Origin of the sequence: Arcicella gelida (assembly GCF_034931025.1) — a bacterium.
Taxonomy (GTDB): domain Bacteria; phylum Bacteroidota; class Bacteroidia; order Cytophagales; family Spirosomataceae; genus Arcicella; species Arcicella gelida.
In genome coordinates, this window is record NZ_JAYGIL010000002.1 from 288,358 (window position 1) to 346,028 (window position 57,671).

The following is a 57,671-nucleotide window of genomic DNA, read 5'->3' on the forward strand; positions in this document are numbered from 1 at the left end:
CCTAATCAATCTGAATTATGCTGTGGAGCTTTTATGCTGATTTCTCGAAAAACCATTGAAAAAGCTGGAAAAATGGATGAAGACTTTTTTATGTACGCTGAAGACTTTGAATGGGCTGGAAGACTAAGAAAAGTTGGGAAAATCTGCTGTTTTGAAGAAATAAAATTTATCCACTTAGAAAAAGATTCTCCGTTCAGAAGAACGAACATCTCTCCCATCAACAGATTTGGTACACAAATGCAAGTATCTAATTTACTCTGGATTCGTAAAGAGTATGGTTTGGCGTTTTACCTATTATTGATTTTTCATTACACTTCTTTAGCGACTTTCTTTTACTTGTGGAAAATATCTGTCAATATTTCGAAACTAAGAAATCCATTCTTTGAGCTAAGAAGTCAGAAAATATTTGCCTTAAAAACATTAGTTTTCTTAAAATTCTTCTGGAAAACGGTTTTCAAAGTAAAAGGTTTTTACAAAATTGAAGCGAATGATAATATTGATTTGAGGTTTCGTTAATTGTAGTTATCGGTTATTCGAAATATGTTAATGTTTTACTAGAAAACTATGCTTGCGTTTGAGAATATGTTTATAGCATATTTAGTTTATATCAAAAATACAATATCTCCTTTCGTAAGACCTTACTTTTCTTGTCTTGACACAAGAAAAGTAACAAAAGAAAGTCAAGAATTTATAAACTCGCTATCGCTCAAACAGTATAAATTCATTAAATGCTGTCGCCTGACTAGTACAAAGTTTTTTGCAATAGAAATTTAAACATACATAAAATAAAAAACCGTGAGTTTGAGAAAAATCTCAAGCTCACGGCTCAATGCTAAAAGCTATAAAATTACTTAGTTAATAACCCTAAAGAATCCATCCAATTCTTCACATTATCCATCCATTTTTCTTTGGTTGTTTTGTTATTCATCCCAAAACCATGCCCTCCTTTTGGATAAATTACCAGTTCAGCATTTACACCATTTTTTTGTAAACCTTGGTAAAATTCTAAAGAGTTTTTAACTGGCACTGCTGTATCGTCGCCAGCGTGAACTAAAAAGGTTGGTGGAGTATCTTTTGTGACATGTAATTCATTTGAATACTCATCTATCAAAGTTTGATCTGCTGTTTGTCCTACTAAATTAATTCTTGAACCTGCATGACCGAAGTCTTTGAAAGTAATTACTGGATAACCCAAAATCATAAAATCTGGACGAACTGAAACTTCACTTGTTACTTCTCCTACTTGTTTATTAAAGTGTGTTCCTGCCGTTGAAGCCAAATGTCCACCAGCCGAAAAGCCCATAATTCCAATTTTATTCGGATTAATTCCGTACTTACTCGCATCTTTACGCACTGTTCTTAATGCTTGTTGTGCATCTTGCAAAGGGGCAATTGATTTATCAATTTGAGCCTTGTCGTTAGGTAAACGGTAATGCAATACGAAAGCAGTAACGCCCATTTTATTAAAAACACTCGCCACATCCGAACCTTCATGACTAGCTGCCAGAATAGCATAACCTCCCCCCGGACAAATAATTACAGCTGTTCCGTTAGCTTTATCGGCATCGGCTGGATAAACTGTTAATGTTGGCACTGTTACTTCAGAAATTCGAAGTACGCCATTTTTATCAGTAACAGACTTTTGAGTATTGGGTACTTGTTTGGCATTCGGAACACCATTTGGATACAATGGCATTTCTTGTTGTGCCTGTGCGTACTTCATGCTTAATAAAAAAGTAAATGTTAAAATGAATCTTTTCATAAGATTGGTTTTGAAAGGTAAAAATTAATATGCTATGTCAAGTATTTTCTATTGTTGTTTTATTTCTTGCTGTTGTAATTAAAATTACCGCTGTAATAATAATTGCTCCCGCCAAAAGCATTAATGGATGTAGGCTTTCGCCAGCAAATAATGAACCCAAAATCATTGCTACTAATGGATTTACATACGTATAAGTAGCCACCAAAGTTGGCGAAGTTACTTTAGATAACCAGTTAAAAACTAGAAAAGCCAAACTAGAGCCAAAAACTACTAAATAAATAAAAGATAAATATGCTTTGGGCTGAATATTACTTATGTCAAAATGATTGAATTCTCCTAAACCTAAGCTAATCATCAACGAAAATATTCCACCTGTCATCATTTGCATTCCAGAAATTTGCGAAGCATGGAAATCAAAAATCATGGCTCTTTTTACAATGACAACGCCAAAATTCCAAGCTAAAATTGCTAAAAACAAAAATAATACACCAAGCATATAATATTCTTCATAGCCTTTCAAAGCCAATGACTTCAATGTCATTAAAATACCAACACCGACAATTCCAAGAAAAGCCCCTGCAATTACTCTAAGATTTGGTTTCTCATGATTAATCAACCAAAGTAAAGAAACTAACAGTACTGGTCCTATGGCTGAGAACAATGCTGAAAAACTTGAGGGTATCCATTTCGCTGCAATTGTAAATAATCCATTGCCAAAAGTAAGCATCAAAAATCCAGTAAAAATTGTTGTTAGCAGCATTTTACGAGTAGGTTTCTGATACTTTTTACTGATGATAGAAAATGTAAAAAGGATAGTTCCTGCGATAAAATTTCTAAAGCCAGATGCCATCATGGATGGAACTGTTTCTACGACAAAACGTAAAGCTAAATAGGTTGAACCCCAAACTAAATACAAAGTAATTAAGCCCGCCCAGATTTTTAATTGATGATTTTGTTGATTCATACCCCAAATTTGAGATTTTTTCACGAAATTTAAGAAGGCTTAAATTTGAGTGCGGAATTATGAGTGTGGAGTTTTGAGTTTAAGTAATTGATTTATAAGTGATTATTGAAATTCAAATTTTTATTAGAATTTTAAATTTCAATAAATTAATATTCAATATTTTGTACTCAACACTCCACTCTGCTACGGCAGACCGTTCAAAATTTAGCACTCTATACGGTCTTTTATATTTTCAACAAACAATTATTAATTCATCCAACATGAAAAAATTACCTTTATTAATCCTACTCTTTTTTTACTTTCAAACATTTGCCGACAAACTCCCAAGTATTGCTGAAAAGACTGCTTCCTTCAAAAAGTATGAAGGTTTTATGAATTATTGGTGGGATGAAGACAATGGAAAAATTTGGTTAGAAGTATCCAATCTTAACCAAGAATTTTTGTACGTTACTTCATTACCTGCGGGTTTGGGTTCAAACGACATCGGTCTCGACCGTGGCTTATTGGGCGATGAAAAAGTAGTATTTTTCAACAAAGTAGGAAGAAAAATTTTATTGATTCAACCTAATTTAAAGTACCGTGCCATTACAAATGATGCTAATGAAAAACGTGCCATTACCCAATCTTTTGCACAATCTACGCTTGCAGGTTTTACTGTTGAAGCCGAAGAAAATGGCAAGTATTTAATAGATGTTACTGATTTATTAATGCAAGATGCGATGGGCGTTACCGACCGCATCAAAGGTATGGGCGAAGGTTCTTACGCTTTGGATAAATCTCGTTCGGCAATGTATTTTGAACGTACCAAAAATTTTCCTTTAAACTCAGAATTTGAAGTAAGCCTAACTTTTACAGGCGGAAGCGATGCTGGTAGATTTGTAAAATCAGTTACACCAAGTGCTGAGGCAATTACCTTGAGAATGCACCACAGTTTTGTGCAATTACCCGATAATCAATTTGAAAAAAGAGGGTTTGACCCACGCTCAAGTTTTAATGCGATTTCTTACTTCGACTATTCAACACCAGTGAGCGAACCTGTTGAGAAGTATTACACGGTTAGACATCGTTTGAAGAAAAAAGATCCAAATGCTAAAATTTCGGAAGCGGTAAAACCAATTATTTATTATTTGGATAATGGTACGCCAGAACCGATTCGTTCGGCATTGATGGAAGGAACGGCTTGGTGGAATCAGGCTTTTGAGGCTGCTGGTTATAAAAATGCTTTCCAAGTAAAATTATTGCCCGACGATGCCGACCCAATGGATGTTCGTTACAATGTTATCAACTGGGTGCATCGTTCTACTCGTGGTTGGTCGTATGGGGCTTCGGTGATTGACCCACGCACTGGCGAAATCTTGAAAGGTCATGTTACTTTGGGGTCTTTACGTGTTCGTCAGGATTATCTAATTGCTCAAGGTTTACTTTCTCCTTTTGAAAGTGGCAAGAAATTAGACCCAGAAAAAGACCCGATGTTAAAAATGGCTTTGGCTCGTCTCAGACAATTAGCCGCACACGAAGTTGGTCATACTTTAGGCATTATGCACAACTATTCGGCAAGTACTAATAACCGTGCTTCGGTGATGGATTATCCGCATCCAAAAGTAAGTCTGAATGCAAAAGGTGAAATTGATTTATCAGATGCTTATGCTGTGGGCATTGGTGAATGGGACAAAGCTTCTATTACTTTTGGCTACCAAGATTTCCCGAAAGGAACAGATGAAAAAGCAGGTTTGAATAAAATTTTACAAGAAGCACGCAACAAAGGTTTATTGTTTTTGACCGATCAAGATGCTCGTCCTGCGGGTTCAGCAAGTCCAAATGCTCATCTTTGGGATGAAGGCAAAGACCCAATCGAAAACTTAAACGCTTTATTGAAAGTAAGAGAAAAAGCATTGGCAAACTTTGGTGAAAAAACCATTCGTGAAGGCGTACCGATGGCATTTTTGGAAGATGCTTTAGTTCCAGTGTATAATTTACATCGTTATCAAATTGAAGCCGTAGCTAAAATTGTCGGAAGTGTTGACTATCGTTATGCAGTGCGTGGTGATGGACAAATTCCAACAATTTTAGTATCAAAAGAAACACAACAAAAAGCCTTAAAAGCGGCAATTCAGTGTTTGAGTCCTGAGGTTTTAACGCTTCCAGAAAACATTATTAAATTGATTCCTCCTCGTCCTGCTGGTTATAATGCTTCAAGAGAATTGTTTAAGAAAAGAACAGGTTTAGCTTTTGATGCACTTTCAGCAGCAGAATCTGCGGCAGATTTTCCTTTGCAATTTTTATTACAACCAGAACGTGCTTCAAGAATGGTAGAATATGCGGCTCGTGGCGAAGGAATTACGTTAGACGAACTCAATACGCAATTAATTGAAAGTACTTGGAAAGCCCCACGCAAAACAGGTTTGGCATTAGAAGTACAATACCAAACTGAACAAATTTTACTGACACATTTGTTAGCTTTGAGCGTAAACGAAAAAGCGAATTACCAAGTAAAAGCATTGATGGGCAAAAGTTTGAAAGAATTAAAAGCCTATATCGAAGAAACCAAGAAAAGCGTAAAAGATGCCAACTATCAAGCACATTTAGATTATGCTTTAGAAAGAATGAAAAATCCTTCGGCGGCCAAAGTAACGGCTCATAAAGAATTGCCTCCGGGTGCTCCTATTGGTTGCGAAGATGAATTTTAGGTTGACTGATGTTTTAGCTTTGACAAATTTCAGTATTTGTCAGAGCTAAAACAAAATTGTTTAAATTTGATAAAAAACAAGGCTATGGTTATTGCTAAAAACTTGAAAGAAACCATTTTAACAGAGTTAAATACTCAACAATTGGTACGCATTCCAACCTCAGAGGAAGAATACTTCTCTGTGGCTGAGGAGTTGCCTTTTAAAATAGAATATCACGAAAACGAGATTATTACTATGGGATTAGCTTCGTATTGGCATGAAAAAATCACTGCTACTTTTATCGGATTACTTTTCCAATTATTCAATTTACAAAAAGAGGATTTTGATATTCTCGGCAGTAATTCAGGCGTACAAATTCCCAAATTTGAAGGTGGCTATTATATGCCCGATGTGATGGTTGTGAAGGGAAATCCTGTTTTTAAAGAAAACTCTCGAACCATTATCACTAATCCCTACATTATCGTAGAAGTACTTTCACCAGCCACCAAAGCCTTTGATTTATCAGAAAAACTATCAGAATACAAACTAATGAGTAGCCTTCAACAAGTGATTTACATTAATCCAGAAAAAGTAAGTGTTTCAACTTTTATCCGTTCCGAAAACCCCAACACTTGGATTAATCAAGATTTTTATAGCCTTGAAGATTCGCTTCCAGTTGAAAACAGCAGTATTTCTTTAGCGGATATTTACCATAAAATTAAGTTTGAGGAATAAACTCAATAAGTATTTCACAGCAAAGCCCAATGATTCAAAAGAGAATCATTGGGCTTTTTGTTTTTGTTCCTTTCGTCATCGTTGGAGTTTTTCTCCAACGAGTCGAGTGTCAACAACGAACCAGCCTTCAATGCTAAAACTTAATTTTATATTCATCATCTTGTAGATTATTAGATGACGAGTTGTTGACGCAAGGCTTGGTGGTCTTAGCGACCCTGTAAAACACCACCAAGGGCGTAATATAAATTCTTCCCTCCAACTCGGAGCAACAAATCGACATACTGAAATTACTCCCTCCAATTCGGAGCAACAAATCGACATACTGAAATTACTCCCTCCAACTCGGAGCAACAAATCGACATACTGAAATTACTCCCTCCAATTCGGAGCAACAAATCGACATACTGAAATTACTCCCTCCAATTCGGAGCAACAAATCGACATACTGAAATTACTCCCTCCAACTCGGAGCAACAAATCGACATACTGAAATTACTCCCTCCAATTCGGAGCAACAAATCGACATACTGAAATTACTCCCTCCAATTCGGAGCAACAAATCGACATACTGAAATTACTCCCTCCAACGTGCAGGAGACAATCGACATGTTGAAATTCCTTCCTGCAACGTGCAGGAGACAATCGGCACATTGAAATTCCTTCCTGCAACATGCAGGAGACAATCGACACATTGAAATTCCTTCCTGCATCGTGCAGGAGACAATCGGTACATTGAAATTCCTTCCTGCATCGTGCAGGAGACAATCGGTACATTGAAACGCTATCCACCAAGGTTATCTTTCACACTATCTGATCAATATTAATTTCGCTCAAAATCACTTCAAAATTTGCATGTTTTATTTTTCTGTGCCTTCTTGCGTGAAATCCCAAAATTTCCCATACAATGAAAACTAAGTTATTATTTTCTTTACTTGCTCTTACTTTCTGTTTTAATACTTTTGCTCAAAAGAAAAAGCCCGCAAAAAAAACTCCGCCTGTTAAAGTTTCAAAAATTGACTCTACTGAATTACTCAATAAAAATCCGCTGAAAGCAGGTTTACAACAAGCCAAAGATTTCGTAGAGGCGAGCCTTACACCAAAAGATTTAACGGCGAATCAAAACGGCGAAAAACGATATTATGATTCGTATAAATTGCTTTTACACGCTGGCGAAGAACTTTTTTTAGAACATTCTTCTGCTAATTTCAGAGTGATGTTGAGCTTAAAAACACCTACTAAAGACAAGCAAGAACTTAGCTACGATTCTCAGCCTTTCAAAGGAAATAGCATTAATAAATTTCACTATGTTGCTCCTGTAACGGGTACTTATACTTTGTTGGCGACTTCAATGGATGCTGGGCAATTAGGAAAATATAAAATTGCGAAAACCATTACTACGGCTACAGCCATAGAATCTGGACTTGACCAAACTTTTGCGAATCAGTTTAAGGCTTTAGAGAAATCGAAAAAAGAAAACTTTAAAAATATTACTGGCGAGAAAATCAAGAAAGACAAAAAAGAAGAAAAGAAAGACAAAACGGCTGGTTTAGAAAGCTTTAAAACTAACTTAGAATTAGTAAGCGGAAAGCCTTCACTTATTTTTAAAGATAATAATGGGCAAACGGCTAATTATAAAAGCATATTATTTGAAAGTGAAAGTGAAGAAGAAGTAAAAGCAAATTTCGAGCAATTGAAAAAGCAATTACAAGTACTTACTAGAAATTGGACAGAACAAAGTAATACTGATACCAACTATAGTTCTTCGACAGATACAGATTTTATCACCTTGAAAATCAATTCGATTCCTCCTGTTAAGAAAAAACAGAAGCCCCTTTTTCAAGTTGAGTTTGTTTATAATTAGTAGCATGCAAAGCTTTGAACTATCGGCTTTGCTTTAATGTTTCAACTTTAAAAATGGCATGAATAAAACAATTTGTTTATTCATGCCATTTTTAATACAACTTAATCCTAAAACGTATTTATCATGCAAACAGCTTTGATTACAGGTGCTAATTCTGGAATTGGTTTGGCTACGGCAAAAGCTTTGGCACTTGAAAAATTTGAATTGATTTTATTAGTAAGAAGTAAAGAAAAAGCTGAGGCTGCCTTTAGCGAGATTTTAAAAGTTGCTCCATACACTAAAATAGATTTTGTGTTGGCAGATTTGGCGGATTTAGCTTCAGTAAAAAAAGCCGCTGAAGAAGTAAAAGCAAAGTATGCTAAAATCGACAGACTGATTAATAATGCTGGATATTCGCCTGTTGGTATTTCTTTTACAGCAGATGGTTACGAAAAATCATTTGCGGCAAATCATTTAGGGCATTTTGTATTGACCTTGAATTTGATTGATTTACTCAAGAAATCTCCCGAAAGTAGAGTAATCAATCTTTCCTCAGCGGCTCATGCTTTGGGAAAAGTAAATCGACTTTTCGAGAAAAACAATACAAAGCTATCTGATATGGGAGCTTATGGCGATGGAAAACTAGCCAATATTCTATTTACAAAAGGTTTGGCAAAGTATTATAAAGATTCTTCTATTACAGCTTATAGTGTGCATCCTGGTGTTGTGAAATCTAACTTTGGAAGTGATATGAATGGATTCTTGAAAATTGGTTTTGCATTAGCTCGTCCGTTTATGATTTCGGTAGAAAAAGGTGCGGCTACTTCTATTTATTTGGCAACGACTAATATTCAGGATTTAAGATTTAGAAATGGATATTATTATGCCAAATCAAAACCAGCTTCTACTTATAACAACGGCATTACACCCGAAAGTGTAGAATGGTGTTGGGAGAAAAGTTTGGAAGCGGTGAAGGAGATATGAGTTATGAATTATGATTTATTTAAACCTTCTTCTTATCAGATATGGATTAATTCATCAGCTAAGAGGAAGGTTTAAAATTAGTAAATAAAAGATTTTTAAAAATTCAGAAGGTTCCCTTCTAAAACTAAAATATTCACAACTCACTCATTCACTCAATCACAATTAATTAAGCTGGCATCGTTGGGCGAACTTCAATTTTACTTGGTAAAGTTCTTGCTGGCATTTTAATTAAATCTGCAACAATCTGACCAATATCTTCTGGCTGAATCTTCCAAGCATCTTTTTCTGATGGAGAATGTCCATTGAAATGAGTAGCGACAGAACCCGGCATAACCGTTGTTACTTTGATTCCGTCTTTTCTTAAATCCATCATGATGGCTTGCGAGAAACCTACCACGCCAAATTTACTAGCATTGTATGCACCGCCATTTGGGTAAAAGTTAGTTCCAGCCAAACTTGAAATTGTAATAAAATACCCCTGAGTTTCTTTTAAAGCCAAGTAAGAAGCCTTAATACTATTGAAAGTTCCAGTTAAGTTAATGTCAATTGTTTCTTGCCATTGTTCAGCAGTTAAATCTTGAATCGGGGCAAAATGTCCAACTCCAGCATTAGCAATTACATAATCCAATCGTCCCCAAGTAGCAAGAATCGTATCAACAGCATTTTGTTGAGAAGCCAAATTTCTTACATCCGATTCAATCCCAATCGCAAAACCTTCTTTGATTTTATTCAATTCCGTGGCGGCTTCGTCTGCACTACTTTGCGAACGGCTTGTGATAGCCACTTTGATCCCTTCTTTGATTAATACTTCGGCAATGCCGTATCCGATTCCTTTTGAACCTCCAGTAATGAGAGCAATTTTTGTCATGATGATTGATTTTGAAATAAGTTTGTATCACGGATTTTCAATCCGCAAATGCTATAATATACGGATTGAAAATCCATCGTATTGTTTTTGTTCAACCTCTGTTAATGCAAAAAAGTTTCTGAATGATGTTATCAGTACTTTATTACTTGGAAATAGCGTAAATCACATTTCAATTCCATAATGACACAATTATATGAATAAAAAAAACAGGTCATAAGTTTTGCTTTTGACCTGTTCTATTTTTTTCTACGGATTGGAAATCCGTTGTACTGTTTTTATGCTTTCTTTTTCCATAAATAGAAAACAGGAATTCCTAAAGCTACAATACCAACACCCGCCCATGACGGAACGGGTTTATAAATCAATAAATTCACGCAAAGAGCGGCAGCAAATAGAAGATAAATCGCAGGAATAACTGGATAGCCAAAAGCTTTGTATGGACGTGGAGTATTCGGTTGTTTTTTACGTAAAACAAATACGCCAAAGATAGTCAATATATAAAATACCAAAATGGCAAAAACGGTATAATCTAGTAAATCACCATAAGTACCTGTTAAACACAACAAACAAGCCCATCCACATTGAATCCATAATGAAAAAGCAGGAACACCTTTACTGTTTAATTCGCCAGCTTTTTTGAAGAAAAGTCTATCCTTTGCCATCGCATAATATACTCTCGCTCCCGACAAAATGATACCATTATTACAGCCAAAAGTAGAAATCATGATAAATATCGCCATGATGATGGTGGCAGGGTTTCCGAAAATCATTTCAGCGGCAGCCGTACCTACTCTATCATTCGTTGCAAACATAATCCCTCTTGAAAGTGTATCAGTTGCATTAGGATGTCCTTGTACTGGCAATAGCATTAAGTAAGCAATGTTTGCCAAAATGTACAAAGCACTTACCGTTAGCGTTCCATACAATAAACTTAATGGAATATCTCTTTTAGGATTTTTCATTTCGCCAGCGGTATAAGTAACGTTATTCCATGCCGAAGACGAAAACAATGGACCAATCAAAGCTAAACCCATAGCCGACCATAAACCTATGCCCGACAAGTATTCGTAATCCATAATTTTACCATTTTCCCATATAATTTTTACGGGACTCCAGAAATCAATTGAATTGATAGCCCACATGCCTTTTTTAGGGTCTGAACCAACGATTATTCCAACAACAGCCAAGCCCAATAAAGCCCCAATTTTGGTAACTGTAAATACTAATTGAACCAATTTTGCATTCTTTACACCTTGAACATTCACGAAAGTCAGTAGTAAAATAAGAGCGATTGCTAAAAGTTGTTGCGTATCAAAAAGAAGAAATTTATGTTCAGTACCGATATAATCAGGAAGAAGTACCCCAGTATATTTAGCAAAAGCGACGGCAACGGCAGCAATTGTTCCAGTTTCGATAACCAAAAAGGTAGTCCAGCCAAAAAGGAAACCTGTTAAAGAATTATAAGCTTCTCTGAGATAAACGTATTGTCCGCCAGCATTGGGCATCATACCAGCCAATTCGCCATAAGAAAGTGCCGAAATCAGAGTGATTACACCTGTGATAATCCAAGCCAGTAATAAATAACCGGGAGAACCCAAGTTACGAGTAACATCAGCAGAGACGATGAAAATACCAGAGCCAATCATTGAGCCAATCACAATCATGGTAGCATCAGTTAGGCTTAGTTCTTTTTTTAGTTCATGTGAAGTAGTGGGAGAAGTATTTTTTTCCATCAAGGATTTATTAGTTAGTTTGGTTGATTAACAAACTTAACGAAAGACGGCTTGATTTCAAAATTTGGGGATTTTTTACAACAAAACTAATTACAGTTAGCTCTAAAATAAAAATCCTCGCTTGAATTTCAAGCGAGGATTTTTTATGAATATCTGTCCAGAGAGTAATTCTAACCAACCAAAGGATATTCCCAAGGATAGGAGTATTTTTCACCTACTTTAAAAATCTGCTGTAGGGAATCTAAAGCTCTGTAAATTAAGGCTCTTGCTGATTTCACTTTTGTCATTTCCATGATTTCTGCAATCTCTTCATAACTCACATCTTCATAGAAGTATAATAAAATTGCTTCTCTTTGTTTTACAGGCAATTTATTAAAGGCTTCTTGTAAAAGCTCTCCCGACTGATTTAAACAAAGTTCTCTCAAAGTATCTGAATCAGCTTCAAAATCAATCTGAAAATCTCCACCAAAGTCATTCAAACTAGAAAATTTACCCTCTTGTTTTACTTTACGGACTAACTTATTTCTCAAACTTGCTAGTAAGTAAAATTTAATGGAAGTAGTTTCGCCCAAACGTTCACGGCTTTGAATCAAATCACAAAATAACTCTTGCACTGCATCTCTAACCAAATCTGTATCATTTGAAAATTGACGACCATAATTGTACAATACATTCACGTATTGCCGATAAATCGTCTCCAAGGCAGAATCACTTCCTTTTAGAAACTCATTCCAAAGCTGGCTGTCAGATACTTTATCCATTAAATTATGTTCGTTGAGCTTTTGAAAACTTGTGTCAAGATGACACAATCATACACAAAGATAATAAATTATTGACAAAAGCAACAAATTGCATAAAAAAAATAAAAACTTTTACTTTTCTACGTACAAATACTTTTAATTACAGAATATCACAGAATAATTAAAAATAAAACAAAAGCTAATCACTTAATTTTCAATGAATTATTCAATTTATTCACTATAAATTTATTTTTTATTGATTTTACTATGGTCATCTTATCATTTTTTGTCTTTATTAATTGAAAACCTACAAATATGTACTCTAACATAGAACAAATAAAAGATTTACTTGAAGACCCAAATTTTGTGAATTGGGTTAATCAACCAAACGCTGAGCTAGATGAACATTGGCAAGAATGGTCGGAAAAGCATCCAGAAAGAAGAAGCGATTTGTTGTTGGCAAAAAGATTCGTGAAATCTCTACGCTATAAAAATGAATTTGCACTTGATGCAACAGAACAAGATAAAATGTTTGAACAAATCAAAGCATTCAAACAAAACAAAGATGAAGCTGATAGAAAGCTAATTCGAAAAATTAATTTCCGAAAAACATTATTTGGATTTTCAGCGGCTGCCTCAGTCATTATGGCATTTATCGGTAGTATTTATTGGACAAATAATGAAAACCCCGCTCCTTTTAGCATTGTACGTTCAGGAAATAATATAGAAGTAGCCACTACTTATAAAGGACAACGCACCAAAGTAATATTACCAGATGGCAGTATTGTACATCTCAACGCTGGAAGTAGCATCAATTATCCAGTAGCATTTAGTAAAACCAATCGAGTAGTAGAACTTATTGGTGAAGGTTTTTTTGAAGTTGTTAAAAATAAAAAGAAACCTTTTATTGTAGAAACTGGCAAAGTAAAAACGCAAGTTTTAGGAACGTCTTTCAATGTTAGAGCTTATGCTAATGAAAAAATAGTACAAGTAGCCGTAGCCACTGGAAAAGTAAAAATGGAAGACAAAGCATCTGGAAAAGCCCAATTCCTTACTCCTAATGAAATGGGGACTTTAGATAATACTTCAATAATACACAAAACAAACGTTGACCTTGAAAAAGCAATTGGTTGGAAAAAAGGAGTATTGGTATTTGATGGGGATAACTTCACTGATGTTTTTGCAAAGTTGGAGATTTGGTACGGAGTAAACATCATCGTAATGCCTAATGTTGAGCTAAAAGGACATTATAGTGGGGAATTTCAGCAAGAAACACTTGAAAACATCATGCAAGGAATTGCTTTTACTTCCGGTTTTCAGTACGAAATAGCTGGAAAAACAATTCTTATTCACAATTAATTATCTAACTACTAATATATTTTCTTTCAAAATTAATCAGTCTTTAATAAATAAATCCCTTCTAAATTTCATGAAACTAAGAAATTCAAACAACACTAGTTAAGGGTTATTGAATTGTATATGGTTGTGTCAGCTGTTTTTCTGCAAGAAAATCGCAACACAACCAATATACAAAGCAAAAAGACCTTTAATAAAATTATCCTAAAAATTGGCGTTTGGAGGATAAGCATTAAAAAGTATAAGTATTTAAAATACAATAACAAATTTATGAAAATTCATTTACTACCAAGTATGCGATGTTCAAAATATCTTTTTGTAGCAATATTTTTGCTCATTTTGAACGTAATCGGGTCTATTCACGCTCAAGCTAATAGCTTTGATGAAACGAGATTGACTCTTAGAGTCGATAAAATGAACATTTTGCAAGTTTTTAAAGAAATTGAAAAGAAAACTGCTTATAAGTTTACTTACAATGATGCTTTCTTGAATGATAAAATGCGAGTAACGATGAGCATGGAAAACCGTTCATTGACAGAAATTCTTGCATTTTTATCAAAAGAAGTGAATTTGGAGTTCAAACAAGTAAAAAAACATATTCACGTAATTGCTTCTAATGATAGAAAAACCAGTTTTTTAGGTGGCGAATCCGTTCAATCAATCAAAGTAGCGGGATTTCCAGTAAAAGGTAAATTAACAACAGCAGAAAATGGTGAAGCCATTGCTGGTGCAAGTGTTTTAATTAAAGGAACAAGCAAAGGCACTGTGACAAACGCTTTAGGTGAATTTTCGTTGGAAGTTGATAATGAAGCTACCGTTTTGGTTTTCAGTTCTATTGGTTATATATCTAAAGAAGTAGCTGTGGCTGGTCGTAAATTAATCAATGTCAATTTATTATCAGATGTAAAAGCATTAGACGAAGTAGTTGTAGTGGGCTACGGTACTCAGAAAGCGAAAGATTTAACAGGTTCGGTTGGTATTGTAAAAATTGAAGATGCAAAAAAGACAGCTACTTATGATGTAGCGAAACTTTTGCAAGGACAAGTACCAGGAGTAACTGTTCAAAGTTCTGGCGAACCGGGTGGTTTTGTAAACATTAAAATTCGTGGTATTGGTTCATTGACTAACAATAATCCATTGTTTGTAATTGATGGCGTTTTAGTTGATAACCCTTATGACTTTTCAACCAATGATATTGAATCTATTTCAGTATTGAAAGATGCTTCTGCGGGTGCAATTTATGGGTCGAGAGGAATGAACGGTGTCGTTATTATCACGACCAAAAAAGGCAAAGCGGGTCCAATGAAAGTTGATTATAATGCTTATGCTGGTGTTCAAAATATCGCTAAAACAATTTCTGTTATGGACAGAGTTGGTTACCAAAATGTAGTGAGTGCGGCAGAACTAAATGCTGGTTTAACAATTGCTCCTGCCAACGACCCTACTAATCCAGCTTATATTAGTAACGTAAATACTAACTGGCAAAAAGAAGGTTTAAAAACTGGTTATATTCAAGACCACAATTTAAGTTTTTCAGGCGGTTCCGAAACTATCAAAGCAAGTGCTTCATTAGGTTTCTTCAATAACAGCTCAACCGTCACTGGGCCACAGAATTACAAACGTTATACTTTCAACGGAAATATTTCTGGTAAAAAAGGTATTTTCTCATTCGGTGCTAAAATTGCTTATACGAATTCAGAAAAAATTGGTGCAGAAAACACTCGTGAACACGCAGTATTTGGTGGAGCAGTAACAAGTTTATTGACAGCTATTCCAACAATGTCAGTTTATGACGAAAATCGTTTAGGTGGTTTTGGTGGTGCTGATAAAAATACCCAAAGAGCCATTACGCTGAACGTTATCGGGATGAACTCTTTGTTAAAAGGAACAGATACTCGTAACAGATTTTTAGGTTCAGTTTTTGGAGAATTAGAATTATTGAAAAACTTAAAATACAAACTTCAATTAAGTGCTGACCGTATTGATACAAGATACTTATTCTTCGAACCAAAGTATGATTTAGGGTTTTATTACTTGACACCTAATGCCTATTTATTCGAGAAAAGAGAAAACAACTTGACAACTTTGGCAGAAAATACCTTAAACTATTCGCATGAGTTCGGTAAACATAAAATCGAAGCATTGGCAGGTTATACTTTCCAACAAGGTGTTTATTCAAGAACTGAAGCGAGTGCAAAAGGCTTAGTTGAACCTTATGTATTGAACATGAATACTGCGGTAAATACAGCTAATGGTAAAAGTGTAACTGGTTGGGATTCTAAAGCTACTTTATCATCAGTATTAGCTCGTTTGAACTATAATTATGCAGATAAATACTTATTGACTGTAAATTATCGCCGTGATGGTTCTTCTAAATTCAGATCAGAAAATCGTTATGGAAACTTTGCTTCTGTTGGTTTAGCTTGGAATGTTCACAATGATATTGAGCTTCCAGAAGCAATCAGTTCTTTAAAATTAAGAGGAGGTTATGGTGCTTTAGGTAACCAAAATGTGGGTGATTATTTGACAGATACTTATATCAACACTAATACTGGCTATGTATTTGGTGGAGTTTTAGCTCCTGGTGCTATCAGAACTCAAGTTGTTGACCCTTCAATCAGATGGGAAAGTAAACGTACTACAAACGCTGCAATGGAATTAGGTTTATTCAGAGACCGTGTTTCTTTCTCTGTTGAATATTTTGATAACCGTTCTTATGATGTATTGGCAAATATTCCAATTCCAACATCTGTTGGAGCAACAAACGGTTCAATTTTAACAAATGCAGCATCTTTGAGTAACTCAGGACTTGAATTTACGGCTAGCTACCGTCAACAAACTGGTGATTTCAAATATTCCATTTCAGCCAACTTTCATACGCTTTCAAATAAAGTATTGGCTTTGGGTGGAACAAATAATCCAATTTATGGAGCGGCAAGTAAAACAGAGGTTGGGCAACCAATTGGTCAGATTTTTGGATACGTTTCTGAGGGTATTTTCCAAAATGCTGATGATGTTAAAAACCACGCAACACAAACGAATGCGGCTCCAGGTGATATTAAATTCAAAGATTTGAATGGCGATAAAGTTATTACTTCTGACGACCGTACCTATTTAGGAAATACAATTCCAACTTTTTACTTCGGAACGAACTTCAACGCTTCTTACAAAAACTTTGATTTCTCAGCATTCTTTCAAGGAAGTGGTGGCAACAAAATTTATAATGGAATGTATCGTGATTTGATGGGCTTACAATACAGTAATGGTTCAACTGATGCTTTGAACTACTGGACTCCAACAAATACCAATACCAACGTTCCAAGACCAATCATTGGTGATCCAAATTCAAACGGAAGAGATTCTGACAGATTCGTTGAAAATGGTACTTATGTAAGACTACAGAATGCTCAGTTAGGTTATACTCTACCTACTTCAATCATCAACAAATTGAAAGTTAGCAGAGTAAGATTCTATGTATCAGGACAAAACATATTCTTAATTTCTAGTTTCCGTGGTTTTGAACCAGACTTTATGGGCGAAAGCGATGGATTGTTCAGCAGAGGTTATTATAATGGTTCATACCCTAATCCAAGAGCTGTATTATTGGGCGTTCAAGTTGGTTTTTAATTTCACTCAAACGAATTTATTACAATGAAAATATTTAACAAAAAAGTTATCATTGCCTTATCAGCAACTTTATTGATAGCTACTTCTTGCGAAGATAAATTAGATCAAGTAAACCCAAATGCTCAAACGTCTTCTACTTTCTGGAAGAATGAGGAAGACGCCTTGAAAGGAATTAATGCTGTTTATTTGAGTTTAGCTATTGATGGTAGCTATATGCGTTCGACGCCACTTTTGTTAGACAACCGTGGCGATGATGCAATGAGTAATAGTCCTTGGGACCAAATGTATAACTCAGGTAAATTTGCCTTGAATGCAGGAAATACTGCCATTTATGGATGGGCTTTTGGTGCTTATTATGAAGGTATTTCTAAAGCGAACCAAGTGTTAGATTACGTTCCAGGAATTACGATGGATGCCAACCTTAAAAAACGTATTTTGGGTGAAGCTTATTTCTTGCGTGGATTGTATTTCTATCATTTAGTAAATATGTTTGGGAATGTCATGCTACCTACCAAATCGGTACAATCAACCAGTGATTTCTTTGTAAAACAATCAACAGAAGCAGAAGGTTGGGCACAAGTAATGGAAGATTTCAAAAAAGCGACTGATATGCTTCCTACTACTTATGCTGGCACAGATTTAGGTCGTGCTACAAAAGGTGCAGCTATGGCATATTTAGGAAAAGTATATTTGACAAACCATAAATACGCCGAAGCAGCTACACAATTCAAAGCTGTAATTGATTTAGGCATTTATGATTTAGTACCAAACTATCGTGACAATTTTACAGAAGCGAACGAAAACAATAAAGAATCATTGTTTGAAGTACAATTCGAACGTACTGCTGGTGGTACTGATTTAAACTGGGGTGGGGAGCCGATTGCTTCTTGGGGTAGAGTTTCAGCAAGAGCAATTACTTATGGTGCAAATGGTTTGGGTTGGACGGACGTTCAGCCAACAAGAGCTGTCTTCAATGATTTCTTAGAAGAAAAAACTTCTGACGGAAAAGATGACCCACGTTTAGTTGCCACTATGTTTTATAACAAACCGGGTTTAATGGTTTATGGAAAAGAATTCTCGGTTAGATATGCTGGAAATGCTGGTGCTTTGAATTCATTGTATTGCCGTAAATATGCTAATGATGATACTAAAGCGGATGAGTTTGACTGGCGTTCGGGTATCAACGAAAGATTGATGCGTTATGCTGATGTATTGATGATGTATGCTGAATGTTTAAACGAAACAGGACAAACTGCTGCCGCTTATCCATTGATTCAAAGAGTAAGAAGTCGTGTAGGTTTGCCCAATTTAGCAACTGTAAAACCAAACATGACACAAGCACAAATGCGTGAACAAATTGGTCATGAACGTTTATTGGAATTTAGTTTAGAAGGTCACCGATTTGATGATATTCGTCGTTGGGGTTGGTTGAATGACCCTGCTAAATTAGCTTGGTTGAAATCAAGAGACCCTGAATTTAATACTTTTAAAGCTGGTCGTGAATTCTTTCCAATTCCACAAAATGAAATAGATAATAACCCAGGAGTTAAACAAAATTTGAGTTATTAATTGAGTGAATGAGTGGTTTAGTGAATGGTCTATTACTTTTCATTAAACCACTTTTTAACTATTTATTATTAGGGGGCGACTTAAGTCGCCCCCTAATAATAAAATCAAACAAACACTGAATTTACATTCATCAACCTATCTTAGTCATGTCACAATTCAAAAAATCATTATATTTTGTTACTTATACTTTATTTTTGGCTGCCTGTAGTAGCGATGAAGTTGATACGGTAATCCAACCTTTGCCCACCACTACACCCACAACTTTTGATATTAATTCTATCAAAGATAATTATGCCGATATTGCACCAGCTTCTAATTATTTGAAGTGGGGTTGCTACAATGTTCACGACCCTTCTATCATTAAAGACGGTGATACTTATTACTGTTACAATACAGATGTTGCTTACGGAACAGATATTCGTCCAGGTATTCAAATTCGTTCTTCTAAAGATTTAATTGAATGGAAATTTTACGGTTGGGTTTTCGAAGGACTTCCAACAAAAGGAGCTGATTATATTAAACAAGGTGGAGGTACTCCTTTTAATTCGTTATGGGCTCCTTATGTTATTAAAGTTGGGAACGAATACAGATTGTATTATTCACTCTCATCAGCTAAACCTCGTTTAAGTGCTATTGGTTTAGCAACTTCCTCCTCTCCTACTGGTCCTTGGAAAGAGCAAGGATTAACAGTAGTTTCAAAAGACGACAATACTATACAAACCAACGCAATCGATCCAACTGTACTCATTGACCAGCAAGGTAAACATTGGATGTATTACGGTTCTGCTTGGGATGGAATTTATATATTACAACTCGACCCAGCTACAGGTTTGGCCTTGAGTCCGGGTGATAAAGGTAAAAGAATTGCCAATCGTGGTTTTACAGGTGGCGTTTATAATGGCAATATCGAAGGCCCAGAAATTATTTATAACAAAGAACAAAAGAAATATTATTTGTTTATCGCTTACGATTGGTTGGCTACCAAATACAATGTTCGTGTAGCAAAATCAGATTCTCCGCAAGGGCCTTTTTATGATTATGATGGAAAAGATGTAAATACCAATCAAGACCATGGACCAATGATTATTGCACCTTATCAATTCAATGGACATGCAGGTTGGCAAGGCGTTTCGCACTGTGCAGTTTTTGAAAACAATGGTCAATTTTATATTAGTCACCAAGGACGACCTGGAAATGATGCTGGTTTTATGATTTTACACAGTAGAAAATTATATTGGACAAAAGATGGCTGGCCTGTAGCCTCGCCAGAACGTTATGCAGGTGAATTTACAACAGCTATTACAAGTAATGATTTAGTGGGAGATTGGGAGCAAATTATTCTTGGTTACAAAATTGTTCCTGGTTATGACAAAGAACAAAATCAGCCAGATTTTCAATACGCTTCCAATTTAACCTTAAATGCTAGTGGTGCTATCAATGGCGATGCTGCCAATAAATGGACGTATATTGCCCCTTGGTTAGAATTAAAATGGAGTAATGGTTTCACCGACCAAGTGTATGTTGACAGAGGACGTGACTGGGAAAATAAAAAAGAAACCATCATTTTCACAGGTTTAAATAACAAGGGAACAAGTATTTGGGGAAAGAAAAAATAGTATTTATATATCAATTAAAATTAAATCATGAATCGTAAAAACCTTTTAAAACTATTATTTGCAGGACAAGTATTGTTCACCTTTTCAGTGAATGCTCAAGTAAAAATGTCTGGAAATCCCATCATTAAAGACAAATTCACTGCCGACCCAGCAGCATTGGTTGATAATGGAACAGTCTATCTTTACACTGGTCATGATGAAGCTCCAAATCGTGAACAACGCTATGTAATGAACGAATGGCTTTGTTACTCATCTACGGATATGGTTAATTGGAAAGAACATCCAAGCCCATTAAATACTAAAAATTTCACGTGGGCAAAAGGCGATGCTTGGGCTTCACAAGTAATAAAAAAAGGAAATAAATATTACTGGTATGTTGCGGTAGAACATGGAACAATTCATGGAAAAGCTATTGGTGTGGCAGTTTCTGATAGTCCGACTGGACCATTTATAGATGCCCGTGGTTCTGCCATTATTACTAACGACATGACCACAGATACAAAAATTAGTTGGGATGATATTGACCCTTCTGTATTTATTGATGACGACGGACAAGCTTATCTTTTCTGGGGAAATACTTTTTGTTATTATGCCAAATTAAAGGACAATATGACAGAATTGGATGGTCCAATCATGAAAGTGAATCTTCCGACAAAGTTTACTGAAGCACCTTGGGTACACAAACGTAAAAACTGGTACTATCTTTCTTACTCGATTGAATTTCCAGAAAAAACAGTTTACGCCATGAGTAAAAGTATCAATGGCCCTTGGGTATTTAAAGGAACTATTAACGAAATTGCAGGAAATTGTAATACCAATCACCATGCTATTATTGATTTTAAAGGGAAATCTTACTTTGTTTATCACAATGGTGCTTTAGTACCTGATGCCGGAAGTTTTCACCGTTCGGTTTGTATTGATGAACTGAACTATGACAAAAATGGAACGATTAAAAGAATCGTTATGACTTCTGAAGGAGTAAAAGCTGTTAAATAAAAACTATCAACATATTCTAAGTAGTTTTATTTGAAAAAGTACTTATCTAAGAACATATTATTCAACCAAACATTTTCAATTTATTTTATAATAATGAATCTTAAAAAACTCAGAATCTTTTCTTTGCTCGTTGCTGCAATTACATTGCAAGGCAAAACGCATGCCCAAACCCCAGTTATTAACATTAAAGCCACACAGCCTGTTGCTGAAATTCAACCAACGATGTGGGGAGTATTTTTTGAAGATATTAATATGGGTGCCGATGGTGGTATTTATGCAGAATTGGTTAAAAACCGTTCTTTTGAGTTTCAAAAGCCTTTAATGGGTTGGAAAGTAGAAAGAAAAAAAGCTGAAGAAGGTGATGTAATTATTCAAAATCGTCAAGGAAACACAGCTAATCCTCGTTTTATCAGTATCAAAGCCAATAATACCTCAAAAGGTGATTTAGGTATTACCAATGAAGGTTTTAAAGGAATGGGGATTAAAAAAGGACTAAGATATGATTTTTCAGTACTATATCGTCATCAAAAAGGTTCTGTAAAATTCCACTTAGAATTACTTGATTCAAAAGGTAATATCATCGGCGAAACATCACTTATTCCTACAGGAAATGGACACGGGTGGAAAAAGGAAGCCATCAGTTTCAATGCAAATGAAACTGAAGCAAAAGGTAAATTTAGAATTTGGTTTGAAGGAAATGGCGAAATTGACCTTGATATGGTTTCATTATTTCCAGAAGATACTTGGAAAAAAAGACCAGGCGGAATGCGTGCTGATATGATTCAATTATTAGCGGATATGAAACCTGGATTTATTCGTTTCCCTGGTGGATGTATTGTAGAAGGCATTGATTTGGCAAATCGTTACCAATGGAAAAAAACACTTGGACCAATCGAAGAACGCCAGTTAATTATCAACCGTTGGAATGTAGAGTTTGCTCACCGTCCATCACCTGATTACTTCCAAACTTTTGGTTTGGGTTTCTTTGAATATTTCCAATTGGCTGAAGACATTGGTGCTGAACCACTTCCAATCTTAAACTGCGGAATGGCTTGTCAATTTAACACTGCCGAGGTTGTACCAGTAAATGAATTAGAGCCATATATTCAAGATGCCTTAGATTTGATAGAATTTGCCAATGCTGAACCTAATACAAAATGGGGCAAAGTACGTGCAGATATGGGACACCCCGCTCCTTTTGATTTGAAATTCCTAGGAATTGGTAATGAAAACTGGGGACCACAATATGTAGAACGCTTGAAGATTTTTACAAAAGCCATCAAAGCAAAATATCCAAACATCAAATTGGTAAACAGTGCTGGAACTGACCCTAGTGGTGACAGATTTGACTATTTGAACAAAGAATTACGTACAATGAATGCTGACATTATCGATGAACATTATTATCGTACTCCAGACTGGTTTTTGAAAAATGCTGGTCGTTATGATTCTTACGACCGTAATGGCTCAAAAATATTTGCAGGTGAATATGCAGCACAAAGTGACAAAACAGTAAGTGTAAACAACCGTAATAACTGGAAATGTGCTTTATCTGAAGCTGCCTTCATGACAGGTTTGGAACGTAATGCACAAGTAGTTAATATGGCTTCGTATGCACCACTATTTGCTCATGCAGAAGGCTGGCAATGGACACCAGATTTGATTTGGGTGGATAATCTCCGTTCTTATGGTACTCCTAATTATCACGTCCAAAAACTTTATTCTACCAATAAAGGAACACATGTTTTGAACACTACTCAGAATGGAAGCCCTCTTACTGGTCAAGATGAATTATATGCTTCGGGTATTTTAGACAAAAAAACGAATGAAGTTATCTTAAAAGTAGCTAACGTTTCAGACAAAGCTCAAGTACGTGAAGTGAATTTAGAAGGTATCAAGAAATTTGATACAAAAGCTAAATTGACAGTATTAAAAAATGACAACCTTGATGCAGCCAATACTTTTGAAAATGCTACCAATGTGAGTCCAGTTGAAGAAACGATTATTTTGAATCCAAAGAAAAAAATCTCTTTAACGCTTGCACCAAATTCATTTACGGTATTAAGAGTTAAATTATTATAATAAAATAGCCATTAAAGTCGTCTTGTCGAGTAGATTATCCATCAAAAATCTATCCGATAAGGCGATTTTTTTTGAGCTTTAAAATCGTTAAATTCTGTAAAGAGTTTTATTCATTTAGTTTATATATTACTTATCAAAACATCTTTCCTTACAATGAACCTAAAATCATCATTACAAGTATTTCTTCTTTTATTACTTTCCTTTGGTGCTTTTTCTCAAAAAGTATTCAGTCCAAATCGTCAAATTGTTGTTGACTTCTCCATCAAAAATCAGCAAGCAAAGTATTCTGTTAGCTTTCAAGGCAAAACTGTTTTGGCTACTTCCAGTCTGGGGCTTATTCGTGAAGACGGAGATTTCACAAAAGGACTTGCGTTATTAGGAACAAGCAAACCGACTTTTGTAAAAGACCAATACACAATTCGTACTACTAAAAAAAGTAATATTACCTATACAGCCAACCGTCAGGTTTTTAAATTGAAAAATGCCGAAGGCAAAAAAATAGACATCATTTTTCAAGTATCAAACGATGGTGTAGCTTTCAGATACTTCTTTCCTGAAAACTCAACTGATATTAAAAAAATCAGTGAAGAAATTACTTCTTTCAAATTTCCAGAAGCTACTAAAGCTTGGCTTCAACCGATGAGCGATGCCCAAACAGGTTGGGAACATTGTCATCCTTCTTATGAAGAATTTTATCAGAAAAACATTTTAGCTGGCATTATTTCTCCTATCAAAGCTGGCTGGGTATATCCTGCACTTTTTCAGTGTAACGGTACTTGGGTTTTATTGACTGAAGCTGGTTTAGATGGCACTTATTGTGCTACACGCCTCAGAGCAGAATCACCCAATAATGAATATAAAATCGGCTTTCCACAAGCACCAGAAGTATTTACAGGCGGTGAACTTAATCCGCAATCCACTTTACCTTGGCTTTCGCCGTGGAGAGTAATCGCTTTAGGTTCTTTGAAAACCATCACAGAGTCAACCCTAGGTACTGATTTAGCCCAACCTGCGGTGAAAATGGATACTTCATTTATACAAACAGGAAAAGCATCTTGGAGTTGGATTATGAAAAAAGACGATTCTATCAATTTTGAAACCACCAAAGACTATATAGATTTTGCTGCCAAAATGCACTGGGAATATTGCTTAATTGATGCTGATTGGGACACTAGAATTGGCTATGATAAAACAAAATGGCTGGCTGATTACGCTAAAACCAAAAATGTAAAATTATTACTTTGGTACAACTCAGCAGGTGATTGGAATACCGTAAAGTATCATCCAAAAGGAATGCTTTTAACACATGAAAGCAGAATAAAAGAATTTAACAAAATCAAAGAAATGGGTATCGCTGGAATAAAAATTGATTTCTTCGGTGGCGATGGACAATCAATGATTAAGTATTATTTGAATATTTTGGAAGATGCCGCCAAAGCAAAACTTTTAGTGAATTTTCATGGAGCAACTTTACCAAGAGGCTGGCATAGAACTTATCCGAATTTAATGACTGCCGAAGCAGTAAAAGGTTTTGAAATGGTGACTTTTGACCAAGCTGCTGCCGACGAACAGCCTGCCCATTGTACAACTTTGCCTTTTACTCGTAATGCTTTCGACCCGATGGATTTTACGCCGATGAATTTATATAAAGTACCTAATATTAATAGACGTACTACTTCGGCTTTTGAATTAGCCTTATCGGTTGTTTTTATATCTGGTATTCAACACTTTGCAGAAGAACCAGAAGGTATGGCTCATGTACCTGCTTTTGCACAACAGTATTTACAAACACTACCAAGTACTTGGGATGAAACCCGTTTTATTGATGGTTTTCCGGGTAAACTATTTGTAGTTGCTCGAAAATCAGGTAATAAATGGTATGTTGCTGGCATCAATGGCGAAGGAATTGCTAAAGATTTGAACCTTGATTTATCTTTCTTGAAAAACAAAAAAGGTCAATTAATGTCCGATGATGAGCAAACTCTTTTGAAAGAAACGCCCCTCAATATTTCAAATACTCCAACAAAAATTTCTTTAAAAGCCAACGGTGGTTTTGTAGCAGTTTTTGAATAGTTTTTCGCCCATAAAGTTTGGCTTATCAAAACTTTATGGGCTTTATTTTTCCGAAAAATATGAAACACATCATTCTTGCTTTATTTTCTTTGCTATTTAGTTATGGCATCCAAGCACAAACTGGAGAAATTGAATCTCATGACCCTTCCACGATACAAAAAGATGGAAATTATTATTGGTTTTTCTCTACTGGTTATGGTATCAAAGCCACTTATTCAACTGATTTAGTCAATTGGAAAGTATCGCCTCAAACGGTTTTTAAAAAGGATTCTTTCCCCACTTGGATTAAAGAATATGTACCCAAATTTCAAGGACATTTTTGGGCACCAGATTGTATTTTCATGAACGGAAAATATTATTTGTATTACTCTTGTTCATCTTTTGGAGTAACACAATCTGCCATTGGTTTAGCAACCAACGAAACACTTGACCCAAATTCGCCAACATACAATTGGACGGATTTAGGAATGGTGGTAGCCTCTAAAGACCGAAAAGATTTCAACGCTATCGACCCTAGTATTTTAAAAGATAAACAAGGTAAAATTTGGATGACTTACGGTTCTTTTTTTGGAGGAATTGCTGCGGTAGAATTAGATTCTGTTTCAGGAAAAATCAAAAAAGGAGAAAGTATCAAAAAAATAGCTGGTGGCAGAGAATCTGATTGGGAAGCATCTTGCTTGATTCAAGAAGGAGATTATTATTACCTTTTTGTAAATAATGGTTTATGTTGTAAAGGACTAAACAGTACTTATTATATTGTTTACGGACGTTCAAAAAATCCATTAGGTCCGTTTTTAGACCAAACTGGCAAAGATTTGAATGCTGGTGGAGGAACAGTAATCATGCGAACCGAAGGTAAATTCCAAGGACCTGGACATGTGGGTTTATTGCGTGAAAAAGGGAAAAACATTGTCTCTATTCATTATTACGATGCCGAAGATCAAGGAAAATCTAAAATCAATTTAGTAGAAATGGGCTTTAAAAAAGGCTGGCCCTATTTTAAGAGGAAGAATTAAATAAGAGATAAAAAGGGAATCATTTTTTGATTCCCTCTACTGTTTTAACATCAATAATTTTAGTTGATTTATTTCCCCAAGAATTTGAAATATAATTCATCACATCTGCGATTTCTTCATTTTCTAATCCCGGTTCAGGCATCATACCATTATACTTAATTCCTTTTACTTCAATCGTATCTTTTAATCCAAATTTGATAGCTTTAATGGCTTTTTCAGGGGTTTTCATCAAATAATCTGAACCCGCTAAAGGTGGATTCAATTTTTCGACACCCTCTCCTTTTCCCATGTGGCAAACAATGCAATTATTCAAATACACTTCTTTACCACGTGCAATACTTTCGGCTAATTCATCTTCATTCTGATGCCAAAATGGAGAAAGAAATAACATCGAAGCAATCAGTAAAATAATTTTCATTTTTCTTTAGGGGATTTTGGCTGTCAGATATTGGTCATCGGCTTTCGGTCGTCGGATTTCAGCAGTCGAATGTTCGTTTAGATTATCAGACCTTTCGTAAGCTTTTAGCCATCAACAGTTCGCTTTAAATGATAAAACCGACTGCTGATGACTGAAGACCGATAGCCATTTTCTAAAATCTATTTCTCTGGACTAATTTTCACGATTGAACCTGTACTTTCAACAGCTACATAAATGTTTCCGTCTGGTCCTTCTTTGATGTCTCTTACTCTACCTATATTTTCAAATACAGTTTCTTGACTCACCACTTTATTGTTTTTAATTACACAACGTTTGATATAATTAAACTTCAAAGAACCAATCAATAAATTACCTTTCCAATCTGGAAATTTCTTGCTTGTCACAAAAGTCATTCCACAAGGAGCAATTGATGGTCTGTAATAAGTAACTGGTTGTTCCATGCCAGCACGAGCAGTATCTGGTGTTATAATTGAATTATCATAACCAATTCCGAAAGTAATAGCAGGCCAACCGTAATTTGCCCCTTTTTTCAAGATGTTTACTTCATCACCACCTTGTGGTCCATGTTCATGTTCCCACAAGTCGCCCGTTGTTGGGTTAATCACAAAACCTTGCGGATTTCTATGACCATAAGAATAAATTTCTGGTCTTGCACCGTCCTTTCCTACAAATGGGTTATCTGTTGGCACAGTACCATCATCATGTAAACGAACCACTTTCCCTTGAAAAGTCGTAAGCTTTTGAGCTTCATCTTGTTGCCCTCTTTCTCCTACTGTCAAGTATAAATATCCAGCTCTATCAAAAGCAATTCTTCCACCGTAGTGATGGTTTGTGGTAACGTTTGGAGTAGCCTTGAAAACTACTTTTTGTTCAGTTAAAGTATTTCCAACCAATTTAGCACGCATCAAAGCCGTATTAGAGCCTTTACCAGTTTCTCCTTCAGCCGCAGGCGAAGAATAAGTAAAGTAAATCCAACCATTTTTAGCATAATTGGGATGAAGTTTAATATCTAAAAGTCCACCTTGTCCTTTAGAAACAATCGCAGGAAGCCCTTGAATAGGTTCTGCTACAAGTTTACCTTCATGAATTAATCTTAATTGACCAGTTCTTTCAGTAACTAACATATCTCCATTTGGCAAAAAAGCAATTCCCCAAGGCACATTCAATCCTGTAACAACCGTTTCTACTTTTAAACCTTCTATGCTAGATTTGGCTACCTTCTTGGAAACAGGAGTATCCTTGTTGATATGTACATTACTTTTTGCATCTGTAGATATTAAAAGGCCAGCCAATAAAGGAAGGACTCCAATAGAGAAAATTTGTTTTTTCATTTGTTGAGTTTATTTTCTTTGTTTGTGATAAAGTTAATGAAAAACACATTTTCGGCTGTACTGATTTCTATGTATTTAATTACTTAAACACTAGTTTCAGCATATTGAACAGATGAATTTAATTTATCTGTAATAGCTTTAATTCTTAGTTCCGAACGTTTTACTTCTGCTCTTAAATTTTGTTTTTCTGTCACGAGTTTATTAATCAAGGCATCATTCTTTTCAATTTTTTTCGTAGCGGCTTTTATCTCATTTTGAATCTTCTGAATTTCAGAAAGCTCTCTATTCATTAAACGTTGCTTAATTGAGTTTGTGCGTTTTTTGATTTGCTTGTTTCGCTGTTTTTCAAGAAAATCTTCTGAACTAAAATAAGCCTTCTTTTCCGCATTGATTCGCCCAATGCCTTCTTTTCTTACTTTTAAAGCAATTTCAGGATTTACTTTCAAGCCTAAAGAACGCATCTTTTTATAGACTACTCCGTATCTAAAACCGAGATGCTCACAAATTTCAGGAAGAGGTTTTGTATAATGATGCTCTTTGAGATAATTGATAGCCTCTTCAGACCATTTCGTAACGCCTTCCCTACCCGATGGAACACCCTTTCGACTTGCTTGACGCACTTTTCTGAGTTCTTCTCCTACAGTAAGTTTAAACCTTTTTAGTTGTCCTCTTACAGATTCCCAGCTTCTACCAAGTTTATCTGATATTTCCCTAGATGTTAAATATTGGAAGTTTTCTTTTAAAAAATTGATTTCCTCCTCGGTCCACTTTGATGTAATTCTTTTTGGGGGTTCTGGTGCTACTTCACTTCTTAATACCACTCCATCCTTGACGTAGTTGATGATTCTTAATTTGTTTTTCTTTGCCATTTTTAGTGTTTCTTACTGAATTTCAATACAGTTTTATGTATTAGGGAAAACAACGAAAAAATGTTTTGAGAAGCCTCAAAACATTCAGTATTATGTTTAGCAAAGGGTTTTTGTGTAACAAACTTCGCACTTTATTCTTAAAAAAACAATAAGTCTTGTATGGTAACTCCGAATTTCCTTAAAATAAAAAATAGCTCCAAAATTGGAGCTATTTAGAACGATTCTTTTTATTAAAAAGTATAAAATTGTCTTACAATTTTTGTTCAGCCATCTGAATATCTGGAATTGAAGTATCATCTAAACCTACACGACCTCTTTCTTTTCTAACAATTCTTGAATACAAACCTACTTCTTGACTGAATAAAAATGTGAAAAATAACTTTACAAACGAAGTATGATATTTCAAATCATCATAAAATTCAGGAGCGGCAGCTTTCAATTTTGGCAAGTTATTCCAAGGCACAGAAGGCATATCGTGGTGTTCGTTATGATAACCTACATTCATGTTGATTAAATTCAAACCACCATAATAACTGTAAGTCTCTTGGTCTTTATCTAACACCAAATAATGTTCTTGAATCCATCTTGCACCAAGTGGGTGTAAACCTACAGAGAACATAAAACTTGCACCCATATAACCTAAAGCTGACCATCCCCAGAAATACCAAATTACAGCATCGAAAACAATTTGAGCGATGATATTCATCATTACCCAACGGTCAATTACTGCTAATTCTAAACAACGAAGTGTACGAATTACTTGGAAAATAGGAAATAACAATAACCAAACTGCTTTACCAATAAAGTAATTATTGATAAGTTTAGCTTCCCAATAATCTGGTAAATCGGCGTCTAATTCATGAACTCCTTGAAAAGCATGGTGCTTTAAATGATAGTTTTTGAAAGAAATAGCTGTTGGTACTAATGATGGAAAATTGGCAATGATACCAGCGTAAACGTTCCAAGAAGGTTTTTTGAAAACAAGGTTGTGCGAAGCCTCATGAATACAAATAAACAAAGTATGTGAAGGGAAAGCACCAATACACCAGGCTGCTGCCAAAATAATGTACCATGCTTGGTCCTTCACCAAATAAGTCATCAGGATTTGAAGTGACACACAAGCCAAAATCCAAACCATCGTCATCGGATTTTTAGTGATTAATTTCTTAACCTCTGGGTGAGCCTTTAAAATCTGCCTTGTACGCAAGCGGTGAGGTTCAGAACCTGTAACATGAGTAAAATCTTGTTGATACGCCATTTAATGTTAATTTAATTCGTTATTGAAATTACTGTTAAAATTCTATTTAAAAATCTTTCAAATATACTGCGAACCAAACGTTTTATCAATTTGTTTGATAATATTTACATTTATTCGCCTGGATGATATGTTTTTTCTGCATTTTTCAAGACATCTTCCTTATAAAAAAGGACATCTTTGAATTTTCCTTTTGTGTACATCAACAATTGGTCATTGAAGTGTTTGGAAGTTGGGTCGCCACTTTCGCCTCCTGCTAAAAGCGATTTTGCTTTAATTTTCTTGCCAAATTCAACCGCACAAATAAAACTGTTTCCTCCTACTCCGTATCTTTTGTTTGTTCCTTGATAATAACGACTATTATAAGATGGCAAAGAACCCCACAAAGCAGAAGCAAAACCTACTGGAACACTTGGCTCGTTGTCATTATACTTGGCTTGTAAATCTCCATTTAATCGTTGAAAACGATTGATTTCCCCCCAAGCTATTTCCCAAGTAGCAAACTTTTTAGTCAAATCATTGATGACTGTTACCAAAGGTGACATCAATTGGGCAACTGTAGCATTCGCTGCAAACCTTTTGGTATTCTCTACTTGGTCGGTTTCGCCTTGGTCGATGTATAATCTTTGAATGACAGGACTTAGTTTCTGAGCCCACTCAACCGCTAAAGTAGTAGCGACAGAAGTTTCAGACGAATGATAATCCCATTTTTTCAGTACATCAATCGGTGCTTTTAATTGATTATAAAGTGAATCGTTCGGTTTTACATCACGTTCAAATGTTTTTATCAAAGCAGGAATCAATATTTCAAAAGCTGACAAATAAGTATCATAACCTGCTTCAATTACTTTATCAATTGTATATTTTTTCTCACGATCTAACACTCTTACGGCATTCACCCCTCTAAAATTTTCTCCATCTGGAGCCATGTAAGATGGATAATTTTCTCTTTTCGGACTATTCAATCCTGCTACTGAAAAAGGTGTTGAATTACAATTTTGTAGCCAACCATTTACTGGATTATACAAATGAACGGTTTCATCAACTGCATGCAAACCTTTCCATTCTGTTGCCGCAATTGAACCATCAACTGGTTTTGCCCAATTGTATTGATTATCTCTTTTCGGAATATAATTACCATGCCAATAAGCAATATTTCCTTTATTATCAGCAAAAACAGTATTGTTTGAAGTATTTGCCTTCAAAGCCATTACTTGTTTGTATTCTTCAAAACCCTTTGCTTTGGTTCGTTTCCAGCTCTGAATCAAACTGACAACCGAACGATTATAAGACTTTAAACTTAACCATTTATCGTCTCTTTTCGCCATGATTGGACCATGATGAGTAGCGTAAGTTGTAAAGGTTTTTTGTTTCAATTCATTCCCTGACAAATAACTAATCGTGATTTTCTTTTCTGAAACTGGTTTTAAGACACCTTCATATTCATAAAAATACTTGTCTTGTTTTTTGATAATTTTCTCTGCATAAACATCTGCAACATCTACATTACTAGATGTGTGCATCCAACCGCAATAAGGATTAAAACCCTGATAAACAAACATTTGCCCCCAAGTAACTGCTCCATAAGCATTCAAACCCTCTTCACTGACTACTTGTACTTCTGGTCTGAAATAAAAAGTAACGTGTGGGTTTATGTACAAAATAGCATTCCCCGACGCAGTAATTTTCGGAGAAAAAGCAAAACCATTTGAACCCGTTTGATGGTCTGAAAGTTTAGGAATAGCCACAGCCGAAACCAAACTTCCTGAGTAAAAATTCTTTAAATCAGCAATGCTCAAATCTGCCGTACTAATTGCACCAATACTTCCATCCGTCCATAATAAAGGATACCAAGGCTGGAAACGAGTCAATATCGCTGGTTTTACAGATGGATGCGTGTGCAAATAATAGTTAATGCCATCAGCATAAGCATTCAACAATTTCTTTAACCACGGTGCAGCTTTTTGATAATCAGCTTTAGCCTCAGTTGTATCTATCAGCAAGCGAATTTGTAAATCATTATACAATTCGGACTCCCCTTTTAGCTCAGAGATTCGTCCTAATTTTTCAATATAATTCATTTCTACTCGCTTGAAATCGTCCTCGCATTGAGCATAAAGTAAGCCAAAAACGGCATCTGCATCGGATTTGCCATAAATATGTGGAATCCCCCAATTATCCCGAATAATGTTCACTCGTTGAGCTTGTTGCTTAAAACGACTGATTTCAGCACTAGAAAATTTTTGAGCGAAAATAGAGAAAGGAAGAAAAAGTAGTAAAATAACTTTTTTCATATTTGATTTTATTGAATGATGAAGTTTTCTGTATAAACAAACATACAAAATTCATAGAAATTTTTGCCACTTCTAGCTTTAAACTTTATCTCTTTTTGCCTTAATGAGTGAATTTTTTCGGAAAATTGGGAAAATTTTGAGGCTTTATCAATGATTTTTCTAAAGAGCTTTTGGTGATATATGTTACTGAAAATAATGATTAAAAAAATGATATTTCTTAAAACTGTTCAGTAAAACGACAATAAAAATTATCATTCTGTACAATTTTGGGCATTAAGCATTAAATTTGGTGATACCGTCAAACCAATCGTTAGCTTTTAATGTCGAATTCATATCAATTTCTGAAAAAAATCATCTTAAGAACGCCTACGCTACCATTTGCAGATGACATTTCTGAAGATTTCCTTAAAACATTACTCAACCATCCGCCTTTTTTAGAAGCACTCTATTTGGCATCGCCTGTACTTTTCAATGAAGCACAACTTTGGAAAGATGGGAATATTACTGATGTTAAGAAAGCTCAAAAAATAGTTTTTTCACTTTGTAAATATTATTCCAGAATGTGTAGTCGATGTACTCCTTTCGGGCTTTTTGCAGGTTGTTCTGTCGTTGAATGGAGTGATGAAACTGCTTTGAAAATTGCTTCTGAAAAACGAAGAAGTACTCGTTTAGACATGCACTATGCTGGTGCTTTGGCACAAAGTTTATCAGAAATTCCTTTCATCAAAAGTCATTTATTATATTTTCCAAACTCAAGTATTTATCAAATTGGTCAAGAAATTCGCTATGTTGAATATAAATATGTTGATGGAAAAAGAACACATCAAATCTCCGCTTTTGAATGGTCTGAATACATAGCTTTGGTGTTGGATGCCTGTAAAAAAGGAGCAAAAATGTCGGAAATTGTGCCACTTTTGATAGACGATGATATTTCGGAAGAAGACGCTTTGGGTTTTATAGAGCAGTTAATTGATGCCCAACTCTTGATTAATGAATTAGAACCAGCCATTACTGGTGAAGGATTGACCCAACAAATCATTAAAGTACTTCAAAAAAATAATGTCAACGAGCATTACCTTGATACTTTGCAAAGTATTGAAAATCAATTGAAAAATATTGATAATCAACAAATTAATAAAATAAGTACTTATCAAGAAATCACAGAGCTTATCAAGAAAATTGGCGTTCCTTTTGAAGAAGGAAAGTTGTTTCAAACAGATTTGGTCAACTTATTTGATGAGAATAAAATTGCATCTGCTTATCAAGAAGAACTGAGTGAAATTGCTGAGCTTTTGATTCAAGTAAGTGAAAAAAGAGAAAATCCAACGCAAAGTGATTTTATCAAAAAGTTTTATGAACGTTACGAAAACCAAGAAATTCCTTTACTTATTGTAATGGATACAGAAACAGGCATTGGTTATGGACAATCTGGCAAAAGTAATTTTACGCCGATTGCAAATGGATTAGAATCAAGCAACGAAGAAAAAAAAGACGTTACAATTAACTTAAATCCTTTTCAACAATATCTTTTCAGAAAATACTTGAATGCGCTCAAAGAAAATGCTTTACAAGTAAATTTGGAAGAAGATGATTTTAAACCTTTTTTGCATAAAAAATATAAAACGCCAAGTTCAACTTCGATGATTTTTAGATTGACTGGCGATGAAGAATTGCCAATTTATCTTGAAAAGTTTGGAGGTACAAGTGCGGTAAATTTATTAGGAAGATTCGCTCATACCGACGAAGCTATTTTGGATATTATTCAAGAAATTACCGAAAAAGAACAGGCATTAAATCCAGAAGTTATCTTTGCGGAAATTGTACATTTACCAGAAAACAGAATTGGCAATATTTTACTTCATCCTGCTTTTTTGACTTATGAAATTCCGTACTTAGCCAAATCGTCATTACCCGAAAATCAGCAAATTTTATTGGAAGATTTATTGGTTTCAGTGGATATTAGTCAACAAAAAATCAGGTTAAAATCAAAAAGGTTAAACAAAGAAGTAATTCCAAGATTGAGTAATGCTCATAATTATTCAATGAATGCCTTGCCGATTTACCATTTTTTATGCGATTTACAAAGTGCTAACCTAGTCGCAGCCTTTGATAGTGGCTGGAAAAAAGCGACTTTAAATACAAAGTTTTCGCCTCGTCTTACTTATAAAAATATCATTCTTGAAGCCGCAACTTGGCAATTCAAGAAAGAAGATTTTGAAAGTTTACTTATCAATTCTCCTGAAAATCTATTAGTATTTTTCCATGAATTTATTGTAAAATGGCAATTACCAAAACGATTTGTATTGGTGGATTTTGACAATGAATTGTTGGTCAATACTGAAAATTTATTGAGTATTCAAACTTGGCTCGATGCTATTAAAAATCGTGAAAAGATTGAACTAAAAGAATTTTTGTTTGTCCCCAACAATGGGCATATCGTTAACCAATCTGGAGCATTTTTTACGAATCAGTTTATAGCTTCTTTAATTAACAAAAAAACTGTTTTTGAGCAAATTCCGTCTCAAAAACCTTTGAATCATGAAATCCAACGCACTTTTTCTTTGGGATCCGAATGGCTTTATCTTAAAATTTATTCAGGCGTAAAAGCCGCAGACGATATTTTAGCACAAAACATTAAGTCATTGGTTGAGCAATTTCTGAAAAAGCGATTGATTGATAAATGGTTTTTTATCCGATATAATGACCCCGATAATCATATTCGTTTACGACTTCATTTTACTGATTTAAAGCATTTAGGTGAAGTAATTCTTGGTCTGAAAGGAATTTTAGACGATTTAGAAAAAGAAGGAATTATCTGGAAAATTCAATACGATACTTATCAAAGAGAAATAGAAAGATATGGTGCTGATGTCATGATTTTAACAGAAAATATCTTTTTTCACGATAGCGAAGCCATTGTAAATTTGTTAGCACAAACTTGGGGCGATGAAAGAGAGCAAATTCGTTGGCAGTTTGCCATGAAACTAATTGATATTTATTTGAATGATTTTGAACTTTCGCTCGATCAAAAGCTAGATTTGATGACCTTATTAAAAGATAATTTTGCAGCAGAATTCAAGGTTGACAAACCGATGAAACTACAAATGGACAAGCGTTTTAGAGAATATCGAAAAAAGATAGAAAGTATTTTGTCGGCTGAAATAAGTGAAGAATTTATCACATTTTTTGAGCCTATTCAACATAAAAGCGAGCAAACTAAAGAAAGTATTGCTCAAATAAAAGTGTTGAAATCAGGTGCTACACTCAAAAAATACTTATCAGATACGATTCACATGACTGTCAATCGTGTGATTGCTGACAATCAACGTTTTCATGAATTAATTATTTATGATTTTATGTATCGCTATTACCAAGCCGAATTAGCCAAATTAAAAAAGAATAGGACTAAGATAAATTTGAGTTAAATTCTCATTAAATTATAAGCTAATTGCTTAAACCTTTTCAATTCATTTAGTAAAGATATGACTACCAATCCAGCAGATAACAGAGCTTACTTTTTTAAGATTGACACAACGATGAAAAAAATAAGGCTCATTCTCCAAAAAAAATTAGATGATGCCAATATTAATCTAACGGTAGATCAATGGGTTTTACTTGACCATATTAAAAGACACGAAGAACTTGGGGTTAGCCAGAATGAATTGGCTGAAATGACTGTTAAGGACGCTCCCACTGTTACCAGAATCATTGATTTATTAGTAAAAAAAGGATTTGCTGAAAGAAAAATGGCAACAATCGACCGTCGCCGATTTATGATTACGCTAACAAATGCTGGCAGAGAAAAATTTGAACAGGCTTACCCAATTGTTGTAGAAGTAAGAAGAAAAGGTTGGGGAGATTTATCTGAAGAAGATTATAAAAATTTTGTAAAAATTCTTGATACTATTTACGCAAACGTTACGCATTGAGTGCTATTCAATCAAAAAGGAGTAATACATTTTAAATCTGTATTACTCCTTTTTGATTTGAAAATTTACCGATTAAGACATTTCTCCAGCAATCGAATATCTCAGATTTTTCTTTTTCTCAGCAAAGTAAGTATCTTGCCCCAATACATACATCAGTTTTGTAATAGCTGCTTCAGTTGTTAAATCTGCACCACTTACTACTCCAATTTCTTGCAAATACTGACTTGTCTGATAATGACCTTGGATTACTCTTCCACCATTACATTGCGAAACATTATAAATGATAATTCCTTTGTCGATGAATTCTTTCATTAAATCCAAAAACCATTGAACAGTCGGAGCATTTCCTGAACCAAAAGTTTCCATGACAACGCCTTTTAAGCCTTCTATTCCCAGAATACTTCTCACAACTTTTTCAGAAATCCCAGGGAAAATTTTCAGAATTACCACATTTTCATCCAATTTCTCATGTACAATCAATTTTGCATTGGGATGATGATGCTTGATATAAGGTTTATTGTACTCTATTTTCACACCAGCTTCAGCTAAAACTGGGTAATTTTCTGATTCAAAAGCATTAAATTGAACACTTTCACTTTTTCTGGCACGATTACCCCGCAATAAAACAGAATTAAAGTAAATACATACTTCAGAAATAATTGGTTGATTATTAAGCCTCGCCGCAGCAATTTCAAGTGCCGTAATGAAATTTTCTTTGGCGTCTGTTCTAGCTACTCCGATTGGCAATTGAGCTCCTGTCAGAATAACAGGTTTATTAAGATTTTCCAATAAATAACTCAAAGCAGAAGCTGTATAAGCCATAGTATCTGTACCATGAAGAATGACGAAAGAATCATATTCATGATATTTTTCACCAATGATTTTTGCCAAAGTAATCCAAACTGAGGGATTCATATTAGAAGAATCCAACAGTGTTTCAAAAGTTAGTACAGAAATATCAAAATCTAAACGAGCCATTTCTGGTAAGTTCTCAGGAATCTGAGCAAAATCAAAAGGTACTAAACCATCCGATTTGGCATCATAAACCATTCCTAAAGTTCCTCCAGTGTAAATTACGAGTACTTTTACATCGTCTTTACTGTCTGATTTTGTGTTAATTTTTATAATATTATACATCGAATAATTTAGTTGTTATGAAAGATGAATGGCATTTATATACTTAATTTATTGACATAAGTTAAGCGCATTTTGAGTACTCTGTTCAATTACTTTTTCTACCGAACATTCCATTAAATCTGCGACTTTTTGAGCAATAATAGAAAGATAAGAGGGTTCATTTCTTTTCCCTCTATACGGAACTGGAGCTAAATAAGGCGCATCAGTTTCCAAGACAATTGAGGTTAAGTCAACATGAGGTAAAATTTTATCTAGTCCGCCATTCTTGAAAGTTACCACCCCACCAATTCCTAAAAGAAACCCTAATTCTATGGCTTTCTGGGCTTCCTCTAAAGTACCTGTAAAGCAATGAAAAATGCCTTTTAAATTAGAGTCTGCATTTTTTTCTATCAAATTTACTGTTTCCCAAAAAGCATTTCTTGAATGAATATCAATCCACAAATCATGTTTTTTTGCTAGTTGACATTGATATAAAAAGGCTTCTTCCTGCTGTTTTACAAAGGTTTTATCCCAATATAAGTCCATCCCAATTTCTCCGATGGCAATAAATTTATACTTGTTCAACCAATCTTCTACGATGGCTAATTCTTTTTCAAAATCTTCTTTTACATAGCAAGGATGCAAACCCATCATCGGAAAACATTGATTCGGATATTTTTCAGCCAAAGCCATCATTCCATCAATGGTTTCTGAGGCACAATTGGGCATCCAGATTTGCGAAACACCGGCCGAAAAGGCTTTTTCTAGCATTTCATCACGATCTTCCTGATAAGTTTCATCATAAATATGGGCGTGGGTTTCAATAATTTGTAAGGATGAATTATTCATTTGATATTTTAATTTAGCTTTAAGCGGTAGGCTTTAGGCTGTAAGCTTTTTTATTTTTAGAAATAAACCTGTACTAAAAAATTCCTCATTCGAAATTTTTATTCAAAACTCAACGATAGATTCTTCCCTTCCAATCCACCGCAACGGGTGAATAATAAAAGAGTATCATCGTTAATTGCCAGCAATTGGCATAAATTTCGTACAAAAGTAAATGTTTTATTAAGTGAAATCGCCTTAATTTTAAAATTGTTGGTAGTACTGTCATACTTTGGTTCAGCCATTTGATAAGCCATAAAGTACCAGCCAATTCCCAAGAGTAAGTAAAACCAACGACTGCCAAAATCGGTAATAAAAGTGCTTGTAGAAAAAGTAAAGTAACTATCCACCAAGGGCATTGTAAAGCACCAACCATCCATCGTTTTCTTTGATGCAAAAATTCTTTCAAATTCATCATCGGTAAAGTTTGGTTGAATACTTTACGATTAATGGTATTTTTGAAGCCAAATCCGTTTTTGACTACTTCATGGAAAAGTGCAAAATCTTCTGTGATAGAAAAAGGAATTTTTGCATAACCGCCTGTAGCTTCGTAAGCCTGCCGAGTAACGGCTGAATTATTTCCCAAACCCGTTAAAGGAATTTTTAAATCAGCCGCAATTTTCAATAAAGTAAGTGCATGAAGCCAGTCGATTGACTGAAAATGATGCCAAATATTTGTGCCTTTAATATCTGTAATGCCTACCTGATGACCTATGTTTTCATCAGCTTCAAAATTGGCAATCATTCCTTCAATCCAATCGGGATTTACAGTTACGTCAGCATCACAAATTAGAAAATACTTTCCAGTAGAATGTTCATAAAGATTCGCTAACACATTGGCTTTTCCACATTGATTATTGATTACTTTCTGAATATCAACGAGTTGAAAATAAGACTTATCTTTTATAAAATCTTCAACCAAAGCTTTTGTTTGGTCTTCCGATTGGTCATTTCCGATTAATACTTGTAGTTTTTCTTTGGGATAATGGACTTTATCAATAGAACGAAGACAATTTAAAATCGTATCTTCTTCGTTTCTGGCAGCAATCCAGATTGTAATATTAGGCTGTTCTGAAGTATTCATTCAATCCATTTAGGTTTACAATGCCTTAAAAGTAAAACCTTTTTCTGAGAAATGTGACAATACTCTTGGCAAAGCGTAAGACATATTCGTATTTGCCTTAATGCTGTCATGAAATAAAACAATAGAACCGTTTTCAGTATGTTGCATTGTTTTCTTTAATACTTTTTCGGGTGATAATTCTTGAGAGAAATCCCCAGAAAGTACATCCCACATAATGATTTCGTGGCTTGGCAAAATGGCTTTCGCCTGATTTTTTTTGATTCTTCCATAAGGCGGGCGAAACTTCTTTTTTGTAAACAAAGAATCGTTTTTTATTTGAAAACCATTCTCTAAAATAGCCTCGCACTCTTTGAAATTTTTCAAATAAAGCTCATCTTCCGTTTTCCAACCTTTCAAATGATTAAAAGTATGATTTCCAACTGCATGACCTTGTTGTATTATTTTTTGAAATACTTCAGGATGTTTTCTGACATTATCGCCGATACAAAAAAAAGTAGCTTTTGCCTGATATTTCGCCAATTCTTCCAAAACAAATTCCGTAATATCAGGAATTGGGCCATCGTCAAAAGTCAAGTAAATTACTTTTTCATCACGCTTGATATTCCAGATAAAATCTGGATACAAAGCCCGCATCAGGAAATTGGTTTTGTGGATGAACATGGGTTTGTTTCTTAGTTGTAAAGCAGATTATACGCAATTTAGGCATTTTATAATTTTATTGACACTATATAAAGTAAAATCCCTCCTAAAGCTTTATGAGCTATTAGGAGGGATTTTCAATAATAAATAGTAAAATTAATTCATAGAGTTATAATCGTTAATTATTTTAATCAAATCAATATTTTTAGTTACACCTTCTTTTACTTCAGCATTATTATATTCTTTATCCTGATATTTTTTAGAAACATTTGCATTATCACTTATCAAAGCTTGTAAATCATTTAATTTACTGGAAGTACCAATCATAATACCCTCATTAGTAGCTGTTTTACGCAAAAAATAAGTATAATAATAATAGTTACCTTGCTTAGTTTCTCCATTTTCTATGATAGAAGACGAGTAGTAGATATACATATATAAATTGATTTTCCCTTTTGACAAAGGTTGCATAAATTTCAGACTCTTTCCACCTTTTACATCATTGAAGTCAACCTTCTCAAATAATTTATCATTTATTTGAAACCCAATACATTCTTTAGGTACTGACCTCATAATTTTTGAGCCACCCTTTTCTATATAAACCACATCACCATAACCAATTTCACGAATTGAGGTGCGTATATAGGTATCAAAAATCACCTCTGTCTTGGAGGCATCTTTATTGATGATAAATCCAGGTATTTTAGTTTCAGACCAATTTACTTCCTTAAATGGTATTTGTGCATTACTGGTAAAAACAGATAAAATTAACAGACTGCATAAAATTGTACTAATCTTTTTCATAATGATTTTTAATTAAAATGTAATTTAACGAGTAACATTTTGGTAATAGTAATGTGGAAGATTCATTGAGTGGCTAATCAAAAATTGACTTATCAAATCCAACCGACGCTTTTCTATCTCAGCAGAATCCATAAAGATTTTATTTAATAAATCCCATTTACGTTTATTATCTGCTTCAACTTGCCCGCTTGCTTGCTGAATTAACTGTAATGCCTCTGCCTTGCATGACGAAGATGGGTCAATCATAGCGATGATATTTAGTCCTTCTTCAAATTGACGATTCGCAACCTTTGCCTTCGCATTCAAAAGCATTTGATTACAATTTTGATTTTGATATAACTTAAATGCCTCTACTGCTTTAGTGGTTGCTTGTTGATAACAGTCAACTTCAGAAGGAACGCTTAATAAACTAACCAAAGCCTCTTCGTATCTATTCATTTTCATCATTTGCTCAGCTTGAGTAATAATACTAGAACATCTTTGATTGTAATAAGTTATAGCTTTTTGCTTTGCTTTATCTAGAAACCCAACAACATTCGGTTCATCTAATTTGGCATTCGAAATCATATTATTCAAAGCTAAATCATAAGTTTTCCCACTCCCCTTCATTTTTTTAGTAATTGAAGAAAAGATTAACTTATTATCTAGCTGTTTTACATACAAGCTTAAGTCAGCTTCAATCACCGTGATATTTTGTACCTCAGCATTCACAGTCTGTTGATTATACAATTTAATGACAGGATATAACACTAAGTTATTTTGAATATTTAATGAAGCAATTCCATTCTGAGTTAGTACATCAATTAAATTATCATGTAATCGTTGGAGATGGGTATTAGTAAGCCCTCCGTCAACTTCCTCAGGCATAACTAAGGCAAAACTGATATTATTAGATTGTCCAAAACCTGTTAACAAAGAGCTTAAGAACAATATAATAAAATGAATACATGAATTACTAAAGTATCTTTTCATATTGATAAATGCACTTTTAAATTTTAAGCAAATTGAACATTATTTAACAAAAGCTTTCAGTACTATTCCTTTGTCTATCCTATCCTTTATCTCTAAGCCACCTTCCTTTACTTCACAAATAGAAAAATTTTCATCCTCGACTTTTATCACTTCTACTTTACCAATTTCTTTTTTTCTGATTAATTCATTACCGTCTACAACAACTTTTAAAAATTCAATGATTGATAATTCTTTTCTTGAGCTAAGCCCAATACCAGAACCCCCAGCTATTAATATTTTAACGGCACCTTTCTTTTTATGTGTTTCCTGAACTTCTACTACAGATACAATCGTGGGAAAAACTCTTTTTATCCAGTTTTTCAATCCACAACTTAGATTACTCATAGCATTCCGCAACGCTTCGTCTGTAGAATTACCATTTCCAGCTACATCACATGATGAATTCATTAATTGTTTAAAGAAACCTCCTTCAACGGATGCGTTAGAAGAACCACGCCCAAACGTTTCTGCTTGAAGCACTTCACTGGTTTCTACATCAATCAACTTAACAGACACCAATATAGATGCTGAATACTGATATTTTTTAAATTCAACTGAATACGAACTTGTTGTAGCCACGCTTACTAACTGTCCTGTTACAATGTATTTTGCACCTAATGTTTTACCTTGCTCTATTACTTTGCTATCAAGGAAATCTTCTGTTTTCTGAAGCTCCTGCTCAGCTTTAATAGCCTGAAGTTTCGTACGATCTACCACAGTAAACCTTCCGGCTTTCACAAATTCATTGGCTACAATTTCGTTGATTTGCTCAACATAGTTTCTCTCACGATAAGAAGGATATGTAAAATAGGTTATGCCGACAGTAATTTTTTCATTTTGAGCTAGCAATGAAAATGTTGACAAAAACAATATTGAAAAAAGTATAATTTTATTCATAAGATATGCTAGACTTATTATTTGAATGTTATAAAGATGGTATTTCCTTTTATCAGTCGTTCAACTTTAAGTTTTTTGTCTGGTTTTTCTGAAGGAAACAACGTGTTACAAAATCTAAAAATATCAAGAGAATACCTTGTTGTAGTAAGCATTTTACCACTTGCATCTAATCTAGGTACTCTGATAACATCAAACAGTACTTTTAAATCTGTTACCCCTTGAATGTGATAATTTTTTGTATGTTCTGCAACCCATAATTCTAACGCATCTGAAAGTGGTAGCTTTTCATTGGTTACTTCACTACTCATTTTTATGTCAGCAGAAGCAGCTAAATTAAACTCTAATGAAAGATATCGACCGTTTTCTATAATGTCAGTAAACTTTTGTTGCATCACATTCAGAAAATCTTCTATGACTGAGTCATTGGCTCTGGCAGCTAATTTCCCGATGTCTTGCGAGTAAAATTTACCTGAGAACCCTACTTTATTTGATAAAGTTGAAGAGGTTGAGGATTCATAAGAATTCAATACTAGTTTTACTTCATTCCCACTATTTGATTCGAGGAAGCTATATTCAACCTCCACACAAATATCAGTCCCAGACGATTGAATAATTTGAGTTTTCAAGTCACTTTGAGCTTCACTATTCAATACTTCATTCACTGCTAAATTTCTAACTTTCGACAAAAAGTCGATAGTAGAGTATCCTCTTTTATCAAAAGCCTCTTTAACTTTCGCCATTACTAACCTAGTATTCACATCATCTTCTACTAGCGTACGGATATTTTGTCCTTCTTTAAAAAATGGGAAAACCATAATAGTTGGTCTTACAATTACATTTTTTTCGGAATTAAGCGTTTCATTTGTTTTTACATCAGTCTTATTCTGAGCAAAACCAGCCATAGCAACAAAACTTAGGAATATTAGTAAGCTTATTTTTTTACACATAATCATCAGTGGAAAATTCTAGGGAGTTAAACTTGGATATTTTTTATAATTAATATCCAAATTTTCTAATTACTTGATTTTGTTCCATGTAGCGTCTCAGTGCTGTATGGTTAACCGTAATATTAAAATTAAGGACTCTGCCACCTCCAGTTACTCTTTGTTTTAGGTATTCAAGCCTATCTACTCGAGTAATGAATTGATTATACTCTTTATTATTAAAGAATATTTTTAAAGCGGGATGGTTTTGCATTTCTGCTTTATTTTCAACCATTGGTAAACGATAAGCCTCTGTAGAAGACGATGGGAGACCTACGAACAAAATGCTTTCAAACACTTTGGTTTTAGCATCTTGCTCTATTTCAAGAAGATTCTTGCCAATTCCAGCCACATGGACTCTTATTAATCCTGTGTTCTCCTCTGAAACAAAACTAACCTGATTGGCATTTGGTTGTCTAACGACACACGATGAGATAAAAACTGTGAACGCCGAAAAAATGCAGAACCATTTTAACATATTATTATTGAGTTTGTAATAGTTTTAAAACAAATGCAGGATAACTATTTTTATTAATGTCTTCTATCAACTTAGTATTTTGTGGTTCTCTAGTCAAGTTTGTTTCACTTTGAAAAAGAGGCGAATAAGCATTAAGTAATTGAGCGAAATCTCCTTTTACTTCTTCAGACAAATTAGATTGCTCTGTTACAGTTTTCAATCTTCTAAAACTTGATTTTGCTAAATCATAGGCTTGGTTGTTACAATTATTATCATTGAATAAACCATGAGTTCCATAATTCAATGTTTTTTGCATATCTGCAAGTAATGTTAAGATGATTTTCTTATCCTGATTTTTATTCAGTACTAAGTCTAAGCAATCATTTGTCAAATCTTTCAGCAAATTAATAGGGTCAACCATTAGGCTCTGTAACTTTGCAGGGTCAGAAGGTACCATGTAGCTTGTCATTATTTCTTTAACCGTTATTTCTCCATATACTGAAATTAAAGTTTTCATTTTCGTTGAAGATTGCTTATCAAGTTTACCTCCTACGTTATTATACTCTGTTTTGAATTTTTCTAATTGAGTTCCCATCTCCAAAGCAGCATTGGAAGAACAACCATTCACACTTAATGATTTGCTAATTAATTGGTAATTAGCGAATGATTCATTCATACTAATTATTAAATCAGCTAAAGGCTTATCAAAAACTACAGAACTTTTTTTACTGCCCATTTTACCTAATAATCCACCGACGGAATTGACAGTCTTATCTAAGTCTAGCATACCTGATCTGGCTACAGGTTGGTTAGCACTAGCAACTTCTCTAGCAGCTTGTTCTTGGATAGCTTTATCTTTTAAGGCACTTAATCTAGCTTGTTCTTCTTCCTGCTGAAAAGTAGTTAATGGAGGTGCAGTGGCATTGCTCACATCTCGAACATAATGACTACTCTTTATTTCTCCAGACAATACCCTTTTCATTCTCTCGCTACCAGCTTTAAGATCTTTAGCATCAGACTTATCATAATCGTTGGCAACAAGCCCATCACAACAGCGAATAGCATTGTCATAGTCTTCTAACCAATAGTAAATAATTGCCATGTTGTACCATGCTGCATATCTTAATTTACGCTCTGGTTTTTCGTCTTTTGCATATTTAACTAGTATGGTGTCGTAATAAGCAATGGCAGGTTTAACCTTTGATAAGCTCAAAGGTGTTTCGGTTGTCATTTCTGCTATCGCAGCTTTTACATTACTACACACCTTTTTAAACTGTTCATTTTCTGGATGTTTTGGAGAGTCTGTCGACCACAGAATATCGTTAACTGTTCGAGGAACATAACCTATTTCATAATTTAATCTTCCTTCAAAAGTAGAGAGCTTTTCAGATATAAAGCCGCCAAGTAGGCCTCTTTTTACAGATGAGCCATTCTCTTTCCAATAGTTTTCTAAGGCTGTAGAAGTACTGTAAGATCCTGACTCATAAGTTTTGTAACTAAGAATTCCTTCAGCCAATGAACCATCCTTCACTATTTTCCCATTTAAATCTGTAATGGTATATTTCATCGGAACCAGATACTTGAATGTTATTTTGTAGGAAACCGTAATTGTTTCCTTCCCATCCTTATCCTTTGATTTTTCTTCTTTCTTAACCACTTCGGGTTTACCCATATCGTATCCATCAATTTGTACTTTAATGGATATATGCCCCCCTGTAGTAACTCTTTTAAAACCACTAATTTTGAAATAAACTGCTTCCAAATCACTTTCACGATTTGTATATCCTGCATCATTTAAGTTGATACCATTGGCAATAAACTTTGTTGAAAATGTAGTAAATTCTACTGGAAGAGGGTTTGAAGGAAGTTGAAGATAAGATGCTTTGATAGCATATTTATCTAAATCAATTTTTTGTGCAGTTAGTAAGCTTGAACAAAATAATAAAAGCATTAGTGAATAAAATTTTCTCATGAGGGTAGCTTAAATTAAGTTAGCAAAATATTATGAACAAATATAGTTCGAAAACAAATCGAACAAAGTATAACTGCTAAATATTTTTTATAATTCCTGAATAACATTAACTTCATAGTAGAAGCGAGTACTCTTTGTAAGTACTGCATCCATTTGTTTATACATTGAGACAACTATTTTCAACAGATTTCTATGTATTAACAATGAAGGTAAGACAAACCATTCGGTCGAGTACCGTAATAACTAAAGTTGCCATATCTTCGCTTACTTAGTATTACCTACTCCAACCTCCTACCCTTCCAGCTGTAGCCTTTCCCTTGTGCCAATAAACCAAAAAATACTACATAAAATGGATAAATAATTTGAACAATTGGAATATAAATTACTTTGCTTTTATATCCTAAAAACTTGATTACTGAATACAAAAAGAAGAATTCTGCTGAGAATTTTAGCAATAAAATTCCTTTTCCGAAATAATCATCCAACATACAATATGCCATCAAAACACTTAGGTTTGCCAAGAAAATAAAAACTGCTAAAGCCGATACCTGCCAATTATCATAATGTTTCCATTTACTTGCCCAGCGTCGTCTTTGTTGGTAAAAGTGTGCTAAATCTACTTGCGATTCAGTTCTCACAATGGCATCAAAATCTGGATTAAAAAATACTTTTTCGGGATACTTCTTGGCGATTTTGTGCATTAAAAATTCGTCATCGCCCGAAGCTACGTTTTCGTTGCCTGAAAAACCATTTACTTCTTCGAATACTTCACGAGTGTAAGCCAAATTTGCTCCATTGCACATATTTGGTTTTTTCAAGTACATTGCACAAGCTCCTGAACCTATCAAACTGGCAAATTCTATGATTTGAATCGTATTCCACAAACTGCGTTTTTCTGTAAAAGTTACTGGAGAACTTATTAATTTGGCATGTTTTGATTTGTACAATTGCTGAATGGAACTAAGCCAATTCGCTGAAACAGAACAATCGCCATCGGTAGTTATCAATAATTCTCCAGAAGAAATTTCAATGCTTTTTTGAATTGCTCTTTTCTTGGGTGAAGTACTGGCATCATTCAATAAGTTTAAGATTTTGAGAGAGTACTTTGCCTGTTCTTGATATTCTAAAACAATATTTTCTGTATTGTCCGTTGAACCGTCATTGGCTATAATTACTTCAAAATTCTCAACAGGATAATTTTGTTGGTTTAGATCTTGAAGTAAGCGTAAAATATTTCTCTCTTCATTCCGAACAGGAATAATGACCGTCAGTTTTGTGTCTTTTTCACTTGAAAATACTTTATGTCTTTGCTTCATTTCTCTCCAAACTGCAATTAATAACAGATTGAAAATAAAGTAAAAACTGATGATTAGTAAGATGATAAAGAGCATATTCTTTTAATTTGATGATTTGAAAATTTGGAGATTTGGAGATTTGAAAATGAAAATTCAAATTGAAACCCTTGTTTTCAGCACTAAAATACTTCCAACTAATACTGGGAACAGAATATTAATCAGCCATAATACAAAAGTAGCGGTAATTACTGCTGCAGTATTTACTTGATAAAAACTAAAAAAATAAATCGCAGAAAACTCTCTGATGCCTAAATCTCCCAAAAAATTAATGGCTGGCACAATGGTTTTTACGAGAAAAATCAAACAAGAGATAGTCCATAAATCTAAGATATTTAACTTGATTTGAAAAATTAATAAGACTAATACAAACTGTAAAGAAATCGTCAAATAACGCATCAGACCCCATAAAAACACTCTTTTTACTTCTTGATTCGTAAAATGTTCTAAGATTTTTATTGTGTGAGCAAATCTCTTCAAAAAGGGAATTTTTAAGATAAAAAGATAAAAAAGATGTCTTTTTTGATAAGCAAAAAAGCCCAAAAACAAACTTATCGTCAAGACAATTACAATTACAGCATTGAAATTAAGACGCAACTGATGTTGAGTTACTAAAAAATAGACAAAAGATAAAGTGCCAAATAACAGTGAAACATAAAACTGAATGCCATTTCCTAATAGAATTGCCCCAATACTTTCGGCTCTTTTTTGATGTTGAAACTTCCACATTCTTCCTGCATAATCGCCCAAATTGGCAGGTGTAATAAATCCCAAAGATAAGCCCATTAAAACTCCTTTGAAGGCTTCTTGGAAAGAAATATCTTCAATTTTCAATGCTAATTGTTGCCATTTTTTGGCTTCAAAACCCCAATTAAAAAAGATTAAAAGTATCAATAAAATGCTTTTCCAAAGATTTTTCCAAACCAAAGCCTTCTGACATTCTGCAACCAAATCTCCAATATTTTGCTGTTTGTCTCTAAATGTTTTGTAAAGCATCCAAACGATGAGAACAAAAAGCAAAGTTTTGAACAACAAAAATAGTTTTTCAGATAAAATGCTTGTTTTAGGATTTGTTTCGTTGGTATTTTGCATGAAAAGATAAAGGCAGGGACGGAAATTTTTGTGCTAAGAAATGGTAAATAATACAGAGAAAATAATTTTAGGCGTTGACCCAGGTACTCGTTTTATGGGTTATGGTGTGATATTGGTTCAACGTAACGAAATGAAAGTTTTACAATATGGCGTTATCAACGTTAGCAAATATAGCACGCAGGAAATTAAGTTAAAGAAAATTTATGAACGAATCATTTCAGTCATTGAAGAATTCATGCCCGATGAGATGGCAATTGAAGCTCCATTTTTTGGAAAAAACGTTCAGTCGATGCTGAAATTGGGTAGAGCCCAAGGCGTTGTGATGGCAGCGGCTTTATCTCGTGAAATCCCGATTGTGGAGTATTCGCCCAAAACAGTAAAACAATCGGTTACGGGCAATGGAAATGCTTCAAAAGAACAAGTCGCTCACATGCTCGACCAACTTTTAAAAATGAAATTAGACTCAAAAATGTTTGATGCTACCGATGCTTTGGGCATTGCCGTTTGTCATCATTTTCATGGCACAAGTATCATGGCGACCAACAAGGGAACAAAAAAAGGTTGGGGAGCTTTTGTAAATGAAAATCCCGATAGAATTAAATAAGTGAGGAATGGCGAGTTTGGAATGAGGAGTTTTATACTTAATCTAATTTTCTGTAATTTAGCTAATCATCTAAACAAATCATTTTATGAAAAAATCTATACTTCTCAAAAAAATTTTTCCTCTACTTTCATTCTTTTTAAGTCATTTTTCATTGGCTCAAATCTCTAATAAAGAAGGTATTAGCACTATTAGCATTCATCCTTCGGCTACTTTATTTACTTTTGGTTTACCACAAAATACTTCAATTACAAATGGTTTTCAGCAAAGTGCATTTTCATATAATCTTTTTCCATTTACAGCTTTGCCGATTAATACAAGTGTCAATAGAGATGGAAAAACCGAATTATACGGTTTGATTGGTTCTTTTGATTTAGGAATAACATACTCAAAACTCCTAAGAAACAATCGTATTTTCAAAACAGAAATCGGAGCATATTATACTTCATCTCCCAATAGTTACGCTATTAAAGACCAATATCATTATTTTATAAATGGCAAAGAATCAAGTATTTGGCAAAACACATTAGAATATTCTGGCTTTTCAGGAAGTGTTACTTATACTTCAAAATCAAGAGGAAGAAGAGGTTTAGGAGAAGTAAGAAATTATTTAGAAGTTGGTGCTAGAACGATGAATTTTTTGAGTCAATCTGCTAAAGAAAGCGAAGATTGGATTGCCAATGGACAAGGATTTAGGATTGAAAGTAAAGTTGTGAATAGAACAAACAACATGATTTTCTTTGAAATTGGAAAAACCTATTGGCGACCAACTAACGATATGCGTTCATTGAATATGGGAATCAGGGTTGGTATCCCATTATCACATTTTGTCGATAATACTTATTCTGGTATTATTAATAATCAAGTGGTGGCTTCTACTTCTGCCTTAGAAAACGGAGCTTACATTGGCTTTCAAATTTCTTATAATTTACCCATCAAAACCATCACAAAATCTTATCTTGAACGAAAAGCAGAGAAAATTTACTGCGAAATGGAGCGAAAAGTAAAAATTAAGCACCATTTTAAAGTAAATAAAGATGAATTAAATATTGAACTTTTCGACCATGAAAATGAAGATGGTGACATTGTTTCGGTTTGTTTTAACGGACAATATATTCTTGAAAAACATTTATTGACTCGAAAACCTAAATTATTGAATTTAAAATTGAGAGCCAATCAAAAAAATATCCTCACAGTTTTTGCCAACAATACAGGCAAAGAAGGTGCAAATACAACTGCCATTCGTTTCAGCATAAATGGTAAAAAAGAAGAGATTATTTTGTATGCCGATAAAAAGGAATCAGAGGGAATTTCTTTTGAATTGTGAATGATGAGTGCTGAGTTTTGAATGAAAATTTCAAATTTGCAACTCAGCACTCAAAATCCAAAACTCATCATTTCTTTATCTGTTCCCAAGCCTCTTCTACTGTTTTTACTGGCAATTGGCAAGTTTTGTCGTAACAAACAAAAACTAAGGTTTCGCCTTCTTTGGCACTTCTATTTTCTAACAATGGTAATTCACTTTTCGAAGCTGTTCCAGAAAGTACTTTATTCGGGAAAAATTGCTGATCGAATTGTTTTCTGTAATCCAAAAAGTCTTTTCCGATAATGGCGATTTCTGGAGTTTTTGAAAGCATTTGTGTTGCCAAACAAGCCCAGTTAGTTAGATAATCTACATTTTTCAATAATAGATTTTTCATTTTTGAAAGCATCAATTTAGATAAATTCAAAAAATCCTCTCTTTCCAAAATCAAGCCTAAAGTATAAAGGTTTCTCGCCATAATAGAATTTGAACTCGGAATCACATTATCAAAAATCTCTTTCTTTCTGGCAATCAATTCCTCCGCATTTTTATCAGTAAAATAAAAAAGTTCATCTTCTTCATCCCAGAAATTTTGGAAAGCATAAAGTGTCAGTTTTTCAGCATCATTCAACCAAATTTCATCAAAAGTAGCTTGGTATAAATTTACATAAGCATCAATCAAAGCCGCATAATCTTCTAAAAATCCTTGAATTTTCGTTTCTCCATTTTTGTAACTGTGCATCAATTGCTCACCAAGCATAAATTTATTTTTGATAAAATGTGCATTATCAATGGCTAAAGCCAAGAAACTTTCATCGTCGAATACTCTGTAAGCATCTACCAAACCTTTTAGCATCAAAGCATTCCATGAACAAAGTATTTTATCATCCAATCCAGGACGAATACGTGTATTCCTAATCGTATTCAATTTGGCAATCTGTTCTTTAAAATGTTCATTCAAAGTTGGCTCATACTTCCACAAAATATTTACGCCATGTTCCCAGTTACCTTCTTCTGTTACTTGGTAATTTGTACAAAATGCTTCGGCTTCATCTCCTAAAATGGCTTCAATTTCATCTTTCGTCCAGACATAATATTTACCTTCAACTCCTTCTGAATCAGCATCCAAAGCCGAATAAAAACCGCCTTCTTCGCTGGTCATTTCTCGCTTTAGCCAAGCTACGGTTTCATACACTACTTCTTTATAAAGTACTTCGCCTGTCAAAGAATAGGCTTCGGAATATAGACTTACCAATTGACCGTTATCGTACATCATTTTTTCAAAATGTGGACAAAACCATTCTCCATCCACAGAATAACGAGCAAAACCTCCACTCAATTGGTCATAAATCCCACCAATTGCCATACGATTTAGCGTCAATTTTACATGGTTCAGCACTTTTTCATCTTTTGTTTCATGAACATATCGCAACAAAAAAGCCCAAATAGAAGGCATCGGGAATTTTGGACTTCTTTCAAAACCACCCCAAACGTCATCAAAAGTATTAGCTAATTTATAAGCCATTACTTGCAAATCTTCTTTGGTAAAAATCTGACTTTCAGGCTCTAATCCATACTTTACAGAATCCTTAAAAAGCATGTTTTGCGTAAAACCATCTGCTGATTTTTGCAATTCTTCCTGACTATTCTTAAAACCAGTATCAACAGCTTGGAGTAATTTCAACCAATTGACTTTCGGAAAATATGTTCCGCCATAAAAAGGTTTTCCATCGGGCATTAAAAAAACATTCAAAGGCCAGCCACCATGAACGCCCATCGCCTGAACGGCATCCATATAAACAGCATCTACGTCTGGACGCTCCTCTCTATCTACTTTTATATTGACAAAATAGCGGTTCATCACTTCGGCTACTTCTTCTTTTTCAAAACATTCGTGTTCCATTACATGACACCAATGACAAGCCGAATAGCCAATACTTACCAAAATAGGTTTGTTTTCAGCTTTGGCTTTGTCTAATGCTTCTTTTCCCCACGGAAACCAATCCACAGGATTTTGTGCGTGCTGTAATAAATATGGCGATGTTTCTTTGGCTAGTCTGTTCATTAATTGATAATAATTTTTTTAGTAACACTTTTCTCCCCCTCCACATATTTCAAAATATAATTGCCAGAAGGCAAATTCAACTCAAATTCCTTTTTAGCAGAAAGATAACTTGACGAAGTATTATAATTTTCTGAATAAACTTCCCTCCCCAAGAAATCATAAATCTTAAAGTTTCCCCTTAAAAAACCTTCTCCAAAATATTCAAAAGTGAATTTACCAGATGTTGGATTTGGGTAAAGTACGTAGCTGTTTTGCAAATCAGGCAAAGTAAACTTACATAAAAAAGTTTCTTTCCCTTTCAAAGTAATTTTCTGAGACCAGTCTCCATAATGAACAGTTAGTTCTGTACTTTCTCCATCTTGAGCAAACTCATTGATGGCTGCAATGAGAATTTCATTATTTTTCACTACGCCTCTCCAAATAGGATCTTGATCTCTAAAATGGTCATAAGCAGTTTTAGGAATCACTAAGCGATAATTTCCAGTAAAAAAATCTTTGAACTCAGAAAGCCTGTATAAACCATAAATGTAAGATTCGTAAATGGAGTAGTTTAGATTATCAGGCGTATATGGGCCTTCCCAAAGCCAAAGTCCTTTTGCACCTGAAAAAAATGGAAATATTCCTTGAGCCTCAGCTAAGTATTTTTTGATATTCACATTGAAACCATACGTAGAACTTGGCTGACATTTATTGTAAGTAAGCCATTGAAACAACATTACATCTTTGTTACTTCTAGCCACATTTGCTTCAACTTGAAACAATTGATAAGCAATATTTGGATAGGGCAAAGAACCATACTCGTAACAAAAATAGGCTGATGGAGCTAAAAAAGTATTTTGTTGATAGAATTTCCCGCCTGTTAAGTTCGTAATTGTATCTTTCATGTAATAATTCAAGACTCTATCACTGGTCAGCCATTCTTGCCAAGTATAATTTAGGGGAAATTCAGTATTTTTTATCGGAGCGTCTGAATAAGATGCAAATTGTGTACTTGTAGGGATACTCTTCTGTTGCAAATAAGTAATCGGTTCTGCATACAATTTTGATAAATCTCTTTTGTAACGTTCTGTAAAATCAATGTCCGACAAAGAACGATACTGAGAAGGAATAGAAGTATCAGTTTTTAAAGCACGAATTCCCGCATCTGTCGGAATTTCTCTTTCAATATCCAACATCAAAATATCTAAATTAGGCATTGCATTTCCTTGGGTATCGCTAAACAAACCAGCCATGCCACGCATATCATCATCCCACTTTGCTTTGTATTTGGTTAAATCATTTGCCCAAGGGCTTTCAATTTCATACCAGGGTTGACCTGCCAAACTGGCTACTCCTCCCCACAAAATTGCTCTGTTTTCTTTAGGCAGACTTGCATCTGCTTCGGTAAAAGTAGCCAAATGGGTGAAACCATGTTTCAAGGGAAGACGGTTGGCATCATTAAAACGAGGGCCTGTATAGACTATCTTGAAGGGCAATGAAAATTCAGGAAATTGTCCCCAATTAATTACTCCATTTTGAGTTGATGGAGTGTATTGAAAAACAGGTTGGCAGTCAGACTGCGCAAAAGCCAACTGAGTATAAATCAATAAAATAATTATAATAATAGAAGCTTTTTTCACGTTTCGTGATTGTATTTTAATAGTGTTTGAAGGATAACTTCTGGCAATTTCGGAAGAAAACCTTTAACTTTGTTAAAGAAAATTCGATTCTTGAGTTTTTAAACTAGCAACAACATGAAACTAAATCATTTCCTCTTATTATGTCTTTTTGCAATTATCACTTTTGCCTGTTCTGACGATAATGTAAATCCAGTTGAAACTAAAGTGACTGTTATCCAATCTTCTGAATGGCAAATTGACCGTTTCACAACTACTTCTGGTGACGTGGTTGACCCAACATTATTTGGAGGTAATTCAAAATTAATTGGTGAACTTACTTATGTTTTCGATAAAACATTCACTGTGCGTTCTTACGACAAAGTTTCTAAACAAGCACAAGCTTATGGTGCATGGAAATTTGTTGAAAATGACACTAAATTAGACATCAACATTCAAGGTTTTACAGGCATTTTTGATGTGGTTTCACTGACAAAGCAAAAAATGATTTTAAGAAATAATATCGTTTACGCTGGAGTTTCAGTGCCGATTCACATGGAATTTGTCCCTTTTAAATAAGTAAACCTTTATTAATCCCGTAAGTTTTTTTACTTCTTTTTTGGTAGAAAAATTTACGGGTTTTTTATTGGCTTTTGTTGAACAATCAACAATTGTCCCATAAAAACCTTTTTCCTAAGAAATTATTATTCATTTAAGGATAAAAACCTTACAATCATGAGAAAACATATATCATTAGTTTTAGAGCCAGAAATTGCGTTCGACCAAGAAAACTTCAAAAATCATTTAAGTAAATTACTTCAATTTCCTGCTGATGCAGATGCTATTGTTCGTCCATTAAAGAGGTCAATTGATGCTCGTGGACGACAAGTAAAAGTAAATATCGAAGCAGAAGTATTTTTGGATGAAACGCCTACGCCAAGAATCGAATTTCAAAAAAACTATCAAAATGTTTCAAAAGCAAAGCAAGCAATTATTGTTGGTGCTGGACCAGCGGGATTATTTGCTGCCTTGAGAATGATAGAATTAGGCGTAAAACCAATTCTTTTAGAAAGAGGAAAAGACGTTAGAGCAAGAAGAAGGGATTTAGCTGCCATCAATAAAGAACATATCGTCAATCCTGAATCGAACTATTGTTTTGGGGAAGGTGGAGCTGGAACATATTCCGATGGAAAACTATATACCAGAAGTAAAAAAAGAGGTGATATTAGAAGAGTGCTAGAAATCTTTGTAGCCCACGGTGCAACAGAAGAGATTTTGATTGATGCACATCCACACATTGGTACAAACAAATTACCACAATTAGTTGCCGAACTCAGAGAAAGTATTCTAAATGCTGGCGGAGAAGTACATTTTGATACCAAAGTTGTTGATTTTATCATGCAACAAAAGGAAATCAAAGGAGTTATTTTGGAAGATGGAAGAGAGATTTCTGGTATTGGAGTTATTTTAGCTACTGGACATTCGGCAAGAGATATTTTTGAATTATGTCAAAAGAGAGACGTATTAATTGAATCAAAACCTTATGCCATGGGCGTTAGGATTGAACATCAACAATCTTTAATCGACTCTTTACAATATAACAGCAAAGAACGTGGAAAGTATTTGCCCGCAGCTTCTTACAGTTTAGTTGCACAAACTTTTCATAAAGGAATACAAAGAGGCGTATTTTCATTTTGCATGTGTCCGGGTGGTTTTATTGTTCCATCAGCTACAGCTCCTGGCGAATTAGTAGTAAATGGCATGTCTCCTTCTCGTCGTGATTCCCGTTTTGCCAATTCAGGAATGGTAGTTGCCATCAATGAAATAGACGTTTTACCTTACAAACAATTTGGTGCTTTAGCAGGTTTGCAATTACAAAAAGAATTGGAACAAAAAGCCTGTAAAATGGCTGGTGGTGGACAAACTGCACCCGCACAATTGGTAGATGATTTTATCAAACAACGTACTTCAAAAAACTTGATTGATACTTCATATCAGCCTGGGCTTGTTTCGATGGATATGTTAGAAGTACTTCCTGATTTTATTGGAAAACCATTGCAAGATGGTTTACAACAATTTGGTAAAAAGATGCGAAATTACGCTTCAAACCAAGCACAAATTATTGGTATTGAAAGTAGAACGTCCTCTCCTGTTCGTATTCCGAGAGATAAAGAAAATTTAGAACACCTTGAAGTAAAAAGATTATTCCCTTGTGGTGAAGGTGCTGGATATGCTGGCGGAATCATGTCAGCAGCAATGGATGGTGAACGTTGTGCAGAAAAATTGGTGGAAAAATATGCTAAAAGTTAATTTGTATGATAAATTAATGTTAATTTACTGATTGAATGATTATCATAAAAACTTATCAGCCCATTCTTAATCAAACAATACAACAACTTATGATAGGTTTTGTACCATTTACTGAAAATATAAAAAAACGGCTTCAAGAACCTTTACCCGGAAGAATTGCTCATGAAAAAATGGCATCCGACGCAAGGCTTAAATTGAAAATGCCTTCACCTAGCGAACGCACCAGAGAAAGTGCTGTGTTGATTTTATTTTATCCAGAAAACGACAAAATTTATATTCCTCTGATTCTTCGCCCTCAGTATGATGGTGTTCATGGCGGACAAATGGCTTTCCCCGGTGGAAGAGCTGAAAAAGAAGATGAAAACCTCATCAGAACAGCCATGCGTGAAGCCCAAGAAGAAATTGGTGTACGTTTAACAGACGTTAAAATTCTTGGGAAACTTACTAAACTTTTTATTCCAGCTTCCAATTTTTATGTACAACCTGTGATTGGATTTATGAATCATAAACCAGATTTCTATCCAGATGCTCGTGAAGTTGATAAAGTAGTTGAAGTAGCTTTAGACGAAATTTTAAATCCAGATATTATTGGTAGAAAAGTATTGAATGTACGTGGCGTAGAAGTTGATGCCCCTTTTTACCAAATTCAAGAACATGTAGTTTGGGGTGCAACTGCCATGATGATTGCTGAACTTGTAGCAGTATTGGAGTCGAGTAATAATTAATTTTTACTTAAAAATACCTCTTTATCAATCAATCTA

44 protein-coding genes (1 of these 44 running past the window's edge) are annotated in these 57,671 nt (G+C 34.5%); 20 read left to right on the plus strand and 24 right to left on the minus strand.

Annotated features, from left to right (window positions below; all coding sequences use genetic code 11):
• Positions 1-516, plus strand: partial view of a glycosyltransferase family 2 protein gene (locus tag VB776_RS01190; RefSeq protein WP_323325206.1) — the 3' portion only. 480 nt of this gene lie to the left of the window's left edge; the window shows 516 of its 996 coding nt (coding positions 481-996); the start codon falls outside the window, past its left edge; the stop codon is at positions 514-516.
• A 331-nt stretch (positions 517-847) separates the two neighbouring features.
• On the opposite strand, the gene VB776_RS01195 is transcribed toward VB776_RS01190, so the two are convergent.
• Both VB776_RS01195 and VB776_RS01200 read right to left on the minus strand, forming a co-directional pair.
• Positions 848-1,762 (minus strand): alpha/beta hydrolase, encoded by a 915-nt coding sequence (locus VB776_RS01195; protein ID WP_323325208.1) that lies wholly within the window; start codon positions 1,760-1,762, stop codon positions 848-850.
• Positions 1,763-1,799: 37 nt separating this feature from the next.
• Positions 1,800-2,726, minus strand: coding sequence for an EamA family transporter (locus tag VB776_RS01200; RefSeq protein ID WP_323325210.1), 927 nt, complete (start codon positions 2,724-2,726; stop codon positions 1,800-1,802).
• A gap of 260 nt (positions 2,727-2,986) precedes the next feature.
• Between VB776_RS01200 and VB776_RS01205 the strand changes: the two genes are divergently transcribed.
• From VB776_RS01205 to VB776_RS01220, 4 genes are all read left to right on the plus strand, one after another.
• Positions 2,987-5,413 carry a zinc-dependent metalloprotease gene (locus VB776_RS01205; protein WP_323325212.1) on the plus strand — a complete coding sequence of 809 codons (2,427 nt, stop codon included), beginning with the start codon at positions 2,987-2,989 and terminating at the stop codon, positions 5,411-5,413.
• Between the two features lie 84 nt (positions 5,414-5,497).
• Positions 5,498-6,127: a Uma2 family endonuclease gene (locus VB776_RS01210; protein ID WP_323325214.1), complete on the plus strand. Its 630-nt coding sequence runs from the start codon at positions 5,498-5,500 to the stop codon at positions 6,125-6,127.
• 904 nt (positions 6,128-7,031) lie between these two features.
• Positions 7,032-7,988 (plus strand): hypothetical protein, encoded by a 957-nt coding sequence (locus tag VB776_RS01215; protein ID WP_323325216.1) that lies wholly within the window; start codon positions 7,032-7,034, stop codon positions 7,986-7,988.
• A 123-nt stretch (positions 7,989-8,111) separates the two neighbouring features.
• On the plus strand, positions 8,112-8,951 hold the full coding sequence (locus VB776_RS01220) for an SDR family oxidoreductase (protein WP_323325218.1): 840 nt from the start codon (positions 8,112-8,114) through the stop codon (positions 8,949-8,951).
• A gap of 166 nt (positions 8,952-9,117) precedes the next feature.
• On the opposite strand, the gene VB776_RS01225 is transcribed toward VB776_RS01220, so the two are convergent.
• From VB776_RS01225 to VB776_RS01235, 3 genes are all read right to left on the minus strand, one after another.
• Positions 9,118-9,819 carry an SDR family oxidoreductase gene (locus tag VB776_RS01225; protein WP_323325220.1) on the minus strand — a complete coding sequence of 234 codons (702 nt, stop codon included), beginning with the start codon at positions 9,817-9,819 and terminating at the stop codon, positions 9,118-9,120.
• Between the two features lie 275 nt (positions 9,820-10,094).
• Positions 10,095-11,552, minus strand: coding sequence for an APC family permease (locus tag VB776_RS01230; RefSeq protein WP_323325222.1), 1,458 nt, complete (start codon positions 11,550-11,552; stop codon positions 10,095-10,097).
• A 170-nt stretch (positions 11,553-11,722) separates the two neighbouring features.
• Complete coding sequence (locus VB776_RS01235) at positions 11,723-12,313, minus strand: RNA polymerase sigma factor (RefSeq protein WP_323325224.1); 591 nt, start codon at positions 12,311-12,313, stop codon at positions 11,723-11,725.
• Positions 12,314-12,607: 294 nt separating this feature from the next.
• Between VB776_RS01235 and VB776_RS01240 the strand changes: the two genes are divergently transcribed.
• From VB776_RS01240 to VB776_RS01275, 8 genes are all read left to right on the plus strand, one after another.
• Complete coding sequence (locus VB776_RS01240) at positions 12,608-13,651, plus strand: FecR family protein (RefSeq protein ID WP_323325227.1); 1,044 nt, start codon at positions 12,608-12,610, stop codon at positions 13,649-13,651.
• Between the two features lie 267 nt (positions 13,652-13,918).
• On the plus strand, positions 13,919-17,275 hold the full coding sequence (locus tag VB776_RS01245) for a SusC/RagA family TonB-linked outer membrane protein (protein ID WP_323325229.1): 3,357 nt from the start codon (positions 13,919-13,921) through the stop codon (positions 17,273-17,275).
• 24 nt (positions 17,276-17,299) lie between these two features.
• Positions 17,300-18,844 carry a RagB/SusD family nutrient uptake outer membrane protein gene (locus VB776_RS01250; protein WP_323325231.1) on the plus strand — a complete coding sequence of 515 codons (1,545 nt, stop codon included), beginning with the start codon at positions 17,300-17,302 and terminating at the stop codon, positions 18,842-18,844.
• Between the two features lie 146 nt (positions 18,845-18,990).
• Positions 18,991-20,460 (plus strand): arabinan endo-1,5-alpha-L-arabinosidase, encoded by a 1,470-nt coding sequence (locus VB776_RS01255; RefSeq protein ID WP_323325233.1) that lies wholly within the window; start codon positions 18,991-18,993, stop codon positions 20,458-20,460.
• A 27-nt stretch (positions 20,461-20,487) separates the two neighbouring features.
• Positions 20,488-21,456 (plus strand): glycoside hydrolase family 43 protein, encoded by a 969-nt coding sequence (locus tag VB776_RS01260; protein WP_323325235.1) that lies wholly within the window; start codon positions 20,488-20,490, stop codon positions 21,454-21,456.
• Positions 21,457-21,549: 93 nt separating this feature from the next.
• The gene (locus VB776_RS01265; protein ID WP_323325237.1) at positions 21,550-23,538 is read left to right on the plus strand and encodes an alpha-L-arabinofuranosidase C-terminal domain-containing protein; all 1,989 of its coding nucleotides are present in this window, start codon (positions 21,550-21,552) and stop codon (positions 23,536-23,538) included.
• A 153-nt stretch (positions 23,539-23,691) separates the two neighbouring features.
• Positions 23,692-25,611 (plus strand): glycoside hydrolase family 97 protein, encoded by a 1,920-nt coding sequence (locus VB776_RS01270; RefSeq protein WP_323325240.1) that lies wholly within the window; start codon positions 23,692-23,694, stop codon positions 25,609-25,611.
• 59 nt (positions 25,612-25,670) lie between these two features.
• The gene (locus VB776_RS01275) at positions 25,671-26,627 is read left to right on the plus strand and encodes an arabinan endo-1,5-alpha-L-arabinosidase (RefSeq protein ID WP_323325241.1); all 957 of its coding nucleotides are present in this window, start codon (positions 25,671-25,673) and stop codon (positions 26,625-26,627) included.
• A gap of 19 nt (positions 26,628-26,646) precedes the next feature.
• Here VB776_RS01275 and VB776_RS01280 read toward each other — a convergent pair whose 3' ends face one another.
• From VB776_RS01280 to VB776_RS01300, 5 genes are all read right to left on the minus strand, one after another.
• Positions 26,647-27,045 (minus strand): c-type cytochrome, encoded by a 399-nt coding sequence (locus VB776_RS01280; RefSeq protein ID WP_323325243.1) that lies wholly within the window; start codon positions 27,043-27,045, stop codon positions 26,647-26,649.
• Between the two features lie 179 nt (positions 27,046-27,224).
• The gene (locus tag VB776_RS01285; RefSeq protein WP_323325245.1) at positions 27,225-28,397 is read right to left on the minus strand and encodes a PQQ-dependent sugar dehydrogenase; all 1,173 of its coding nucleotides are present in this window, start codon (positions 28,395-28,397) and stop codon (positions 27,225-27,227) included.
• A gap of 83 nt (positions 28,398-28,480) precedes the next feature.
• Positions 28,481-29,266, minus strand: a complete 786-nt coding sequence (locus tag VB776_RS01290; RefSeq protein WP_323325246.1) for a coiled-coil domain-containing protein — start codon at positions 29,264-29,266, stop codon at positions 28,481-28,483.
• A gap of 250 nt (positions 29,267-29,516) precedes the next feature.
• The gene (locus tag VB776_RS01295; RefSeq protein WP_323325248.1) at positions 29,517-30,524 is read right to left on the minus strand and encodes a fatty acid desaturase; all 1,008 of its coding nucleotides are present in this window, start codon (positions 30,522-30,524) and stop codon (positions 29,517-29,519) included.
• Positions 30,525-30,634: 110 nt separating this feature from the next.
• Positions 30,635-32,815 carry a penicillin acylase family protein gene (locus tag VB776_RS01300; RefSeq protein ID WP_323325250.1) on the minus strand — a complete coding sequence of 727 codons (2,181 nt, stop codon included), beginning with the start codon at positions 32,813-32,815 and terminating at the stop codon, positions 30,635-30,637.
• Between the two features lie 320 nt (positions 32,816-33,135).
• Between VB776_RS01300 and VB776_RS01305 the strand changes: the two genes are divergently transcribed.
• The gene (locus VB776_RS01305) at positions 33,136-36,240 is read left to right on the plus strand and encodes a lantibiotic dehydratase (RefSeq protein WP_323325252.1); all 3,105 of its coding nucleotides are present in this window, start codon (positions 33,136-33,138) and stop codon (positions 36,238-36,240) included.
• 57 nt (positions 36,241-36,297) lie between these two features.
• Positions 36,298-36,744 carry a MarR family winged helix-turn-helix transcriptional regulator gene (locus tag VB776_RS01310; protein WP_323325254.1) on the plus strand — a complete coding sequence of 149 codons (447 nt, stop codon included), beginning with the start codon at positions 36,298-36,300 and terminating at the stop codon, positions 36,742-36,744.
• Between the two features lie 72 nt (positions 36,745-36,816).
• On the opposite strand, the gene VB776_RS01315 is transcribed toward VB776_RS01310, so the two are convergent.
• From VB776_RS01315 to VB776_RS01370, 12 genes are all read right to left on the minus strand, one after another.
• Positions 36,817-37,881 (minus strand): asparaginase, encoded by a 1,065-nt coding sequence (locus VB776_RS01315; RefSeq protein ID WP_323325256.1) that lies wholly within the window; start codon positions 37,879-37,881, stop codon positions 36,817-36,819.
• Between the two features lie 48 nt (positions 37,882-37,929).
• Positions 37,930-38,709 carry a TatD family hydrolase gene (locus VB776_RS01320; RefSeq protein WP_323325258.1) on the minus strand — a complete coding sequence of 260 codons (780 nt, stop codon included), beginning with the start codon at positions 38,707-38,709 and terminating at the stop codon, positions 37,930-37,932.
• Between the two features lie 109 nt (positions 38,710-38,818).
• Positions 38,819-39,829 carry a glycosyltransferase gene (locus tag VB776_RS01325; protein ID WP_323325260.1) on the minus strand — a complete coding sequence of 337 codons (1,011 nt, stop codon included), beginning with the start codon at positions 39,827-39,829 and terminating at the stop codon, positions 38,819-38,821.
• A 15-nt stretch (positions 39,830-39,844) separates the two neighbouring features.
• The gene (locus VB776_RS01330; protein ID WP_323325262.1) at positions 39,845-40,489 is read right to left on the minus strand and encodes a polysaccharide deacetylase family protein; all 645 of its coding nucleotides are present in this window, start codon (positions 40,487-40,489) and stop codon (positions 39,845-39,847) included.
• A 135-nt stretch (positions 40,490-40,624) separates the two neighbouring features.
• Complete coding sequence (locus tag VB776_RS01335) at positions 40,625-41,272, minus strand: hypothetical protein (RefSeq protein ID WP_323325264.1); 648 nt, start codon at positions 41,270-41,272, stop codon at positions 40,625-40,627.
• Between the two features lie 24 nt (positions 41,273-41,296).
• Positions 41,297-42,244, minus strand: a complete 948-nt coding sequence (locus tag VB776_RS01340; protein WP_323325266.1) for a hypothetical protein — start codon at positions 42,242-42,244, stop codon at positions 41,297-41,299.
• A 39-nt stretch (positions 42,245-42,283) separates the two neighbouring features.
• Entirely contained in the window at positions 42,284-43,180 is an 897-nt protein-coding gene (locus VB776_RS01345) for a CsgG/HfaB family protein (protein WP_323325268.1), read from the minus strand.
• Between the two features lie 17 nt (positions 43,181-43,197).
• Positions 43,198-44,127: a DUF6175 family protein gene (locus tag VB776_RS01350; protein ID WP_323325270.1), complete on the minus strand. Its 930-nt coding sequence runs from the start codon at positions 44,125-44,127 to the stop codon at positions 43,198-43,200.
• 49 nt (positions 44,128-44,176) lie between these two features.
• Positions 44,177-44,641 carry a hypothetical protein gene (locus tag VB776_RS01355; protein ID WP_323325272.1) on the minus strand — a complete coding sequence of 155 codons (465 nt, stop codon included), beginning with the start codon at positions 44,639-44,641 and terminating at the stop codon, positions 44,177-44,179.
• A gap of 4 nt (positions 44,642-44,645) precedes the next feature.
• A complete protein-coding gene (locus tag VB776_RS01360; protein ID WP_323325273.1) occupies positions 44,646-46,592 on the minus strand; it encodes a tetratricopeptide repeat protein in 1,947 nt (648 codons plus the stop codon).
• Between the two features lie 278 nt (positions 46,593-46,870).
• Entirely contained in the window at positions 46,871-47,983 is a 1,113-nt protein-coding gene (locus VB776_RS01365) for a glycosyltransferase (protein ID WP_323325274.1), read from the minus strand.
• A 57-nt stretch (positions 47,984-48,040) separates the two neighbouring features.
• On the minus strand, positions 48,041-49,036 hold the full coding sequence (locus VB776_RS01370) for a lysylphosphatidylglycerol synthase domain-containing protein (protein ID WP_323325276.1): 996 nt from the start codon (positions 49,034-49,036) through the stop codon (positions 48,041-48,043).
• Between the two features lie 40 nt (positions 49,037-49,076).
• On the opposite strand from VB776_RS01370, the gene ruvC reads away from it, so the two are divergent.
• Both ruvC and VB776_RS01380 read left to right on the plus strand, forming a co-directional pair.
• Entirely contained in the window at positions 49,077-49,640 is a 564-nt protein-coding gene (ruvC, locus tag VB776_RS01375; RefSeq protein WP_323325278.1) for a crossover junction endodeoxyribonuclease RuvC, read from the plus strand.
• Between the two features lie 85 nt (positions 49,641-49,725).
• On the plus strand, positions 49,726-50,964 hold the full coding sequence (locus tag VB776_RS01380) for a hypothetical protein (RefSeq protein WP_323325280.1): 1,239 nt from the start codon (positions 49,726-49,728) through the stop codon (positions 50,962-50,964).
• A 67-nt stretch (positions 50,965-51,031) separates the two neighbouring features.
• Here VB776_RS01380 and VB776_RS01385 read toward each other — a convergent pair whose 3' ends face one another.
• Entirely contained in the window at positions 51,032-53,005 is a 1,974-nt protein-coding gene (locus VB776_RS01385) for a thioredoxin domain-containing protein (RefSeq protein WP_323325282.1), read from the minus strand.
• Entirely contained in the window at positions 53,005-54,624 is a 1,620-nt protein-coding gene (locus VB776_RS01390; protein WP_323325284.1) for a T9SS type A sorting domain-containing protein, read from the minus strand. Before VB776_RS01390 ends, VB776_RS01385 begins: the two co-directional genes overlap by 1 nt.
• A 114-nt stretch (positions 54,625-54,738) precedes the next feature.
• Here VB776_RS01390 and VB776_RS01395 point away from each other — a divergent pair, with 114 nt between their 5' ends.
• The 3 genes from VB776_RS01395 to VB776_RS01405 all read left to right on the plus strand — a co-directional run bounded on the left by VB776_RS01395 (position 54,739) and on the right by VB776_RS01405 (position 57,635).
• Complete coding sequence (locus VB776_RS01395; RefSeq protein ID WP_323325286.1) at positions 54,739-55,179, plus strand: hypothetical protein; 441 nt, start codon at positions 54,739-54,741, stop codon at positions 55,177-55,179.
• Positions 55,180-55,335: 156 nt separating this feature from the next.
• Positions 55,336-56,910, plus strand: coding sequence for an NAD(P)/FAD-dependent oxidoreductase (locus tag VB776_RS01400; RefSeq protein ID WP_323325289.1), 1,575 nt, complete (start codon positions 55,336-55,338; stop codon positions 56,908-56,910).
• Between the two features lie 89 nt (positions 56,911-56,999).
• Complete coding sequence (locus tag VB776_RS01405; RefSeq protein WP_323325291.1) at positions 57,000-57,635, plus strand: NUDIX hydrolase; 636 nt, start codon at positions 57,000-57,002, stop codon at positions 57,633-57,635.
• Positions 57,636-57,671: the final 36 nt, after the last annotated feature.

Coding starts and splice junctions, on each gene's coding strand:
- VB776_RS01195 (WP_323325208.1), bottom strand. CDS start 1,762: ATGAAAAGATTCATTTTAACATTTACTTTTTTATTAAGCATGAAGTAC.
- VB776_RS01200 (WP_323325210.1), bottom strand. CDS start 2,726: ATGAATCAACAAAATCATCAATTAAAAATCTGGGCGGGCTTAATTACT.
- VB776_RS01205 (WP_323325212.1), top strand. CDS start 2,987: ATGAAAAAATTACCTTTATTAATCCTACTCTTTTTTTACTTTCAAACA.
- VB776_RS01210 (WP_323325214.1), top strand. CDS start 5,498: ATGGTTATTGCTAAAAACTTGAAAGAAACCATTTTAACAGAGTTAAAT.
- VB776_RS01215 (WP_323325216.1), top strand. CDS start 7,032: ATGAAAACTAAGTTATTATTTTCTTTACTTGCTCTTACTTTCTGTTTT.
- VB776_RS01220 (WP_323325218.1), top strand. CDS start 8,112: ATGCAAACAGCTTTGATTACAGGTGCTAATTCTGGAATTGGTTTGGCT.
- VB776_RS01225 (WP_323325220.1), bottom strand. CDS start 9,819: ATGACAAAAATTGCTCTCATTACTGGAGGTTCAAAAGGAATCGGATAC.
- VB776_RS01230 (WP_323325222.1), bottom strand. CDS start 11,552: ATGGAAAAAAATACTTCTCCCACTACTTCACATGAACTAAAAAAAGAA.
- VB776_RS01235 (WP_323325224.1), bottom strand. CDS start 12,313: ATGGATAAAGTATCTGACAGCCAGCTTTGGAATGAGTTTCTAAAAGGA.
- VB776_RS01240 (WP_323325227.1), top strand. CDS start 12,608: ATGTACTCTAACATAGAACAAATAAAAGATTTACTTGAAGACCCAAAT.
- VB776_RS01245 (WP_323325229.1), top strand. CDS start 13,919: ATGAAAATTCATTTACTACCAAGTATGCGATGTTCAAAATATCTTTTT.
- VB776_RS01250 (WP_323325231.1), top strand. CDS start 17,300: ATGAAAATATTTAACAAAAAAGTTATCATTGCCTTATCAGCAACTTTA.
- VB776_RS01255 (WP_323325233.1), top strand. CDS start 18,991: ATGTCACAATTCAAAAAATCATTATATTTTGTTACTTATACTTTATTT.
- VB776_RS01260 (WP_323325235.1), top strand. CDS start 20,488: ATGAATCGTAAAAACCTTTTAAAACTATTATTTGCAGGACAAGTATTG.
- VB776_RS01265 (WP_323325237.1), top strand. CDS start 21,550: ATGAATCTTAAAAAACTCAGAATCTTTTCTTTGCTCGTTGCTGCAATT.
- VB776_RS01270 (WP_323325240.1), top strand. CDS start 23,692: ATGAACCTAAAATCATCATTACAAGTATTTCTTCTTTTATTACTTTCC.
- VB776_RS01275 (WP_323325241.1), top strand. CDS start 25,671: ATGAAACACATCATTCTTGCTTTATTTTCTTTGCTATTTAGTTATGGC.
- VB776_RS01280 (WP_323325243.1), bottom strand. CDS start 27,045: ATGAAAATTATTTTACTGATTGCTTCGATGTTATTTCTTTCTCCATTT.
- VB776_RS01285 (WP_323325245.1), bottom strand. CDS start 28,397: ATGAAAAAACAAATTTTCTCTATTGGAGTCCTTCCTTTATTGGCTGGC.
- VB776_RS01290 (WP_323325246.1), bottom strand. CDS start 29,266: ATGGCAAAGAAAAACAAATTAAGAATCATCAACTACGTCAAGGATGGA.
- VB776_RS01295 (WP_323325248.1), bottom strand. CDS start 30,524: ATGGCGTATCAACAAGATTTTACTCATGTTACAGGTTCTGAACCTCAC.
- VB776_RS01300 (WP_323325250.1), bottom strand. CDS start 32,815: ATGAAAAAAGTTATTTTACTACTTTTTCTTCCTTTCTCTATTTTCGCT.
- VB776_RS01305 (WP_323325252.1), top strand. CDS start 33,136: ATGTCGAATTCATATCAATTTCTGAAAAAAATCATCTTAAGAACGCCT.
- VB776_RS01310 (WP_323325254.1), top strand. CDS start 36,298: ATGACTACCAATCCAGCAGATAACAGAGCTTACTTTTTTAAGATTGAC.
- VB776_RS01315 (WP_323325256.1), bottom strand. CDS start 37,881: ATGTATAATATTATAAAAATTAACACAAAATCAGACAGTAAAGACGAT.
- VB776_RS01320 (WP_323325258.1), bottom strand. CDS start 38,709: ATGAATAATTCATCCTTACAAATTATTGAAACCCACGCCCATATTTAT.
- VB776_RS01325 (WP_323325260.1), bottom strand. CDS start 39,829: ATGAATACTTCAGAACAGCCTAATATTACAATCTGGATTGCTGCCAGA.
- VB776_RS01330 (WP_323325262.1), bottom strand. CDS start 40,489: ATGTTCATCCACAAAACCAATTTCCTGATGCGGGCTTTGTATCCAGAT.
- VB776_RS01335 (WP_323325264.1), bottom strand. CDS start 41,272: ATGAAAAAGATTAGTACAATTTTATGCAGTCTGTTAATTTTATCTGTT.
- VB776_RS01340 (WP_323325266.1), bottom strand. CDS start 42,244: ATGAAAAGATACTTTAGTAATTCATGTATTCATTTTATTATATTGTTC.
- VB776_RS01345 (WP_323325268.1), bottom strand. CDS start 43,180: ATGAATAAAATTATACTTTTTTCAATATTGTTTTTGTCAACATTTTCA.
- VB776_RS01350 (WP_323325270.1), bottom strand. CDS start 44,127: ATGTGTAAAAAAATAAGCTTACTAATATTCCTAAGTTTTGTTGCTATG.
- VB776_RS01355 (WP_323325272.1), bottom strand. CDS start 44,641: ATGTTAAAATGGTTCTGCATTTTTTCGGCGTTCACAGTTTTTATCTCA.
- VB776_RS01360 (WP_323325273.1), bottom strand. CDS start 46,592: ATGAGAAAATTTTATTCACTAATGCTTTTATTATTTTGTTCAAGCTTA.
- VB776_RS01365 (WP_323325274.1), bottom strand. CDS start 47,983: ATGCTCTTTATCATCTTACTAATCATCAGTTTTTACTTTATTTTCAAT.
- VB776_RS01370 (WP_323325276.1), bottom strand. CDS start 49,036: ATGCAAAATACCAACGAAACAAATCCTAAAACAAGCATTTTATCTGAA.
- ruvC (WP_323325278.1), top strand. CDS start 49,077: ATGGTAAATAATACAGAGAAAATAATTTTAGGCGTTGACCCAGGTACT.
- VB776_RS01380 (WP_323325280.1), top strand. CDS start 49,726: ATGAAAAAATCTATACTTCTCAAAAAAATTTTTCCTCTACTTTCATTC.
- VB776_RS01385 (WP_323325282.1), bottom strand. CDS start 53,005: ATGAACAGACTAGCCAAAGAAACATCGCCATATTTATTACAGCACGCA.
- VB776_RS01395 (WP_323325286.1), top strand. CDS start 54,739: ATGAAACTAAATCATTTCCTCTTATTATGTCTTTTTGCAATTATCACT.
- VB776_RS01400 (WP_323325289.1), top strand. CDS start 55,336: ATGAGAAAACATATATCATTAGTTTTAGAGCCAGAAATTGCGTTCGAC.
- VB776_RS01405 (WP_323325291.1), top strand. CDS start 57,000: ATGATAGGTTTTGTACCATTTACTGAAAATATAAAAAAACGGCTTCAA.